Consider the following 57,671-nt stretch of genomic DNA (forward strand, 5'->3'; position numbering starts at 1 on the left):
CCACGGCCCCGCCGACCCGGACGACGTCGCCGCCCGCTTCGACCTCGGCCCGGACGACGACCCGCCGCCCGCGGCCGACCGCCGGGACGACCCGCCCCGTGGCCGCACCCCGTGGGCGCGGCCCGGTCTGCGGCCGGGCCCGCGCGGCCCCGTCGCCGGGCGCTGGTGGACCGTCCCGCTCGCCGCGCTGCTCCTGCTCTGCTGGGCGGCGTCCGTCTTCGCCGACGTCGGCGGCCTGCTCGGCGTGCTCCCGGTGACGCTCGCGACGACCGCCCCGTTCGTCACCGTCCTCGCCGTGCCGGTCGCGACGCTCGCGGTCCGGCGGCGGCGCTGGGAGAGCCTCGTCGCGGCCCTCGTCGCCGGTGCCCTGCCGTGGGCGTTCGTCCTCGGCTACGCGTCGGCGGACCCGCCGCCGGCCGACGCGGGCGCGGCGGTCACGGTGCTCGTCGTCAACGCGCACGACGGCCGGGCGGACGCCGCCGAGATCGTCGCCGCGGTGCGCAGCCACGACGTCGACGTCCTCGTCGTCACCGAGCTGTCCCGCACGCTGACGCACGAGCTCACGGCGGAGCGGCTCGCGACGTTCCTCGCGCCGCAGTGGTTCGACGTCCAGGACGCCCCCGACGAGGGCCTCGGCGTCTGGAGCCGGCTCGACCTCACGGGCACCGCGCTCGTGCCGGGGACGACGTGGCCCGCGGTCTCGCTCCAGGTGCAGACCCGGGCCGGTGAGCTCACGGTCGTCGCCGGGCACGTCGTGCCCCCCGTGCCGTCGGACGTCGACGCCTGGCGCTCGGACCTCGCGGCGCTCGGTGCCGCCGTCCGGGGCAAGGAGCGGACGCTGCTCGCCGGCAGCTTCAACGCCTCGCCGTGGCACGCGCAGTACCGCCGGCTGCTCGGCACGACGCTCGTCGACGCGGCGGACGTGCAGGGTGCCGGGCTGCGCCCGACGTGGCCCGCCTGGACGCCGCTGCCCCTCGTCCCGCTCGACAGCGCACTGGTCACCAAGGACCTGCGCGTCGTCAGCGCGGACACGGTGCCGGTCGGGGGCACCGACCACCGGGCGCTGCTCGTCTCGCTCGAGGTCCCGGGCGACCTGCGCTCCGGCGACTGAGGCCGCCGCCGGTACCGACGGGCGAGCGGCCGGGCCGTCAGACCTTGTCGCGCGCCGCGACCTGCTCGGCGTACTGGGCGCGGACGTGCTCCATGTCGAGCGCCCGCACCTGGCCGATCAGGTCCTCGAGCACCGGCTGCGGGAGCGCACCGGCCTGCGAGTGCACCGGGATCCCGTCGCGGTAGGCGACGAGCGTCGGGATCGACCGGACGCCGTACATCGCGGCGAGCTCCGGCTCGGCCTCGGTGTCGACCTTCGCGAAGACGACGTCCGGGTTGCTCTCCGAGACCTTCTCGTAGACGGGGGCGAACCGCTTGCACGGGCCGCACCACTCCGCCCAGAAGTCGATGAGGACGATGCCCTCGGAGATCGTGCTGTCGTGCTGGTCGAGGGTCAGTTCCTTGGTGGGCACGCCCGCTCCTCAGGTGTCGTCTCGGGTGTCGTCCGCGGACCGGGTGCGGACGCGGGTGGCGCGTTGTTCAACCGACCGGGTCGGCGGCGTGTTCCCCGCCGTCCTGGCCGTCGTCCTCCCGGTGCACGAGACCGGGGCCGAACGCCGGCACGCACACGGCGACGTAGTCCGCGCCGTCCGGCCCGACGCCGTACCGCACCCGCTCGCCGGCCCGGGTGAGCACCGCCTGCCCGGCCCGGACCTCGACGACGCCGTCGTCGTGCTCGACGACGACGGACCCGCGCAGCACGAGGGTGACCTCGTCGAACTCGGGGACCTGGGCCGGTTCCTGCCAGCCGGGCGGCGCCGCCATCCGCGCCACGCTGACGCCCGGCGTGGACGTCGCGACCCGGCCGACGAACTCCTCGATGACCTTGCCGCCGGGCACCGGGATCCGGCTCGGCTCGTTGATGACCTCGGGCACGGCGTCAGCGTACGGCCCGCCGGGCGTGCCTCCTCGTCGACGTGGCCTGCGCCACTGCGAAGGTCCTCTTGGGCCCCGGCCGCACGCGGATAGGCTCCACACGCCGGAAGGAGCGACATGACGACGACGTCACCGGGCGAGGACGTGCTGTCCACCGCCAAGCCGATCACCAAGGTCCTCATCGCGAACAGGGGCGAGATCGCCGTCCGGATCGCGCGAGCGTGCCGGGACGCAGGGCTGGGCTCGGTCGCCGTGTACGCCGACCCGGACCGGGACGCCGTCCACGTGCACGCGTCCGACGAGGCCTACGCGCTCGACGGCTCCACCCCCGGCGACAGCTACCTCGTCGTCGACAAGCTGCTCGACGTCGCACGCCGCTCCGGCGCGGACGCCGTGCACCCCGGCTACGGGTTCCTCGCCGAGAACGCGAACTTCGCCCAGGCGGTCATCGACGCCGGGCTGACCTGGATCGGCCCGCCGCCGCACGCGATCGACGGGCTCGGCGACAAGGTCAAGGCGCGCCACATCGCGCAGAAGGCCGGAGCTCCGCTGGTGCCCGGCACCAAGGAGCCGGTCGGCGGCTCCGACGAGGTCGTCACCTTCGCCCGCGAGCACGGGCTGCCGGTCGCCATCAAGGCGGCGTACGGCGGCGGCGGCCGCGGCCTCAAGGTCGCCCGCACGATCGAGGAGATCCCCGAGCTGTTCGACTCCGCCGTCCGCGAGGCGGTCGCGGCGTTCGGTCGCGGCGAGTGCTTCGTCGAGCGCTTCCTCGACCACCCGCGGCACGTCGAGACCCAGTGCCTGGCCGACATGCACGGCAACGTCGTCGTCGTGTCGACCCGCGACTGCTCGCTCCAGCGCCGCAACCAGAAGCTCGTCGAGGAGGCCCCGGCACCGTTCCTCAGCGAGGCCCAGGTCACCGAGCTCTACCGGGCGTCGAAGGCGATCCTCCTGGAGGCGGGCTACGTCGGCGCCGGCACGTGCGAGTTCCTCGTCGGCCCGGACGGCACGATCTCCTTCCTCGAGGTGAACACCCGGCTCCAGGTCGAGCACTGCGTCTCCGAGGAGGTCAGCGGCATCGACCTCGTCCGCGAGCAGTTCCGGATCGCCGCCGGCGAGCCGCTCGGCTACGGCGACCCCGAGCTGCGCGGCCACTCCATCGAGTTCCGCGTCAACGGCGAGGACGCCGGCCGCAACTTCCTGCCGCAGCCCGGCACGGTGGCCGTCTGGCAGCCGCCGACGGGTCCCGGCGTCCGGCTCGACTCCGGCGTCGTCGAGGGCTCGGTCATCGGCGGCGCGTTCGACTCGATGCTCGCCAAGCTCGTCGTCACCGGGCACACCCGGCAGCAGGCCATCGAGCGCTCCCGGCGGGCGCTCGCGGAGTTCGTCGTCGAGGGCATGCCGACGGTGCTCCCGTTCCACCGCGCGGTCGTCTCCGACCCGGCGTTCGCCCCCGCCGACCCGGAGCAGCCGTTCTCGATCCACACCCGTTGGATCGAGACCGAGTTCGTCAACACGATCGAGCCGTGGAGCGGCCCCGCCGCCGACGCCGCCGAGGAGTCCCCGCGCGAGAAGGTCGTCGTCGAGGTCTCGGGCAAGCGGCTCGAGGTGTCCCTGCCCGCCGGGTTCGGCGGCGGGGGCGGGTTCGGCGGCGGTGCCCCCGCGGCGCGCAGGGCACCGAAGCGCTCCGGCGGCGGCAAGGCCGGCGCCGCGGCCTCGGGCGACGCGCTCACGTCGCCGATGCAGGGCACGATCGTCAAGATCGCGGTCGAGGAGGGGCAGACCGTCGCGGCCGGCGACATGGTCGTCGTCCTGGAGGCGATGAAGATGGAGCAGCCGCTCACGGCCCACAAGGCCGGCACCGTGACGGGGCTGTCCGCCGCCGTCGGCCAGACGGTCTCCAGCGGCGCGGTCATCTGCGAGCTCAAGGACTGACGGCCACCGCCGGCGGACTCACCCCCACAGGGCGTCGATCCGCGCCGCGACGAGGTCCGCGGCGCTCTGGGCAGGGGTCCGCCGGCCGTCGCCGGTGACGTCCACGACGACCCGGTCCTCCTCGTGGCCGTACGGCCGCTCGGCGAGCAGCGCCCGCACCCCCGGCCCGAGGAAGCGCGACGGCTGGGACCACGTGTGCTTGTCGTCGCGGGCCCTCGGGTGGTGGTGGTACCGCTGCGGCAGGTAGAGGTCGAGGCTGCGCCGGGCCCGGGTCACGGCGACGTAGAAGACCCGCCGCTCCTCCTCGAGGCCGGTGGACGTCGTGAGGTTGAGGTCCGAGGGCCACCCGCCGTCGCTCGCGTGGAGCACGTGGACGGCCTCCCACTCCAGGCCCTTCGCCGAGTGCGCCGTCGAGACGACGAGCCAGTCCTCGTCGATCGTCGGCGGGCCGGCGAGGTCGGACGTCGAGGCGGGCGGTTCGAGGACGTGGTCGGCGGCGACGTCGGACAGGCGCGCGTGCTGCGCGGCCGCGGCGACGATCGCGTCGAGGTCGGCGAGCCGGGCCGGGCCGTCCGGGTAGGCGCCCTGGACGAGCGGCGCCACCGCGGCCCGGAGCCGCTCCGCGTGGGCGGCGACGCTCTCGCCGTCCGTCGGCACGAGCGCGGAGACGACGGCGAACGCCGCGCTGCGGGCGGAGACGGGCAGCGCGGCCTCGGCGAGCGGCCAGCGCAGCAGCACCTGGCCGGAGCCGGCGGCCGAGCCACCGGTAGCGCCGGCCCCGCCGTCGGTGGTCGCCCCGAGCGCCTCGACCGCGCGGCGCGCCGACGCCGGGCCGACACCGGGCAGCAGCTGGAGCAGCCGGAACCACGCGAGCTCGTCGAACGCGTTGTCCGCCAACCGGAACGCGGCGAGCAGGTCCTTGACGTGCGCGGCCTCGAGGAACCGTAGACCGCCGTACTTCACGTACGGGATCCGCCGCGCGGAGAGCTCGAGCTCGAGGGTGTTGCTGTGCGAGGCCGTCCGCACGAGCACCGCCTGCTCCCGCAGCGGCACCCCCTCCTCCCGCAGCGCGAGCACCCGCTCGCAGACCGCGCGGACCTCCGCCTCGTCGTCCGCGCACCGCCACAGCGTCGGCCGCCCGACCGGGGCCGGGACGCCCGCCCCGGCCGCCGCACCGGGTGCGCCCGCCGGCAGGTCGCGGGCGCTGCGCAGGACGGCGGTGAAGCCCTCGGGCGCGTCGGCGGCGACGGCGTTCGCGACGTCGAGCAGCGGCTGCCCGGCCCGGTAGCTCGTCTCGAGGACGACGGTCGTCAGCCCCGGGAAGACCGCCTCCATGTCGAGGATGTGCCGCGGGTCGGCCGCCCGGAAACCGTAGATCGCCTGCGCGTCGTCCCCGACGACCGTGAGCCGCTCGTCCCGCGCCCGCAGCGCCCGGACGATGTCGACCTGGAGCGCGTTGACGTCCTGGTACTCGTCGACGAGCAGGTGGTCGACACCGTCCGCCAGCGTCGGGCCGACGACCGGGTCGAGGGCCGCGGCGTGCCAGTGCAGGAGCAGGTCGTCGAAGTCGAGGACGCCGAGGGCGCGCTTGCGCGCGACGTACCCGCGGCAGGCCGCGGCGATCTCCTCGACCCGCTCGGCCGCCCACGGCACCGTCTGCGTGACGACCTCGGCGAGCGGCTGCTGGGTGTTGACGACGCGGGAGTAGACGTCGAGCAGGGCCGCCTTGCGCGGGAACCGCCGCCCGTCGGTCGCCGACAGCCCGAGGTCGTGCCGCACGAGGTCCATGACGTCGGCGGCGTCCGCGGTGTCCACGACGCCGAAGCCCTCCGGCAGCCCGAGCCGGGCCGCGTGCCGGCGCAGCGTGCGGTGCGCGACGGAGTGGAACGTGCCGCCGCGGGCCCGGCCGGGAGCGGTGCCGTGCCGGTGGGCCGCGGTCGTCAGGAGCGCCTCGCTGCGGGTGAGCATCTGGCGCGCGGCCCGGCGGGTGAAGGTGAGCAGGAGGATCCGCTCGGCCGGCACCCCGGTCGCCGCGAGCCAGGCGACCCGGTGGGTGAGCGTCGTCGTCTTGCCGGTGCCGGGCCCGGCGAGCACCCGCAACGGGCCGCCGTCGTGGGTCACCGCCGTCCGCTGCGCCTGCGTGAGACCGTCGATAAGGGCGTCGGCAGCAGCCACGGATCCGAACATGCGTTCGACTGTAGCCGGTCCGGGCGACGGCGGAGCCCTGTCGGCGGCGCGCCGCGCGGTCACCCGTCCGGCGCCTTCCCGGGCAAGATCCTCAAGCCCGCCCGGCCTTGAGCCGAGCGCGCGCGATGCCGATCACCGAAGGGTGGAGGCAGGCCTCGAGAGCGCCGGGCACCTCCCGCGGCAGCACGGACGACGTGCCGCCCGCGGGAGCGTGCCGTCGCGCCGCGAGGCGCTGCGGGCCGGCTCCCTGCGGCGGCGGTTCGGCGACGGCGGCCTGGCCGCCGTCCTCATGCTCGGGCTGGCCGCCGCCGTGCTCGTCCTCGGGCTCGTCGGGGCGGTGTTCTCCGGGACGACGGCCGGACCGGCGACGACGCTGACCGCCGGGACGCTGAACGGGTATGTCCCCACGGCGGTGTCCGCGTCGAGGACGGCGGCCACGACGTGCCTCGTCTCCTGGACGCCGGTCGCGAGCCCGCCGGCCGGGCTCACGTACGACGTCACGGACGGCACGGGCAGCACCGTCGCGACGGCCGTCGCCGGGACGAGCGCGTCGGTCACGGTCCCGGCATCCTCGGTGTCGCCCACCGTGAAGGCCAGGATCGGGAACTGGGTCTCCTCGGCGGCGACCACGGCGGCCGCGCCGTGCAAGGGCTTCCCGGACGCCCCGTCGGGCCTGACGCTGACCCCGTCGGACGGCGCCGTGACCGCGACGTGGACGGCACCCGCCGGCCACGGCGGCACCGTCGCCTCGTACACCGCGACGATCAGCCCGGCCCCCGCGTCGGGGTCGGCCACGTGCACGGCGACCGTGCCGACGACGACCTGCTCGTGGTCGGCACTGACGAACGGGCAGGCGTACGTCGTGTCGGTCACCGCGACGTCGGACGTCGGGACCGGCCCCGCGGCGTCCGCGACGACGTGGCCGTACCCGTCGGGCGTGATGTCGCCGGCGAACCTGAGGCTGTGGCTCGACGGCGCGGACACCGCGACGCTGTTCGCGTCGTCGGGCTGCACCGGGGCCGCCGCGACGACGACCGTCGGCTGCTGGAAGGACAAGTCGGCCCAGGCGAACCACGCCGTCCAGACGACGAGCAGCTACCGGCCGGCCCTGGCGACTGCCGCGGGGCACTCGGTCCCGTCGCTCGACGGCGTCGACGACCGGCTCTCCCTGAACCCCTCGTTGCTGCCGAACGGCTCGTCGCCGAGCACGCAGTTCCTCGTCGCGGCGCTCGACGACCCCGCCCCCGTCTCGAGCGGCTTCCGGGTCGCGGTCACCTGGGGCTCGACCAGCGTCAGCGGCGCCCGGACCCACGGCAAGATGGCCGGCAGCGCGACGATGTTCGCCGACGCCCGGTTCGACGGCGGCGCGGTCGGCGGGACCTGGCTGGCCTCACCGTCGCTGCTCACCTCGGAGTTCACCGCGTCGCAGCTACGGACGGCGCCGTTCGGCAGCGGGACGTGGACGTCCCAGGCGAGCACGACGAGCACGGGGACGGCGGTCGCGGTCGTCGGCACGGACGTCGACCTCACCAACTTCTGGCAGGGCCGGGTCCCCGAAGTCGTCGTCGTCGGCACGACGGTCACGGACGCGGAGCGCCGCAGGGTCGAGGAGTACCTCGCCCGCAAGTGGGGCAGCACGATCACCCCGCAGGCACCGACCGCCGTCAACGGCGCCGCGACGACCGCGACCTCGACGAGCGCGAACGTCTCCTGGACCGCCCCCGTCTGGGACGGCGGCTCCGCCGTCACCTCGTACACGGCGACGGCCGTCCCTACCGCGGGCGGGTCGACCGTGACGTGCACCGCCACGGCGCCGACGACGACGTGCACCCTCACCGGCCTGGCCGGCGGCGGCGCGCAGTACGCGGTCACGGTCACCGCGACGAACACGGCGGGGACCGGCCCGGCGTCCTCGTCCGCGACGGTCTTCAGCGGCGTCCCGTCGGCGGCGAGTGCGAAGCTGTGGCTCGCCGCCGACGACCTCGACGCGGACGGCGCGCAGGAGTCGTCGGCCGAGGCCGGCCTCGTCTCGGGCGCCGTCCAGACGTGGAAGGACAAGTCCGGTGGCGCCCTCGACGTCACGGCCCCCTCGGCCGCGAAGCGCCCCGCCTACGCAGCCCGGACCCTGAACACGTACGCGGTCCCCACGTTCGACGGGTCGACCGTGCTCACCGGGTCGGGGTCGAACCCGTACGGGATCACGGGAGACCGGAGCCTGTTCGTCGTGGCCCGGGAGCGGACCGTGGATCCGACGAACACGTTCGTCGTCGACCGCAGCCCGGAGGACAACCCGTTGTTCTCGCTCCTGGTCTGCTCGGGGAGCTGGGCCCTGCAGCACCGGGACGACACCGGGGCGGGGCTGTCGTGCGTGTCGGCCGGCAGCTCGCCGAGCGCCAACCGGGTGGACGTCGTCGGTGCGCAGCGCAGCGGGACCAGCGACTCCGCGCGGGTGTCCGGGTCCCCGGGCTCGACCGCCACGCTCGCAGGCACCGTCACCCAGCGCGCGGTCACGATCGGCCGGCACGTGAGCTTCACCGGCACCTTCGACCTCGACGTCGCCGAGGTGCTGCTCTACGACACGTACCTGTCCGGCAGCCAGCGCCGCGCCGTGGAGAAGTACCTCGCCGACAAGTGGGGCGGCTCGCTCGCGCCCGACGTCCCGACGGCCGTCACCGCCACGGCGACCGGCACCTCCGGGCAGGCGACGGTCTCCTGGACGGCGCCGACCGACATCGGCGGCTCGGCCCTGAACCTCTACACCGCGCGGACGACGACGGGCGGGTTCTCCTGCACCGCGACGCCGCCCGCGACGTCCTGCACCCTGACCGGCCTCACCGACGGCACGACGTACACGGTGTACGTCGAGGCGAGGAACAGCACCGGCACCGGGGACCGGTCGGCGACCACGACGGTCACCACGGCCACGGTGCCCGGCGCCCCGACCGGGGTCGCGGCGACGTCCGGTGACACGACGTCGTCCGTCAGCTGGACGGCGCCGGCGGCCACCGGCGGATCGGCGATCACCGGGTACACGGTGACCGCGGTCCCCGGGAACGGTGGCCTGCCGAACGTCACGTGCTCGGCCGCCGCCGGCCCCTGCACGCTGACCGGACTCGTCAACGGTGTGACCTACACCGTCACGGTCACTGCGACGAACGCGGTCGGCACCGGACCGGCCTCCTCGCCGGCGACGGTGATCCCGTATCCCTCGTCCGTCATGACCTCGGGCGCGACCGCGCTGTGGCTGGACGGCGCGGACCCCGCGAAGCTGCTCGCCTCGTCGGCCTGCACCGGTGCGGCGGCGACGACGACCGTCGGCTGCTGGCTCGACAAGTCCTCGTCCGGCAACAGCTTCAGCCAGGGCACGGCGGCCTCCCAGCCGGTGCTCGCGACCGTCAACGGGTTCGGCGTCCCGTCGTTCGACGGCACCAACGACCGGCTCGTCGGCTCGGCGCTCCTGCTGCCGACCGGGACGGCGACGTCCACCGTCTTCGCGGTCGGCCGGCTCACCGATCCGACCCCGACGACCTCCAACTACCGCACGCTCTTCGACTACGGCACGGAGTCAGGCGGCAGGGCCCGCACGCTGGAGAAGCCCACCACCTCGAGCGCGGTCGCCGCCGAGACCTACGGCGGGATGATCACCGACGGGACCTGGGGACCCTCCTCCGCGCAGGTGGTCGCGGCCCAGTTCGCGACGGGCGTCGTGTCTCTGTGGAACTCCGGGCGGCCCGCGGTGACGACGAGCACCGCCTTCAACACCGGGACGACCTTCGCGACGCTGGGGTCGGAGAACACGAGCCTGTTCTGGATGGGGCAGACCCCCGAGGTCGTCGTGCTCAGCACCGCACCGAGCGCGACCGCCCGCCGCGCCGTCGAGGAGTACCTCGCCCGCAAGTGGGCGGCGACGATCACGCCTCAGGCGCCGACGGCCGTCACGGCCACCGGCGGCCAGAACACGCAGTCGACGGTCTCCTGGACCGCACCGTCCTGGAACGGCGGGTCGGCGGTGACCTCGTACACCGCGACGTCCTCCCCCGGCGGGCTCACGTGCACGACCGCCTCGACGTCGTGCACCGTGACCGGCCTGACGAACGGCACGGCGTACACCTTCACGGTGACCGCGACCAACGCGGTGGGCACCGGCCCGGCGTCGTCGGCCTCGGCCGCCGTCACGCCGTACACCGTGCCCGGTGCCCCGACCGGCGTCACCGCGGCCACCGGGGACACGACATCGGCCGTCTCCTGGACCGCCCCGGCCTCCACGGGCGGCTCGGCGATCACGTCGTACACCGCGAGCGCCGTCCCGTCCGACGGCACGCTGCCGACCCGGACCTGCTCGGCCGCGACGAGCCCGTGCACCGTGACCGGCCTGACGAACGGCGTCACGTACACCGTCTCCGTCACCGCGACGAACGCCGCGGGCGCCGGTGCGGCGTCGTCGACCACGACGGTCCTGCCCTACCCGTCCGGGGTGCTCACGAGCGCCCGGCTAGAGCTGTGGCTCGACGGCGCCGACCCGTCGCGGATGTTCGCCGGCAGCACGTGCTCGGGCGCGGTCGCGACGACGACCGTCGGGTGCTGGCTCGACCGGTCCCCGAACGCGACCCCGGTCGACCAGGGGACGACGTCGCAGCGGCCCGCGCTGACGACGGTCGGCGGGCGCCAGGTCCCCGGGTTCGACGGCACGGACGACGACATGCAGGCCGACATCGGCGTCCTCCCGCAGGGCACCGCCGTCAGCACGATGTTCACCGTGGCGACGATGACCGACCCGGGCCCGGCGGCGTCCGGGATGCGCGACGTGTTCGCCTGGGGCTGGGTCAGCACCGGCGAGGCCCGCGGCATCTTCAAGCAGGCCAACAGCTCCGCCGTCATGGCGAGCTCGTGGAACGCGAACGTCGTGACGAGCGGGGTGTGGTCGTCGTCGCCGCAGCTCGCGGCCGCCGAGCACGCCTCGCCATACGTGACGCTGTGGACCGCGGGCCGGCCGGCGGTCGTCTCCGCGAGCAGCGCGTTCAACACGTCGTGGGTCGGGGCGAGCCTGGCCCACGCGAACAACTCCTACCACTGGTACGGCGCGATCCCCGAGGTGATGATCCTCAACGCGACGCTCACCGCGGCCGAGCGGCGCCAGGTCGAGGAGTACCTGGCGCGCAAGTGGGCGGTGACCGTCACCCCCTCGGCCCCGCAGTCGCTGTCCGCGACCCCGGGCACCGGAACGGCGTCGTTGTCGTGGTCGGCGCCGGCGTGGAACGGTGGAGCGGCGGTGACCTCCTACACGGCCACCGTCTCCGGCGGCGGCTCGTGCGTCGTCACAGGGACGACGGCCGCGTGCACCGGCGTCCCGGCGGGCAGCCGGACGTTCACCGTGACCGCGACGAACTCCGTCGGGGCCGGCCCCGCGGTGACGACGACCGCGACCGTCGGCTGACCACCGGCTCAGCGCCGGGTGCGCGCCTCCCGCCGCGTGCGCGGCGGCGCGGTGAGCTCGAACGCCGGCGCGGCGGCGAGCAGCGGCTCGGGCAACGGCTGGGCGTGGTCCGCGGGCCCGGCGGCGACCCGGACGAGCGGCGGCGCGGGCAGGCCGGCCCGGGCCGGGGGCCGCCGGGTCAGCAGCCGCCGGGCCCATTCCTCGCGGCGGCGCCGCGAGGTCGCCCCGACGACGAGCGCCGAGCAGCAGAAGCCGCCGGTCCAGGCGAGCAGGAGCAGCACGACAGACTGCTCGACGAAGGCATCCATGCCTGCGGACCGCCCCGCTTCCGTGCCGGGCCGTTGCATCGTCCATGATCGCTTGCGCCGCAACGGGTCCGGCACCCCACCGGACGACGACACGCTTTCATGCCGGCACCGGGCCGCGCGGGCGGACGGCGCTACGTGCCGGTGTGCACCTTTCGCCCCGGCGGCCCCGCACCGCGATGGCGTAGCCTGCGCGCCGTGGAGCCGCCTGCCGCCGCCGACCTGCGGCACCCCCGGGCCGCCCTCGCCGCCGACTGCTCACGCTGCCGGGCGCTGTGCTGCACAGGCCCGGCGTTCACCCGGTCCGCGGACTTCCCGCTCTCCAAGCCGGCCGGCGTCCCGTGCCCGAACCTGCTGCCCGACAGCCGGTGCGGCGTCCATGACCGGCTGCTCGAGGGCGGGTTCCGCGGCTGCGTCGGGTACGACTGCTTCGGGGCCGGGCAGCGCCTCGTCGCGACGCTCGCACCGGGCCCGACGGCGTTCGCGCTGCTGCCCGTCGTCCGGCTCCTCCACGAGCTCGAGTGGTACCTCGTCGAGGTCCTCGCCCGACCCCGTGCGGCCGCCGTGCACGCCGCGGCCGAGGCGGCGCTCACGACGACCCGCGGGCTCGGCGCCCGGGTCGGGCCGAAGACCGACGGTGCGGCCGCCGCCGCGCTCGCGGCCGCCGTCGAGGCGCACCGGCGGGAGGTGGCCCCCGTGCTGCGTGCGGCGAGCGCCGCCGCCCGGGCCGCCGGCGGGCCCGGGCCGGACCGGTCCGGCGCCGACCTCGCGGGCGCCGACCTGCGTGGGGCGGACCTGCGGCGCGCCGCACTGCGCGGAGCCGTCCTCATCGGGGCGGACCTGCGCCGGGCCGACCTGCACGGGGCGGACCTGCTCGGGGCCGACACCCGCGGCGCGGACCTGCGCGGGGCGGACCTGCGCGACGCGCTGTTCCTCACCCGCACCCAGCTCGACGCCGCCCGCGGCGACCGCCTCACACAGCTCCCCACGTGGGCGGACCGCCCGGCACACTGGCCCGCGTGACGACGACCTCATCCCCGGCCTCCCCGGCGCAGCCCGACCCCCGCACGACCGCGCCGGACGGCCGGCCCCGGGCCCGCGGCATCGGCATCCCCTTCCCCGGCGACCCGGGGCCGCTCAACGCGGTCACCGACGTGCCCGGCCTCGAGGTCGGCTACGTGACGCTCGTCGACGGCGACGGCCCCCTCGTTGTCGGCGAGGGACCGGTCCGCACCGGCGTCACCGCGATCCTGCCGCGCGGCCGCGACGGCGTCGGCGTCCCGTGCGCCGCCGGCTGGTACTCGCTCAACGGCAACGGCGAGATGACCGGCACCACGTGGGTCGAGGAGGTCGGCGCCCTCGCTCTGCCGGTCGTCGTCTCGAACACCCACGCGGTCGGCGCGTGCCACACCGGCACGGTCGAGTGGGTCGCCCGCACCCACCCGGCGGTCGCCGCGGAGTGGCTGCTCCCGGTCGTCGCCGAGACCTGGGACGGCTACCTCAACGACATCAACGGCGGGCACGTCCGCCCGGAGCACGCGGTCGCCGCCCTGGACGGCGCGGCGTCCGGCCCGCTCGCCGAGGGGTCGGTCGGCGGCGGCACCGGGATGAACTGCTACGCCTACAAGGGCGGCAGCGGGACGGCGTCCCGGGTCGTCGAGCACGGGTCGGCCCGGTACACGGTGGGGGCGTTCGTGCAGGCCAACTTCGGCGACCGCGGCGAGTTGTCCGTCGCGGGCGTGCGGCTCGGCGACCGGCTCGCGGACGACGACCCGATGTCGGACCCGGCGTGGCTCGTCCGCGACGTCGAGCGGGCCGCGGCACGGGCACCCGGGGCGGTGCGGGCGCCGTCCGCGCCGTCCGCGCCGTCCGTGACCTCGCTGCCGCCGGGGGCGACCCGCCCGCCGGGCGGGGCAGGGTCGGTGATCGTCGTCGTCGCGACGGACGCCCCGCTGCTGCCCGGCCAGTGCAAGGCGCTCGCCCGCCGGGTGCCGCTCGGGCTGGCCCGGACCGGCACCTCGGGCGGGCACTTCTCCGGCGACATCTTCCTCGCGTTCTCGACCGCCAACGCGGGCGCGCTGCGCAGCCGGATCCCGGTGAGCGCCGCGACCGACGACGACTACGACGCCCTGCGGTTCGTGCCGTGGGGCCGGATGGACCCGTTCTTCACGGCCGTCGTCCAGTGCGTCGAGGAGGCGGTGCTCAACGCGCTCGTCGTCAACGCCGACATGGTCGGCCGGGACGGGCACCGCTCCCCTGCCCTGCCGCATGCGGCGGTCCGCGACGCGCTGGCCCGCGCCGGGGTGCTCGAACCGTGAGCCGCCCGCTGCCGATCGCCCTCGTCCAGGCGCCGTCGCTGGCCGACCCGCTCGCCGCCGACGCCCTCGACCGGTTCGAGGCCGACGTCACCTCGGTGCTGCGCCGGTTCCCGCAGACCCGGCTCGTCGTCCACCCCGAGCTGCACACGACCGACCCGACGGGCCTCACGGAGGCCGACGCCGGCCGCCTCGCCGAGCCGCTCGACGGCCCGCGCGTCACCCGGCTGCGCGAGGTCGCGGCCCGCGCCGGGGTCTGGCTCGTGCCCGGCAGCGTCCTCGAGGCCGGTGCGGCCGGCGCCGTCCACAACACCGCGCTGCTGCTGTCGCCGACCGGGGACCTGCACGCGTCCTACCGCAAGATCTTCCCCTGGCGGCCGTACGAGCCGACGACGCCCGGCGGGCAGTTCGTCGTCGCCGACCTCGACGGGATCGGCCGGGTCGGGCTGGCGATCTGCTACGACTCCTGGTTCCCCGAGCACGCCCGCCAGCTGGCCTGGCTCGGCGCGGAGGTCGTCGTCACGGTCGTCATGACGACGTCGTCCGACCGCGCGCAGGAGCTCGTCCTCACGCGGGCCAACGCGATCGCGAACCAGGTGCACGTCGTCGCCGTGAACACCGCCGGGCCGGCCGGCACCGGGCGCAGCCTCGTCGTCGACCCCGAGGGCCGGGTCCGGGTCGACAGCCCGGACGCGATGCCGTGCGTCCTCGTGGACGTCCTCGACCTGGACGACGTCCCGCGGGTGCGCCGGTTCGGCACCGCCGGCCTCAACCGGCTCTGGGAGCAGTTCGCCGAGGGCGACGCACCGCTCGAGCTGCCGGCGTACGGCGGCCGGATGGACCCGGCGACGTGGCGGCCGGCGGCCGGACCGGCCGAGGGCACGCCCTACAGCGGCGGGTAGACCTTACCCGTGAGCTCGCCGGCCTCGTAGATGTCGCCGGGCGGGCCGACGATGAGCGGGTCCGGGGTGCCGACGATGCTGTGGTCCTTCTCCGGGTAGTCGATGAGGCTGAGCACCCAGCGCATCGCCTCGACGCGGCCGCGCTTCTTGTCGTTGCTCCGCACGACCGTCCACGGCGCGAAGTCGGTGGACGTGTAGAAGAACATCGCCTCCTTGGCCTCGGAGTAGGAGTCCCACTTGTCGAGGGAGGCGAGGTCCATCGGGCTGAGCTTCCACTGCCGCACCGGGTCGATGCGCCGGATCGTGAACCGGGTGACCTGCTCCTTGCGGCTCACGGAGAACCAGAACTTCACGAGGATGATCCCGCTGCGCACGAGGAGGTTCTCGAACTGCGGGGCCTGCCGCATGAACTCCTGGTAGTCCGGGTCGGAGGCGAACCCCATGACCCGCTCGACGCCCGCCCGGTTGTACCAGGACCGGTCGAACAGCACGATCTCGCCGGCGCTCGGCAGGTGCTGCACGTACCGCTGGAAGTACCACTGCCCGGCCTCGCGGGCCGTCGGCTTCGTCAGCGCGACGACGTTGGCGCCGCGGGGGTTGAGGTGCTCCATGAACCGCTTGATCGTGCCGCCCTTGCCCGCGGCGTCCCGGCCCTCGAAGACCAGGCACAGCTTGAGGCCGGCGTCCTTGACGTGGGCCTGCAGCTTGAGCAGCTCGATCTGGAGAAGCCGCTTGCTGATCTCGTACTCGCGCCGCGACATCCGTTCGTCGTACGGGTAGCCCTCTCGCCACGTGTCGACCGGCGCGCCGTCCGGCCCGAGGAGCACCGGGTCGTCGACCTCGTCCCACGTGCCGTCGACGGCCAGGCCCTTGAGGTTGAGCTCCTCGTCGGAGAGGTCCTGCAAGGACGCGATGAGGTCCTGCAGCTCCATGACCGACTCGATGTCGAGCTCGTGACGTTCACTCATGTTCCTGCCGCCTCCTCGTCGTGCCCCTGCCCGATCCTGGCACCCGGCGCACCCGGCGCCCAGTGACCTTCCGATGAACGATCGGCACGGCAGGGCCCCGCCCGTAGCCGGGCTACCCGACGACCCGGACCTCGAAGTGCGGCGCCCAGCGGTCACCGCTGCGGTAGTGCAGGGGGTCGACCGGCTGCCGGTCGCCGAGGGCGAGGAAGCCGACCAGGTCCCGTTCGATGCCGCGCGCCGCGAAGGCGTCGCGCAGGGTGCGCGCCCGGGCCCGGGTCAGGGCGTCCCCCCGGCCCCGCGCCTCACCGCGGCGGGCGTGCGTGGTCAGGAGCAGCCGCGGCCCGGGGTCGCTCCGGCGCAGCCGCCGGGCGAGCATGTCGATCCGGTCGCGCATCCGCGGGGTCGTCGACGCGGACCCGCTGCGGAACGGCGTCGGGAAGCCGTCCTCGCCGTCCGAGATCTCGGTCGCCAGGTCGAGCCCGGCGTCGGTCCAGGCCAGCGACGTGCTGAACCGGACGTCGACCCCCGCTGCCAGCAGGTCGTCGACGAACGGGCCCAGCCGGGCCCCCTCGACGGGGGTCTCGAGGAGCGGCGCCACCCACACCGTGCGCTCCTCCAGCCAGAGCCCGGTGGGCACGACGGCCCGGGACGCCGCGGTGAGGAAGTGGCCCACGGCGGCCACCGCAGCGTCGGTGACGCCGGGCGTCGTGCGGGGCACGACGGTGAGGAAGGCGGTGTCGACGTCCGAACCCGCGCGCGCGAGCAGGCTCCGGAGCTGCGCGCGTGTGGCCACCCGGCCTCCGACGTGCGCCCGCCCGCTGGCGTCCACCGCAGCATGGAGCGACACCGACGCGTCGCGCGACTCCCGCGGTGGCGCCGGTGAGGTGGGCGGCCCGGCCGTCTGCGAACGCGTCGCGGTGCCCGCAGTCGTCGGGCCTGACGACGCCGCACCTGAGGAGGTACCGGCGGCCGACGGGGTCGACGACCGCGGCCCCCCGGATGACGCCCCGGCGCAGGCCGCGAGACCGGTTCCCGCGAGACCGGATCCTGCGAGCGCGAGAAGGGACCGCCGCGTGATCACGAGGACAGTATTCCTGCGTCGGCCGTCGGTCGTGACGCGTCAGATCAGTCCGACGCGTGCAGCCGCCGCGCCGCCTCGGCGATCGAGCCGGACAGGCTCGGGTACACGGTGAACGCCTGCGCGACGTCGTCCACCGTGAGCCGGTGCTCGACCGCGAGCGTCACCGGGAAGATGAGCTCCGAGGCCCGCGGCGCGACGACGACCCCGCCGAGGATCTCCTGCGAGCGCGCACCGCAGAACAGCTTGACGAAGCCGTCGTGGATGCCCTGCATCTTGGCCCGGGCGTTCGTCGCGAGCGGCAGCTTGACGGTGCGCGCCCGGACCTCGCCGGCCTCGATCTGCGCGGCGTTCCAGCCGACCGTCGCGATCTCGGGGGCGGTGAAGACGTTGGCGGACACCGTCCGCAGGTCGAGCGGGGCGACGGCGTCGCCGAGGCTGTGCCACATGGCGATCCGGCCCTGCATGGCCGCGACCGAGGCGAGCGCGAGCACCCCGGTGCAGTCGCCGGCCGCGTACACCCCGCGGGACGTCGTCCGGCTGACCCGGTCGACCTGGACGTGACCGCTGTCCGACAGGGTCACCCCGGCGCCGCCGAGGCCCATCCCCCCGGTGTTCGGGATCGAGCCGACGGCGACGAGGCAGTGCGAGCCCTCGACGGTCCGGCCGTCGGCGAGCGTCACGACGACGCCGTCGCCGGTCCGCTTGACCGCCTGCGCCCGCGAGCGCGAGAGCACCTCCATGCCGCGCCGGCGGAAGACCGCCTCGATGACCTCGGCGGCGTCCGGGTCCTCACCGGGGAGCACCCGGTCCCGGCTCGAGACGAGGACGACGTCCGCGCCGAGCGCGTCGTAGGCGCTCGCGAACTCGGCACCGGTGACACCGGAGCCGACGACGACGAGCCGCTCGGGCAGGTGGTCGAGGTCGTAGAGCTGCTTCCATGTGAGGATCCGCTCGCCGTCCGGACGCGCGTCGGGCAGCTCGCGCGGGTGCGCGCCGACGGCCACGAGCACGGCCTCGGCGTCGAACGCCGTCGTGCCCGGGGTGCCGTCGACGCCGTCGACGACGACCCGGTGCGGCCCGTCGAGCCGGCCCCGGCCACGGACGATCCGCACGCCCTCGGACTCCAGCCGCCGGTGGATGTCGTCCGACTGGGCCTGCGCGAGCGCCTTGACCCGGCGGTTGACGACCCCGAGGTCCACGGCGACGGCGCCGTGGGCGTCCCGCTCGCCGCCGGCCGAGCCGGGGAACCGGACGCCGAGCTCGGCGGACTCCCCGACGAGCGTCATCACCTCGGCGGTCGCGATGAGCGTCTTCGACGGGACGACGTCGGTCAGGACCGCCGCACCGCCGAGCCCGTCGGCGTCGACGACCGTGACGTCGGCACCGAGCTGGGCGGCCACCAGCGCCGCCTCGTACCCACCCGGACCGCCACCGACGACGACCACCTTCGCGCGCTCTGCCACCCGGGCATTCTCCCGCATGGCCGGGCGGCGGCCGGACACCCGGGCCGTGGCGCCGCACACCCGTGCGGCGGTGCGCCCACCGCGCGCCGCCCGGGATGCCTAGGCTGTGTGCTCATGGCCCTGTACGCCGCGTACGCGAGCAACCTCGACCCCGAGCGGATGAGCAAGCGCGCTCCGCACTCGCCCCTGCAGGGCTCCGGGTGGCTCGTCGGGTGGCGACTCACGTTCGGCGGCGAAGACGTCGGCTGGGAGGGCTCGCTCTGCACCGTCGTCGAGGACCCGGGCCACCAGGTCTACGTCGCCCTCTACGACGTGCACGAGCTCGACGAGAAGCTCCTCGACGAGTGGGAGGGCCTGGAGATCGGGCTCTGGAACAAGATCCGGGTGCGGGTCAGCACCCTCGAGGGCGACGTCACCGCCTGGCTCTACGTGCTCAACGCGTACGAGGGCGGCCTGCCGAGCGCCCGCTACCTCGGGATGCTCGCGGACGCCGCGGAGGCCGGCGGCGCCCCCGACGACTACGTCGCCGAGCTGCGCATCCGGCCCTGCTCGTCCGTCGACTGACCGCCAGCACGGCTCAGGGGACGACCACCCGCTGGGTCGTGAGGTCGGCCACGGCCACCGCCGGGCCCCACTGCTCCTGGACCCACCGCACCTGTGCACGCGTGGGCGTCGTCGTGGCCCCGAGGAGCACCCGGTTGGTGTCGGTGTCGATCCACGCCCCCGACAGGTCGGGGAACTCCTGCGGCGCCCGGGCCGACACCTCGGCGTAGAGCGCCTCGAGCTCGGTCTGCGAGCGGTCGACGAGCTGGGTGCGGACGTCGGCCCCGGGCGGGGTGCAGCTGCGTACGAGCGCCCGGGCACCCTTCTCGTCGACGCCGCGGACGACGTTGACGACGATGAGGTCCGCGCCGACGTTCATGTAGGCGAACCGGCGGCCGTCGAGCGCGAGGTCGAGGTCCGCGAGGGCCGTGGCGAACGCCGGGTCCTCGGTGGGAGACCCGGCCGGACCGACGGTGCCGGTCACGACCGCGCTGCCCGTCGCCGTCCCGCCCCGGCCGCCGGACACCCAGTCCCCCGACCCGGGCCCCGTGTAGAGCGGGTCCATCGTCATCGCACGGTTGTGCGGCTCCGCGGTCGCACCGTTCAGCTCGGCCCTGGCCTGCGCGCACGAGGCGTACTCGACATCGGGCGCGCCGCTGCCCGGTCCGGACGACCCCGGCGCCGACGGGCCGCTCGACGCACCGGTCGGGACCGGCGTCGCCGGCCCGGGCCCTCCCGGCGTGGTGACGGTGCCGCCATCCCGCGCCACGGCGGTCGCCCCCACGCCGAGCACCACGACCGCGGCGGCCGCCGACAGCCACGCGACGACCGGCGGCACCCGCCGCACCGCCGGGGTCCGTGCGGCGCGGACGGCGTCCGTGACGAGCGAGGCGCGCCAGACCGGCTCCTGGGCCCGGTGCTCGAGCGTCGCCCGGAGCAGGTCCTCCACCGGATCGACCGGCTCACCTGGTCGCGTCGGCTCGGTCATGACAGCGCCTCCCGTTCCGCCGGCGCCGCGGCGAGCCCCGCGCGCAGGCGCAGCAGCGCCCGGGCGGCGGTCGACCGGACGGCGCTCTCACCGATGCCGAGGACCGACGCGATCGTCGCGTCGTCGGCGTCCTCGTAGAACCGCAGGACGAGCACGGCCCGGCCGCGCGGCGGCAGCGTCGCGAGCAGGTGCCACATCGCGTCGCGCGCCGCGAGGTCCCCGGCGAAGTCCGGGGCGACGTCCGCACCCGCGCGCCCGACCGGTGCGGACGACGCGACCGTCGCGACGTCGTCCGGGCCGAACGGCCGCTCCCGGGACGACGCGCGCCGCCGCCAGCCGAGCCACGTGTTGACGAGCACCCGCCGGGCGTAGGCCTCCGGCCGGTCGCTCGCGACGACCTTGGACCAGCCCCGGTAGACGTCGACGAGGGCGGCCTGCACGAGGTCCTCGGCGAGGTGCCGGTCCCCGGTGAGCAGGTAGCCCAGCCGCAGGAACGCCGGCCCGCGCGCGTGCGCGAACTCCTCGAAGCGTTCCACGGCACTCCCTCCGCCCGCCGGGCCCGCGTCCGGGCCGGTCTGCATCCTCCTGGACGCACCGGCGGGCCCGATCCGCTGCACGTCCCGGGGAACCGGCCGTCACCACCGGTGCGTCGATGGGGCACGATCGCCCTGCCCCGACCCCTGGCCCGGCCGGCCCGACCGGCCCGACCCCGACCGGCTCTCCGACGTCGAGTACGTCGAGGTCTACCGCAACATCGACAACTTCCCGAACGTCGCGAAGGTCTGCGCCGGCGGCGTCGCGTTCGCGACGACGTCGAGCTCGGACGGCACGACGTCGCCGTCGCTGGTCCGGGTGCCCGAGTGGGACGCCTCCTGCCCGGCGTCGACCTCCCCGGCGGCCACCCCGTCGCCGTCCGCCTCCTGACGCCCGCGGGGGCCGGCCCCGATACGCTCCCGGCCATGACCGACGACGTCGCGCAGACCCCGTCCCTCGACGACCCCGGCACCGACCCGAAGGCGGTCGCGCAGGCCGCCGCCGACCGGGTCGCCGAGCTCACGGGGGTCGCCTCGCACGACGTCGCGCTCGTCCTCGGCTCGGGCTGGGCGCCGGCCGGCGACCTGCTCGGGGAGACCCTCGCGACCTTCGCGACGACGGACCTGCCCGGCTTCTCCGCGGCCGCCGTCGCCGGGCACTCGGGCACGATCCGCTCGGTGCGGATCGGCGACACCGAGCGGCGCGCGCTCGTCTTCGGCACGCGCACCCACTACTACGAGGGCCGCGGCGTGCGCGCCGTCGTCCACGGCGTCCGGACGGCGGCCGCGGCCGGCGTCCGCACCCTCGTCCTCACGAACGGCTGCGGCGGGCTCGACCCCACGTGGACGCCGGGCACGCCCGTGCTCATCAGCGACCACATCAACCTCACGGGCGCGAGCCCGCTCGAGGGCGCGACGTTCGTCGACCTCACCGACCTGTACTCGGCACGGCTGCGCGCGATCTGCCACGGCGTCGACCCGACCCTCGCCGAGGGCGTCTACGTGCAGTTCCGCGGGCCGCAGTACGAGACCCCGGCCGAGGTCCGGATGGCCGGGATCCTCGGCGGCACCCTCGTCGGGATGTCGACGACGCTCGAGGCGATCGCGGCCCGCGAGGCGGGCCTGGAGGTGCTCGGCATCTCGCTCGTGACGAACCTCGGCGCCGGCATCGCCCCGCCCGGCGGGGTCGCCCAGCCGCTCTCCCACGAGGAGGTCATCGCCGCGGGCAAGGCCGCGGCGGAGCGCGTCGGCGGCATGCTCGCCGAGGTGATCCGGCAGTTCTGAGCGGGGGCGGTTCCCGAACCGGGCAGCTCCGACCGGCCGCGGGCTCAGTGCACCGGTACGTACTCGATCCCGAGGTTGCGGCCGAGGGCCGCGAGGCTCGTCTCGAAGAACGGGCCGGCGTCGGTGAGGCAGAAGTGCAGGTGGTTGAAGACGTCCATGGCGACGAGCCCGTAGAGCTGCACCCAGGCCCGCAGGAACACGTCGATCGCCGTGAGCGGCACGCCTTCCGCCGCCGGGCCGACGAGGTCGACGAGCGAGGTCCGGTAGACCCGCAGCTGTGAGGCCAGCGCCTCGGGGAGGCTCTCCTCCGGGGCGACGGGGAAAGGCAGCTCGGCCCACAGCCGGACGAAGATCTCGGTGAACACCGCCCCGAACCGCATGCCCGCCGCGTGCGCGGGGTCGTCGAGGCTGTGCGTCACGGACGGGACCGGCGTCCCGAAGACGAGGCGGAACTCCTGCGGGTGCGCCGCCGCCCAGTCCCGGAACGCCTTGGCCGCGCACACGAGCTGGACGACGACGAGCGGCTTGCCGGCCATCCGCTCCTCGGTGGCCAGCACCTGCGCCGCGCCGTCCCGCGCTGCTGCGAGGACGGCCGCGAGCCGGTCGTAGCTGTCCGCGACCAGGGCCTTGTGCAGGTCCTCGTGACTGGGGAAGTAACGGTAGAGGCCGGGCGCCGTCATCCCCATCTCGCGCGCGATCGCGCGCAGGGTCGCCGCCTCGGGGCCCTCCTCGACGAGCAGGCGCAGGGCGACGGCCTTGATCTCGTCGACGGTGGCCGCGCGCATCCGCTCGCGCCGGCCCACGGGCACTTCGGTCGACATGCCGTAACTCCCCTTGACAATCGTGAACACCTACGACAAGAGTAAACGACGTAAGCAAACACTGTTAACCCTTGCGACGGGCTTTCTCACCGAGAGAGTACGCGCAGGGACGTCCGCCGGGAGAGTGCCATGTTCGCGTCGTGGGGTCTGTCGTTGGCGAGGTGGCGCTGGGCCGTCCTCGTCCTGTCGTTCGTGGCGGTCGCCGCCGCCGGGGTCTGGGGGCCGGGAGTCGTCGACCGGCTGACGAGCGGCGGCTTCGACGACCCGGGCTCGCCGGCCACCCGGGCCGAGCAGCGGATCGTCGAGACGGTCGGCCGGCAGGACACCGACATCGTCGCCCTCTACTCCTCCCCGACCCTCACCGTCGACGACCCGGCGTTCCGGACGGCGGTCGAGGGGGCCCTCGCCACGCTGCCGGCGGCGGACGTCACCCAGGTCGTCACGTACTGGAGCAGCGGGGCCGACGTCTTCGTCAGCGCCGACCGGCGCTCGACGTACGTGGCCGTCCGGCTCGCCGACGAGACCCGCGCCGGGCGCTCGGACGTCTACGCCGAGGTCGCCTACGGTCTGCGCGCCACCGACCCGCAGGTCACGACGGCGCTCGGCGGCAACGCCGCGATCGACGCCCAGATCAGCACCCAGGTCGGCGAGGACCTCGCCCGCGCCGAGAGCCTGTCGGCGCCGCTTCTCGTCGTCCTCCTGCTCGTCGTCTTCGGCAGCGCCGTGGCCGCCGGCCTGCCGCTGCTCATCGGGGCCTTCACGGTGCTCGGGTCGTTCGTCGCCGTCCGGCTCATCACCGAGGTCACCGAGGTCTCGGTGTTCGCGATCAACATCATCACGATCCTCGGGCTCGGGCTCTCCATCGACTACGCACTCTTCGTGGTGAGCCGGTTCCGGGAGCAGATCCGCGCCGGGCAGGACGTCCCCGAGGCGCTCGCGACGACGATGGCGACCGCCGGGCGCACCGTGGCCTTCTCGGCCGTCACCGTCGCGGTGTCGATGACCGGCCTGCTGCTCTTCCCGCAGGTCTTCCTGCGGTCCATGGGCTTCGGCGGCATCGCGGCCGTCGTCGTCGCCGCGACGACGTCCCTCACGGTGCTGCCGGCGCTGCTCGCCGTCCTCGGTCGCCGCGTCGACGCCCTGCGGATCCGGCTGCCGCGCACCCTGACCGGCGCGCTCACCGCCCGCCGGGAGCGGCGCGCGACGGCCGGCGCCGAGCACGCCGGCGGCTGGGAGCGGCTCGCCCGCAGCGTCATGCGCCGGCCGGTGCTCTGGGCCGGTGCGGTGGTCGCCGTCCTCGCCGTCCTCGGCTCGCCGTTCCTCCACGTCGAGTTCGGCGGCATCGACGCCCGCGCCCTGCCCGAGGGGGCGCAGGGCCGGGTCGTCGCCGAGGCGCTCGACCGCGACTTCGCCGGCGTCGACACGGCGCCGATCGACGTGCTCGTCGAGGGGGCGGACGACGCGGCTCTCGCCTCGTTCTCGACCGCGGTCGCCGGGGTGGACGGCGTGACGGGCGTCCGCCCGGTCGCCGCCCGTGACGGCGCGACGCTGCTCGCGGTCGGCTACACCGGTGGGGCCGTCGAGGCCACCGCCCGCGAGGCGGTCACGGCGATCCGCGCGCTGCCCGCCCCGGCCGGCGCGACGGTCGACGTCGGCGGCGTGAGCGCCCAGCAGGTCGACCTGCGGGCGAGCATCGCCCGCACCCTGCCGTGGATGGCGCTGCTCGTCGTCTCCGCGACGTTCCTCCTGCTGTTCCTCGCCTTCGGCTCGCTCGTGCTGCCGCTCAAGGCGGTCGTCATGAACGTGCTCTCGCTCGGGGCCGCGTTCGGCGTCGTCACGTGGATCTTCCAGGACGGCAACCTGTCGGGCCTGCTCGGGTTCACCTCGACCGGGACCGTCGAGACGACGCAGCCGATCCTCATGCTCGCGATCCTGTTCGGCCTGTCGATGGACTACGAGGTGTTCCTGCTGTCCCGGATCCGCGAGGAGTGGGACGCCACGGGCGACAACACCGCGGCCGTCGCGGCCGGGCTGCAGCGGACGGGCCGGATCATCACGAGCGCCGCCCTGCTGCTCGTCGTCGTCATCGCCGCGTTCTCCACGTCGGGCATCACGTTCATCAAGCTCATCGGCGTCGGGATGGCGGTCGCGATCGTCGTCGACGCCACGGTGGTCCGGGCCCTGCTCGTGCCGGCGACGATGCGGCTGCTCGGCCGGGCGAACTGGTGGGCCCCGGCGCCGATGGTCCGCTGGTGGGAGCGGTACGGCGTCCGCGAGAGCGACGGCCCGGTGCCGCCGCGGCGGGCCGCGGCCGTGGCGACGGCACCGGCGAAGGCCTCCGAACCGGCACCGGAACCCGTTGCCTGACAACACCTCCGTCAACCCGACCGGACCGGCCCGGCACCCGTTCGCGGGGGCCGGGCCGGTCCACGTCCGGGCCGTCCGCGGTTCGCTCTCCCGTCACCGAATCGTTTCGCTCCCGGGCTGTCCGCGGCCCGCACCCACGCGGTAGCGTCGCGCTCCGGACGGCGGCCCCCGGCCCCACCGCCGACGACGAGGACGTGGCATGGCGCGCTCCGAGAACCCCGAGGCCCCCGTCCGGAGCGCGACGCTACCGCGTGGGTGCGGGNCCGTTGAGCGCGACGTCGCGCAGGCCGCCGGGGTGTCCGTGGCGTCCGCGAGCGTCGCCCTCAACGGCCGCTCCGGGGTCGCCGCGGACACCCGCGCGCGGATCCTCGAGGCCGCCGAGCGTCTGGGGTACCGGGCCAACCCGCAGGCCCAGGCGCTGCGGCGGGGCCGGACGAGCACGTACGCGTTCGTCGTCCGCAACTTCACCAACCCCTTCTTCCTCGACGTCATCAGCGGTGCCGAGGAGGTCGCCGCCCGGGCCGGCGCCTCGCTGCTCATCGCGGACTCGCACTACTCGCTGACCCGTGAGGCCGAGCAGGTGCGGGCGATGGCGGGACGGCACTGCGCCGGGCTCGCCATCGCCCCGGTCGGCACCGGCGGGTCGATCCGGCTGTGGCAGTCGCTGCGGCCGGGGATGCCGACCGTCGCGCTCAACGCCGCGGCCCCCGGCCTGGACGGCGTGAGCCGGGTCTCGCCGGACAACGCCGCCGCCGTCCGGCTCCCCCTGGAGCGCCTCGCCGAGCTCGGGCACACCCACGTCGCGTTCCTCACCGCGCCCCGCGGCCTCATGGCCGACCCCGACCGGCTGCGGTTCTTCCGCCGGGAGGCCCGCCGGCTCGGTCTGCGCGGCGACGTCGTCCCGGGGCCGCTGACCATCGCCGACGTGCACGCGACGACGCTGCGGGTGCTCTCGGCGAGCGACCCGCCGACGGCCGTCGTCGCGAACTCGGACTACACCGCTCACGGGGTGTACACGGCCGTGCGCGAGCTGGGCCTCGACATCGGCGGCACGGTGAGTGTCGTGGGTCACGACGACCTGCCGACGTCCGCTCTCCTCGACCCGCCCCTGGCGACGCTGCGCCTGGACCGCCGCGCGATGGGCCGCGCGCTCATGGAACGCCTGATCAGCCACGGGACGGCCCAGGACCACCGCGAACCCGTCGAGCTCGTCGAGCGCCCGTCCCTCGGACCACCCCGTCACCTGCGCGTGGCGAGCCGTTCCCGTGCACGTCATCCCAGGTCAGCCACCCGTTCCCCGGCCGCGGCGACAACTCGGTAACGGCGCTTGACGGCCTCGGGACCCCCGTGAAAGATGACGACCGCCTAAACGATTCGGTGCCCGCTCCGGCGGGCTGACAGCCCAGCCGCACCCGCGTACCGATCCAGCTCACCAGGCACCAGCATCCTCACCCCGGTCGTCGCCCAGGCGGCCCGGTCGGCCCCCCAACAGGAGGCAACACAGTGCGAACGTCCCGTCGGGCATTCATCTCGGTCTTCGCCGTCGGTGCGGCACTCGCCGTGACCGCCTGCTCCCCGCCCACCAGCGAGGGCACCACGACGACGAACAGCCCCGCGGCGAGCGGCTCGAGCGCCGCCGCCGACGCGAAGACGGCGACCTCGGCCGCCGCCTTCGGCGGCATGGAGGCCCTCGTCGCGGCCGCCAAGGCCGAGGGCCAGCTGAACGTCATCGCCCTCCCGCCGGACTGGGCGAACTACGGCGAGCTCATCAGCACCTTCTCGACGAAGTACGGCATCAAGGTCAACTCCGCCCAGCCGGACGGCTCGAGCCAGGACGAGGTCAACGCCGTCAAGCAGCTCAAGGGCACCGACCGCGCCCCCGACGTCCTCGACATGGGCGCCGCGGTGACGGTGGCCAACACCGACCTCTACGCGCCGTACCAGGTCGCGACGTGGGCCGACATCCCGGACGCCCAGAAGGAGGCCACCGGCCTCTACGTGCAGGACTACGGCGGCTACATGTCGATCGGCTACGACTCGGCCAAGGTGCCGGACGTGACCTCGGTCGCCGACCTGCTCAAGCCCGAGTACAAGGGCAAGGTCGCGCTCAACGGTGACCCGACGGCGGCCAACGCGGCGCTCAACGGCGTCATGATGGCCTCGATCGCCAACGGCGGCTCCGTCGACGACATCACCAAGGGCGTCGACTTCTTCGGCAAGCTCAAGAAGGCCGGCAACTTCATCCCCGTCCAGGCGACGTCCGCGACGGTGAAGAACGGCACGACGCCGGTCGTCTTCGACTGGGACTACCTGTCGGCGGCCGCGAAGAAGCAGGTCCCGACGTGGAAGGTCTTCGTCCCGAAGGAGTCCGTCCTCGGCGGCTACTACAACCAGGCCATCAACAAGGACGCCCCGCACCCCGCGGCGGCGCGCCTGTGGCAGGAGTTCCTCTTCTCCGACGAGGGCCAGAACCTGTGGCTCAAGGGTGGCGCCCGTCCGGTCCGGATGGACGCCATGACGAAGGCCGGCACGATCGACGCCACGGCCGCCGCGGCACTGCCGCCGGTCGAGGGCACCCCGGTCTTCATGAGCGTCGACCAGTCGGCGAAGGCGTCCGAGGCGCTCAAGACGTCCTGGCAGAAGGCGATCAGCTGACCAGGGCACGACGGACACGCGGAAGCGCTCGATGACAGACAGCGCGACCACGGTCGGCGGCCGCCCCTCCGGGGGCGGCCGTCGGCTGTCGTGGTCCTGGCTCGGGGCCCTGCCGTTCTTCGTGTACGTGGGCCTCTTCCTCCTCCTGCCCACCCTCGTCGTCGTCTTCGGCGCGTTCGTCGACCCGTCGGGGCGCCCGACGACGGCGAACCTGTCCGCGCTCGGCGAGGACTTCGTCGTCACCTCGTTCAAGAACAGCGTGCTGCTGTCGGCCGAGAGCGGGATCATCGGCGCGCTGCTCGGCGCCGTGGTGGCCTACGCGATCGCGACCGGCCGCCCCGAGGGCGGCCTGCGCCGCACGTTCGTCGCGGCGTCCGGGATGCTCGCGCAGTCCGGCGGCGTCACGCTCGCGTTCGCCTTCATCTCGACGATCGGCGCGGAGGGCTTCATCACGGTGCTGCTGCGCGGCACCGGGCTCGACGTCAGCCCGACGCTCCTGTTCGGGCTCAGCGGCCTGACGATCGTCTACGCGTACTTCCAGATCCCGCTCATGGTGCTCGTGTTCCTGCCCGCCCTCGACGGCATCCGGCCGCAGTGGCGGGAGGCGACCGAGAGCCTCGGGGGCACCTCCTGGCACTACTGGCGCCACGTCGCCGTGCCGATCCTCACGCCGCCGTTCCTCGGTGCGCTCCTGCTGCTGTTCGCGAACGCCTTCTCGGCCTACGCGACGGCGGCCGCCCTCATCAGCCAGGGCAGCATCATCGCCCCGCTGCAGATCCGGGTGGCGCTCACGAGCGAGACGATCGCCGGCCAGGAGAACGTCGGCAAGGCGATCGCGCTCGGCATGATCCTCGTCGTCGGGGTCGTCATGGCGCTCTACACGCTCCTCGAGCGCCGCAGCGCGCGGTGGCTGAAGAAATGAGCAGGGCTGAAGAAGTGAGAGGAGCCCGATGAGCCAGACGACCCCCTACCCCGCCGCGAGCGCCGGCAGCCTCGCCGTCCTCAGCGGCGACGTGGCGGCGCGCTCGCCGCGGGGCCTGCGGGCCGCCCGCAACCGCCGGCTCCAGCTGTTCCGCGTCGTCGTCCTCCTGCTCGCGTCGGCGTTCTTCCTCGTGCCGTTCCTCGCGATGGTCGAGTTCAGCACCCGCGGCACCGGGGTGGACGCGCCGCGCACGCTCGACGCCTGGCGCCGCATCGTCACCTACCCGAACCTCATCTCGGCGATCGTCACCTCGCTCGAGCTGTCGGTCCTCACCTCGGTGGCGTCGCTGGCGCTCATGGTGCCGACGATGATCTGGGTGCGGCTGCGCCTGCCCCGGATCAACCGGCTCGTCGAGTTCGTCTGCCTGCTGCCGCTGACGATCCCCGCGATCGTGCTCGTCGTCGGGCTCGTCCCGGTCTACGCCTGGGTGAACTACCTGTCGCCCGGGCCGCTCAAGGGGTCGTCACTGGTCCTGACGTTCGCCTACATCGTGCTCGTCCTGCCCTACGTCTACCGCTCGCTCGACGCGGGCCTGCGGGCCATCGACGTCCAGACCCTCGCCGAGGCGGCACGCAGCCTCGGCGCCGGCTGGCCCACCGTGATGTTCCGGGTCGTCGGGCCGAACATGTCGGCGGCGATCCTCAACTCGGCCGTCCTGTGCGTCGCCCTCGTCATGGGCGAGTTCACCGTGGCCTCGCTGCTCAACTACGTGAACCTGCAGTACGAGCTGAACAACCTCGGCCAGGCGGACGCCGGGGTCTCCGTCGCCGTCGCCGTCGCGTTCCAGCTCTTCGTCGTCGCCCTGCTCGTGGGCCTGTCGTTCATCGGCCGCCGTCGCGGCAGCAAGGAGGCGTGAGTGTCGACCACGACGACCGCGACGGAGGGCACCTCCGGTCCGCTGGGCCGGGCCGGGGTCGAGGTCCGGCTCGAGGGCCTCGTCCGGCGCTACGGCCCGGTGACCGCCCTCGACGGCCTCGACCTCACGCTGCACGCCGGTGAGCTCGTCGCCCTGCTCGGCCCGTCGGGCTGCGGCAAGACGACGGCACTGCGGCTGCTCGCCGGGCTCGAGGACTGCGACGCCGGGCGGGTCGTCGTCGGCAGCCAGGACCTCACGCACCTGCCGACGAACAAGCGCGGCATGGGCATGGTGTTCCAGGCCTACTCGCTCTTCCCGCACATGACCGCCCGCGAGAACGTCGCCTTCGGGCTGCGCCTGCGCAAGGTCGGGCACACCGAGCGGCTCAAGCGAGCCGGCGACATGCTCGACCTCGTCGGCCTGTCGAAGCAGGCCGACCGCTACGCGCACCAGATGTCCGGCGGCCAGCAGCAGCGCGTCGCCCTGGCCCGCGCGCTCGCGATCCAGCCGACCGTGCTCCTGCTCGACGAGCCGCTGTCGGCGCTCGACGCCAAGGTGCGCGTCCAGCTGCGGGACGAGATCCGGCGCATCCAGCTCGAGGTCGGCACGACGACGCTGTTCGTCACGCACGACCAGGAGGAGGCGCTCGCGATCGCCGACCGGGTCGGCGTCATGCGCGACGGCCGGCTCGAGCAGCTCGCCTCCCCCATCGACGTCTACTCCAGCCCCGCGACCCCGTTCGTCGCCGACTTCGTCGGGCTCATGAACCGGATCTCGGCGACGGTCGCGGACGGCGCGGCCCGGGTGCTCGGGGCCGTGCTGCCGCTCGCGGCGGGTGCGACGGCCACGGCCGGCGCCGGGACGGCGCTCGTCCGGCCCGAGGCGGTCCAAGTGCTCTCGTCCGGCGGCGAGGCTGCGGTCGAGGGCAGCGCGGCCGGCTCGATCGTCTCCACGGCCTTCCTCGGCGCGGTGAGCCGGCTGACGATCGACGTCGACGGCGGGCTCGTCATCGCCCAGATGCCGACCGCGCAGGCGGCCGAGTTCCGACCGGGCGACACCGTGAACATCACGGTCCGGCCCGACCCGGTGCTCGTCACCCAGGCCTGACCGGCTCCGCCACCGCACGACCCACTGCACGACCCACTGCACGACCCAGCGCACGACCCGCCGGGCACCTCACGGCACGTCCAGCCCACCGCCGCCCCACGGCCCATCCTGCCGAGGACCTGATGAGCGCGCCCCACCTGCCGTCCGTCGGCTTCGCGACGCCGCCCCCGCTCACCCTGCACCGCACCTGGAGCGGCGGTGAGATCGTCCGCACGGGGCGGGAGGCGGCGTACCGGCAGCTCGACATCGGCGGCGGCGAGGCCCACCTGCTCCGCGACGAGCTCGCCCCCGGGGCGTCGCGCTGGCGCGGTGCCGCCGGGTCGGTGCGCGGCGTCCGGTCGCTGCTGTGCCTCGCGCACGTCACGGACCTGCAGCTCGCCGACGTCCAGTCCCCCGCCCGGTTCGAGTTCTTCAACCGGGAGTTCGCCGACCCGCGGTTCCGCGACCTCGTCCCCGTGCAGCGCCCCCAGGAGGCGCTGACGACGCACGCCGTCGACGCGATGCTGCGCACCCTCAACCGGATCGACGCCGGCCCGGTCGGCAGCCGGCCGGTCGACCTCGTCGTCACGACGGGCGACGCGATCGACAACGCCCAGTGGAACGAGCTCGAGGCGTTCCTCGCGCTCATGGACGGCGGCGTCGTCCGCGGCCGCTCCGGCGCGCACCGCTACGAGGGCGTCCAGTCGGTCACCTGGCCGGACGACGTCTTCTGGCGACCGGACGGCGCCGGGCCGGCGGGCGAGGACCTCTTCCGCGCGCACTACGGCTTCCCGCACCTGCCGGGGCTCATCGAGCGCGCGCTCGACGACTTCACCTCCGCCGGGCTGCGGGTGCCGTGGCTCGCCTGCTTCGGCAACCACGAGGCGCTCATCCAGGGCGTCGGGGTCGTGACCCCCGAGGTCGAGGCGGCCCTCGTCGGCGGGCTCAAGCCGACCCGGCTGCCGCCGGGCATCGACCTCGACCGGGCGGTCGAGATCTTCATCTCGGGCTCGCACGCCTTCCTCGGCGGCGACGACCGGCCGGTGACACCCGACCCGTCCCGCCGCCCGATCACCCGCGCCGAGTTCGTCGAGGCGCACTTCCGCAGCGGCGCCCGGCCCGACGGCCACGGCTTCACCGAGGCGAACCGGCGCACCGGGACGGCCTACTACGCCTACGACACCGAGCACGTGCGCCTCGTCGCGCTCGACACGACGTGCGTCGCGGGAGCCGCGGACGGCGCGCTCGACGTCGACCAGGTCCGCTGGCTCGAGGAGCGGCTCGTCGAGGTGCACGCGCAGTACGAGACGCCCGACGGGACGACGGTGCGCACGGGGCACGACGACCGGCTCGTCGTCCTGTTCTCCCACCACGGCCTGGACACCCTGACGAACCGGCGCGGCGTGCGGCCCGGCGTCGACGGCTCGGACGTCGTCGGCGCCCCGGAGCTGCTGCGACTGGTGCACCGTTTCCCGAACGTCGTCCTGTGGCTCAACGGCCACACGCACACGAACGGCGTCCGGCCGCGCCCGCACCCGGACCGCACGGGCGCGGGGTTCTGGGAGGTCACGACGTGCGCCGTCGTCGACTGGCCCTGCCAGACCCGGATCGTCGAGATCGTCGACGCGGGCGAGGGGATGCTCGCGCTCGCGTGCACGATGGTCGACCACGACAGCCCCCAGCACCTCACGGGCGCCTGGGCCGGCGGGATGGGGGCGACCGGCGGGATCCCGGTGCAGGCCACCGGTTCTGCGTCGCCGCACGCGCAGGTCGACCTCGCCGCACTGCACCGCGAGCTCGCGGCGAACGTGCCGTGGGCCGGTCTGGAGTCGCCGCTCGCCGGCACGGTCGCCGACCGCAACGTCGTCCTGCCGATCCGGGCGCCGTTCCCGCTCGCCCGGGCGTACTGACCAGCCCGCGACGACGCGCGACCGTCGCGGGTCAGCGCGGGGCGCGTGCCGCGAGCACCCGGCTCGTGAACCCGAGCCGGCGCTCGAGGACCCCGATCCGCGACCGGGGGCGCAGCGCGGCCTGCTCGCGCAGCGGGCCGAGGATGCCGGCCCCGAGACCGTCGGCGGGGTGCCGCTCCTCGATCGCCCGCCGGACGCCCCGCCCGGCCTCGTGCGTGCGGGCCCGGAGCAGGTCGGCGGCGGCGCCGGCGTTGAGCAGGTGCGCCTCGACGCCGCGGGCGACCGGCACCGTGACGTCGAGGTGCAGGACGACGGCGTCGGCGAGCGCCTCGGCGCGCGGGTACCCGTGGGCGGTCGCGAGGTCGAGGGCGGCGAGCCCGCCCTCGACGGCGAAGCAGCCGCCGCGCCGGCCGCGGTGCGCAGGCGTGAGGCCGAGGTCGTGGAGCAGGCAGGCGGCGTAGAGCAGCTCGGGGTCGGGGCGCAGCCCGTTCGCCCGGCCGAGGACGTCCGCCCAGAGCCAGGTGCGCAGGCAGTGCGCGAGGACGGCCCTGCCCGCGCTGCTGTCCGCGGCGCGGCTCGCCTCGAACGCCGCCCGGGCGAACGCGGAGTCCGGCGGCCGCTCGGCGAGGTCGAGGTCCGGCCGCACCGCGCCGTCCCGTCCGCCCTTCCCGGCGGGCCGGCGCCGGCGCACGGCCACGCGGGCCGCGGCGAGCAGGTACACCAGCTCCTCCCGGCGGGAGAGCCGGCCACCGGCGCGCCGCGCCCACGCGAGGTCGTGCCCGCTCACGAGGCGGCCCCGGCGAGCACGGTGAACCGGGCCCGGTAGTCGGCCGGGGAGGTCCCCACGACCCGCAGGAACGCCCGCCGCATCACCTCGGCGGAGGCGAACCCGGCCCGCCGGGCGGCCGCGTCGACGGTGCTGCCCCGCTCGAGGGCGTCCCGGACCGTCTCGACCCGCACCGCCTCGACGAACCGGGCCGGGCTCGTGCCGACCTCCGCCCGGAAGCACCGGGCGAGGTGCCGAGGGCTCATCGCGGCCCGGTCCGCGAGCGTCTCGAGCCGGTGGTCCCCGCCGGGGGCGTCGAGGACGGCGTCCACGACCCGCCGCAGCGCCCCCTCCGGCAGCGCGGGCAACGGGACCCGGGTGCGGAACTGGGCCTGCCCGCCCGGCCGGCGCAGGAACACGACGAGCCAGCGGGCGACGTCCCGGGCGACGACGAGCCCGTGGTCGGCCTCGACGAGGGCCAGCGCGAGGTCGATGCCCGCGGTGACCCCGGCGGACGTGACGACCGGCCCGTCGGCGACGACGATCCGGTCCGGCTCCCAGCGGGTCGCCGGGTAAGCCCGGGCCGCGGCCCGGGCGACCGCCCAGTGCGTCGTCGCGCGGCGCTCGTCGAGGAGCCCGGCGGCGGCGAGGGTGAGCGCCCCCGCGCAGACGGACGCCGTCCGCCGGCTGCGGGCCGCGAGCCGCCGCACGGGCGCGACGTCGTCCTCGGGCGGCGGGGCGCCGGTGAGGTCGAACGCACCCGGCACGAGCAGGGTGTCGAACGGCCCGCGGACGGTGTCGAGGTCGGTGTCGGCCCGGACGACGAGCCCGCTGCCGGTGCGGACGTCCCGCCCGCCCGGGGACGCCGTCCGCACCCGGTAGGCCTCCCGGCCGAGCAGCCGGTTCGCGGCGTCGAGGACGTCGAGCGGCCCGGCGACGTCGAGCAGCTGGACGCCGTCGCGCAGCATCACGAGCACCTGCCGGGCCGGACCCGGTCGCGCATCACCCATGCCCCCACGATCACGCCCTCCAGCGATGTCCGCAAGGACGCCCACCCCACGATTCCGGCCATTCCCGCCGCCCCGGCGATGCTCGCGCCGCGTACCGTTCCGCGCCCGTTCCCGGCGTCGGAGCGGTACATGCCGTGAGCATCAGCGGGTGTCGGTACTAGGTTGCGGGGCGTGGACGACGTGGAGCTGGACAGGCTGGTCGCGCTCGCCGGGGCGTGGCGGGACGACGACCCCGACCCGCGGACCCGGGCCGCGCTCGACGACCTCGTCGCGCGGGCCGTGACGGGCGGGGCCGACGCGCCCGCCGCCCGCGAGGAGCTCGCCGACGCGTTCGCGGGGCCGCTCGAGTTCGGCACCGCCGGCCTGCGCGGGGCACTCGGCCCGGGCCCGAACCGGATGAACCGCTCGGTGGTCATCCGCGCCGCCGCCGGGCTCGCGGCGTACCTGCGGGCGACCGTCCCGGGGCAGCCCCACGTCGTCGTCGGCTACGACGCGCGCACCGACTCCGACGTCTTCGCCCGGGACACCTGCGCGGTGATGAGCGCAGCGGGGGTGACCGCGACCGTGCTCCCCCGGCCGCTGCCGACGCCGGTCCTCGCCTACTGCGTGCGGGCGTTCGACGCCGACGCGGGCGTCATGGTCACCGCGAGCCACAACCCCCCGCAGGACAACGGGTACAAGGTCTACCTCGGCGGCCGGGCGGACACCTCCCCCGGCCGGGGAGCGCAGATCGTGCCGCCCGCGGACGCCGGGATCGCCGCCGCGATCGCCGCTGCCGGGCCGGTGCTCGGGGTGCCGCTGGACGGCGACGGCTGGACGACGCTCGACGACGGCGTCGTCGACGCCTACCTCGACGCCCTGACGACCGGGGCGCAGGCCGTCGTCCGGCCCGGGGGCGCGCGCGATCTCGACGTCGTGCTCACCCCGCTCCACGGCGTCGGCGGGGACACGTGCAGCCGCGCCCTCGTCGGGGCGGGCTTCGCGGCGCCGTACGTCGTCCCGGAGCAGGCCCTGCCGGACCCGGCGTTCCCGACGGTGGCGTTCCCGAACCCCGAGGAGCCGGGAGCCGTCGACCTCGCCGTCGCAGCGGCGTCCCGGCGCGGGGCAGACCTCGTCGTCGCGAACGACCCGGACGCCGACCGGTGCGCCGTCGCCGTCCCGGACCCGGCGCTGCCCCCGCTCGCGGACGGCCGCCCGGCGTGGCGGATGCTCCGCGGCGACGAGCTCGGCGCGCTGCTCGCCGACCACGTGCTCAGCCGGGACGGCGACCGGCTGCCGGACGGCGCCGTCGTCGCCTGCTCGATCGTGTCGTCCCAGCTGCTGGCCCGGATCGCGGCGGACCACGGCGTCCGGCACGCCGAGACCCTCACCGGCTTCAAGTGGATCTCCCGGGTCGACGGCCTCGTGTACGGCTACGAGGAGGCGCTCGGCTACTGCGTGGCGCCCGACCTCGTCCGGGACAAGGACGGGATCAGCGCGGCGCTCGTCGTGTGCGAGCTCGCCGCCGCCCTCAAGGCGTCGGGGCGCACGCTGCTCGACGCGCTCGACGACCTCGCGCGCCGGCACGGCGTCCACGCGACCGACCAGCTGTCGGTGCGCGTCACGGACCTCGCGCTCATCGCCGACGCGATGGCCCGGCTGCGCGCGACGCCGCCGGCGACCCTCGGCGGGCGGCCGGTCGTCGAGGCGGTCGACCTCGCGGCGGGCGGTGCCGGGCTGCCCCCGACCGACGGCCTGCGGTACCGCACGGACGGCGGGGTGCGGGTCGTCGTCCGGCCGAGCGGCACCGAGCCGAAGCTCAAGTGCTACCTCGAGGCCGTCGTCCCGGTCGGCGACGACGATCCGGACGGCGACGACCCGGCCGGCGGCCTCGCCGCGGCCCGGGCGCAGGCCCGGACGACGCTCGACGCGGTCCGGGCGGACCTCTCCGCGGCGCTGGCGCTGGGGTAGCCGGCCGGCTGCTGTCAGGGCGCGCGGGCGGCCGCCTGCGCCGCCCACTCCCGCCGCGCCGCCTCGTCCCGGGCGTCCTCGGCCACGGCGAGCCGGTGCCCCGGCCAGCCGCTGAGCCGGCCGAAGAGCGTGAGCAGGGACGGCGCGAGGAGCGTGCGGACGACGAGCGCGTCGAGGAGGATCCCGACGACGAGCGCGAAGGCCAGCTCGCGGAACTGCCGCAGCGGCACCAGGGCCAGCGTCCCGAGGCTCGCCGCGAGCGCGACGCCGGCGGTCGTGATCGCCGCAGACGACTGCGGCAGGGCGGCGAGCATCGCCTCCCGCAGCGGTCGGTGCTTCGCGTGCGCCCAGACGTGCCCGACCGCGAAGAGGTTGTAGTCCGAGCCGAGCGCCAGCAGCAGCACGCCCGCGGCGAGGGGCACGAAGAACGTCACCCCCGGGTGCCCGAGCTCGCCCTGGAACACGAGTGTCGTGAGGCCCAGGGTCGCGCCGGCCGACAGCACCGTGCAGACGAGCAGCAGCACCGGCGCGACGAGGGCCCGCAGGAACAGCGCCATGAGCGCGAGGTTCACCGCGAGCGCGGCGAGCACGATGACGAGCAGGTCCCGGTCGGACTGGCCGACGACCGCGGCGACCGCGGCGCTGTCGCCGCCGACGCCGGCCCGGGCGGCGTCCGGCAGCCCGGCCTCGCGGAGCAGCCCCGGCAGCCGGTCGGTGAGCCGGTCGACGGCCCGGACGGCGTCCGCGTCGAGCGGGTCGACGTCGAGGACGACGAGGTACTGCGCCGCCCGCCGGTCGGCCCGGACGAACAGCCCGGTCTCGCGGCCGGCGGCGGCCGCCAGGGCGGTCTCCTCGCGCGGGCCGATGACACCGGCGACGTGCGGCTGCCGGCCGATGAGGTCCTGCAGGCGATCCAGGGCGCCGGCGTCGAGGGGCTCGCCCTGCGCGCCGGCGTCCGAGGCGCCGACCTCGACGAGCGTCGGGGACGTGATGCCGGCCGCGAAGCCGCTCGCGGCGGCGTCCGCGGCCCGGCGCACCTCGTCGTCCGCCGGCAGCGACGCGACGAACGGCAGCCCCGCGCGCAGCCCGAGCACCGGCACCGTGAGGGCACCGAGCCCGGCGACGCAGGCGAGGGCGACGACGGCCGCCCCGGCCCGGGTCCGGATGACCCGGACCGTGCCGCGGCGCAGCAGCGCGGCGACACTCTCCCGGCGGGCCGACTCCGGGCGCGAGGGCCACAGGCACCAGCGGCCGAGCACCGCCATGAGGGCCGGCACGAGGGTCACGCAGACGAGGAGCGTGACGAGCACGGTGACCGCCATCGCGGGGCCGAACGCGCGCACCGGCGGGGAGTCCGCGAGCCGCAGCGCCATGACGCCCGCGGAGACGGTGACGCCCGCGACGAGCACGATGGGCGCGAAGACGCCGGTCGTGCGGGCCGCCGCGTCGACGCGCGGGTGGCCGTCGGCGAGGTCGGCGCGCAGCCCGGAGAGGAAGTAGACGACGTAGTCGGTGACGATCCCGAGCATGAGCGCGACCATGAGCGGCTCGAGGTCGGCGGGGACGTCCCAGCCGAACCGCTCGCCGAGCAGCCCCGCGGTCCGGGTGACGAGCACGAACGACAAGCCCGAGACGCCGAGGGTGAGCAGCGGGGCGACGACCGACCGGAACGCGACGCCGACGACGAGCAGGACGGCCGCGAGCGACACGGCCTCGAGCAGGCGCAGCGACTGCTCGATGAGGCGGGTCTGCGCGGCCCGGGCGGGCAGCGAGCCGGTGACCCCGACGACGCCGGCCTGCGGGCCGAGGCCCTGCGCGTAGGCGTGCGCCCCGTCCATGACGCCCGCGAAGCTCGTGCCGGGCTGCGGGTAGAGGAACGTCACGACGGTCGTGCCGGGCGCACGGACGGCGGGCAGCCGCTCGTCCGAGGGCACGGGGACGGCGGCCCGCAGCTGCGCGGTCGGGCGCTCGGCGAGCGACCGGGCCGCGTCGAGGGCGGCCTGGCGGGCGGCGTCCGGCAGCCCCGCCGGGTCGTGCTGGACGACGGCCACCCGGCTGAGCAACGGGACGCCGAGGTCCTTCGCGGCGCGCGCCTCGGCGAGCAGCGCCGGATTGTCGGCGGTCGTGACGTCCCCGAGGCCGCCCCCGCTCGTGCCGAGGGCGGGCAGGAGCAGCGCCGCCGCGGCCGCCGCGACGCACCAGCCGAGCAGCACCGGCCAGCGCAGCGCGACGAGCGCGCGGGCCCAGAGCCGTGCCCGAGGTTCGTCCGCCATGACGCACTCCTGTGTCCCGCGCCCGCCGCCGCGCGCCGACCGCGCGGCGCCGTCCGTGACCATCCCGCCGGGGGCCGGATCCGGCAAGCGCAGACGCTTCACCCGGACGGCCCAGGCTGGGCACCACCTGCCAGCAGCCACGCGGGGAGCACTGGCGAGTCTCGCCGACGGGTGGCGATCAGGGCGGCGGTTAGAGTGGCGACGTGACTGCGACGACGCCTGCGCTGACCGACCGCGTTCGCGACGTCCTCGGCTCCACGAGCCTCGACGACGCGTCCCTGCGGCGCTGGCTCCACGGGCTGCCCGGGGTCGACGAGGTCGGCGCCCACGGCCGGGCCGCGATGCTCGGCACCCGTTCGATCAAGACGACGTCGAAGGCCTGGGCCCTCGACCTCGCCGTCTCGATGGTCGACCTCACGACGCTCGAGGGCGCCGACAGCTTCGGGACGGTGCGCTCGCTGTGCGCCAAGGCCCGGGTGCCCGACTCCGACGACCCGGCGTGCCCGAAGGTCGCCGCGGTGTGCGTCTACAACGACCTCGTGCCGGTCGCCGTCGAGGCGCTCGCCGGCAGCGGGGTCAAGATCGCCGCGGTGACGACGGCCTTCCCGAGCGGCCGGGCGAGCCTGCCCGTCAAGCTCGCCGACACCCGGGACGCCGTCCAGGCCGGCGCCGACGAGATCGACATGGTCATCGACCGGGGCGCGTTCCTCTCCGGTCGCTACCTCAAGGTGTTCGAGGAGATCGTCGCGGTCCGCGAGGTCTGCGACGAGGCCGTGGCGCTGCACGGCCGGCGCGCGCACCTCAAGGTGATCCTCGAGACCGGTGAGCTGTCGACGTACGACAACGTCCGCCGCGCGTCCTGGCTCGCGATGCTCGCCGGCGGCGACTTCATCAAGACGAGCACCGGCAAGGTCTCGCCTGCCGCGACGCTGCCGGTGACGCTCGTCATGCTCGAGGCGGTCCGGGACTGGGCGGCGCTCACCGGCGAGATCATCGGCGTCAAGCCGGCCGGCGGGATCCGGACGGCGAAGGACGCGATCAAGCACCTCGTCCTCGTCCACGAGACCGCCGGGGAGCGCTGGCTCGACCCGGACCTGTTCCGGTTCGGCGCGTCCAGCCTGCTCAACGACCTGCTGCTGCAGCGCCGGCGGATGCGCACCGGCGTCTACGCGAGCGCCGACCGGCTCACGCTCGCGACCTGATCCAGCGCGCAGACCCGTTGCGCCGCAACCCGTCCGCCGCTCCGCCCATCGGTTGAAGGACACCATGCCGACCTTCGAGTACGCACCGGCCCCCGAGTCCCGGGCGGTCGTCGACCTGCAGCCGTCGTACGGGCTGTTCATCGGCGGCGAGTTCGTCGACCCCGTCGACGGCACCTCGATGAAGACGGTCAACCCGGCCACCGAGGAGGTCCTCTCCGAGGTCGCGGTCGGTGGCGCCGCGGACGTCGACCGCGCGGTCAAGGCGGCCCGGCGGGCGTACGAGCGCACCTGGTCGCGGATGCCCGCGGCCGAGCGCGGCAAGTACCTGTTCCGGATCGCGCGGATCCTCCAGGAGCGCGGCCGCGAGCTCGCGGTGCTCGAGAGCCTCGACAACGGCAAGCCGATCCGCGAGAGCCGCGACGTCGACGTCCCGCTCGCCGCGGCGCACTTCTTCTACCACGCGGGCTGGGCCGACAAGCTCGCATGGGCGGGCCTGCACGGCGCCGCGCTCGGGCCGGACGGCGTCCCGCTGCCGCTCGGGGTCGCCGGCCAGGTCATCCCGTGGAACTTCCCGCTCCTCATGCTCGCGTGGAAGGTCGCCCCGGCGCTCGCGACGGGCAACACGGTCGTCCTCAAGCCGGCCGAGACGACACCGCTCACCGCGCTGCTGTTCGCCGACATCTGCCGCCAGGCCGACCTGCCGCCGGGCGTCGTCAACATCGTCACCGGCGCGGGCGCGACGGGGGCGGCGCTCGTCGGCCACCCGGACGTCGACAAGGTCGCCTTCACCGGCTCGACCGCCGTCGGCCGGGAGATCGCGAGAACCGTTGCGGGCAGCCGCAAGAAGCTCACCCTCGAGCTCGGCGGCAAGGCCGCGAACATCGTCTTCGACGACGCCGCGATCGACGAGACGGTCGAGGGCATCGTCGACGGGATCTTCTTCAACCAGGGCCATGTCTGCTGCGCGGGCTCGCGGCTGCTCGTGCAGGAGACGATCGCCGAGGAGGTCGTCGGCCGGCTGCAGCAGCGGATGTCGCAGCTGCGGGTCGGTGACCCGCTCGACAAGAACACCGACGTCGGCGCGGTGAACTCCGCGGAGCAGCTGCAGCGGATCACCGACCTCGCCGCGGTCGGCGACGCCGAGGGCGCGCAGCGCTGGACGGCGCCGTGCCCGCTGCCGGAGAACGGGTTCTGGTTCTCCCCGACGCTCTTCACGAACGTGTCGCCGGCGCACACGATCGCGCGGGACGAGATCTTCGGCCCGGTGCTGTCGGTCATGACGTTCCGGACGCCGTCCGAGGCCGTGACGAAGGCCAACACGACGCCGTACGGCCTGTCGGCGGGCATCTGGACCGAGAAGGGCTCGCGGATCCTCTGGATGGCGGACCGGCTGCGGGCCGGCGTCGTCTGGGCGAACACGTTCAACCGGTTCGACCCGACGAGCCCCTTCGGCGGGTACAAGGAGTCCGGCTACGGCCGCGAGGGCGGCCGGCACGGGCTCGCCGCGTACGTGAAGGAGGCCTGAGGTGGCGGCGAGACTCGACGTCCGCAAGACGTACAAGCTCTATGTGGGAGGCAAGTTCCCGCGCAGCGAGTCGGGGCGCTCCTACGAGGTGACCGATGCGAAGGGCCGCTTCGTCGCGAACGCGGCGATGGCGTCCCGCAAGGACGCGCGCGACGCCGTCCTCGCCGCGCGGGCCGCGTTCGCCGGCTGGTCCGGGGCGACGGCCTACAACCGCGGGCAGGTGCTCTACCGGGTCGCCGAGGTCATGGAGGGCCGGCACGCCCAGTTCGCCGAGGAGGTCGCGCGCGCCGAGGGCCTCACCGCCGCGAAGGCGCGGGCCGTCGTCGACGCCGCGATCGACCGCTGGGTCTGGTACGCGGGCTGGACCGACAAGGTCGCCCAGGTCGCCGGTGCCGCGAACCCGGTCGCCGGGCCGTACTTCAACCTGTCCGTGCCGGAGCCGACCGGCGTCGTCGCCGTCCTCGCCCCGCAGGCGTCGAGCCTGCTCGGCCTCGTGAGCGTCGTCGCCCCGGTCGTCGCGGGCGGCAGCACGTGCGTCGTCCTGGCGTCCGAGCGCCGGCCGCTGCCGGCCGTCGTGCTCGGCGAGGTGCTCGCGACGTCCGACGTCCCCGGCGGCGTCGTCAACCTGCTCACCGGCGTCACCGCCGAGAGCGCGCCCTGGCTGGCCTCGCACGAGGACGTCGACGCCCTCGACCTCGCGGGTGCCGCCCCGCTGCCCGGCGAGGACCCGACCGTCGACTGGGGCGCGCTCGAGGCCGCGGCCGCCGCGACCCTGACCCGCGTCGTCCGACCGGCCGGCACCGGTGCCTCGGGCGAGCCCGACGGCGCTGTCGAGCCGGACTGGACCGTCCTGCCCGACGGTCCGCGGCGGGTGCTCGCGTTCATGGAGACGAAGACGGTCTGGCACCCGAAGGGTCGCTGACCCGGCCCTGGACGGCAGCCGTCACCGGGACGCCGGCTGCTCCTCGCCCGACGTCGAGCGTCGTCCGGCCCTGAGCACCCGGAAGGCACTGACGAGAGCCAGCACCGGGCCCAGCGACCACAGGACGAACAGAACGCCGACGACCCTCGACCAGTGGACGCCGGTCCCGAGCGGGACGGAGAACCACAGCCAGGCGGCGCCCAGGGACGTGAGCAGCTGGACGGGCGCGACGAACCGGTAGGCGCGCGCCCACTCGTGAGCGACGGCTCGATGTGCCGGGTCGGTCGGCAGCCGGCCGCCGTGGATCCCCCGCCGGACGTCCCGCGGAAGCGCGCAGTAGCCCGCTCTCGCGGCCCGGATGCCGGCATAGGTCATGCGCGTCGGGCGCGGGCCAGCAGGGTCGGGAGCGCTGATCACGGCCGGACAGTAACCGGCGCCGGTCCTGCTGACCAGCCCCACCACGGCGGTCAGGCTCTGCCCGGCCCTCGTCAGCGCGGGCCGAGACCGGTGGTGCCGTCGAGGAGCTCGCGTGCCACGTCGAGGTGGCCGGCGTGCCGGGCGGTCTCCTCGATCATGTGGAGAGCCACCCAGCGCAGGTCGGTGATCGGCTCGCCCGGCCAGTCGAAGCCGGGGTCGCCGAGCAGCGGCGCGTCCAGGTCGTGCGACTGGAGCACCTCGTCGGAGATCCGGCACTGCCGCCGGTAGTGGTCGACGACGGCGGCGGTGGAGTGCTCGGTCGTGAACGGGGCCTCGGGGTCCCAGGGCGGGTCCTCGATGCCGTCGTCCCACCGGGTCTGCGGCTGCGTCCCCAGGGCGACGCGCTGGAACCAGGTGGCCTCCGCGCCCGCCAGGTGCAGCAGCAGGCCGACGGGCGTCCAGCCCGAGGGCAGGACCGGCGTCCGCAGCCGGGTCTCGTCCAGACCGTCGACGATCGCCAGGACGGCGCGACGCTGCTCGTCGAGGAAGTACTGCAGCCGGTCCCGCTCGCTCACTGTCGGATCGCTCATCGTCCGACCGTACGACGAGGGACCGACAGCCTGCCGGGCCGCCGCCGGTCGACCCCGTCGCGGGCCCTGCGGTCGCTACTTGTTCTGCAGGCGCGTCCACAGGTCGTTGAGCGGCTTCGTGCCGGCGCCGATCACGGTGCCCGTGACGAGGATGTCGAACGGGACCCAGGGCGGATCCGTCGCCAGCACGATGTGCAGGATCCCCACCGAGGCGAACGCCGCGAAGAGGAATCCCAGACCCGACGCACAGCCCCAAGCGGCGACGCTGGTCTCCTCGCGTGCCTCCTTCACGGCGACCGCGGCCTTGCCCACCTCCGCCTCGACGCTCCGCGCCGCTTCCTCCGATGCCGCCGCCGTGGGCGACGCGGTGCCGGCCGCCGCCGCCGTCGCGGTGGCCGTCGCGGTGGCCTTGACCGTCTCGAGGGTGGCCTTGTGCCTCTCGAGCTCCTCGCTCGCGGCCTTCGAGTCCGGCCCGAGGAACCGCGCGAAGGGCTGGATGATCCGTTCGATCGCCAGCGCCAGGACGAACAGGAGCGCGAACACGTTGAAGGACGACGCGACGGTCGGGTTCTTGTCCTCGAGCCACACGTAGTGGACCAGGAGCGCGACCGCGTACGACCCCGCGAAGGCGATCGCGGCCACCGCGAAGGGATGACGCTGCGTCCAGAACCTTCTTCCCACAGCACTCCTGCCGGGCACGTGGGTCGTCGACATGCTGCTCATCTCCCCGATGGACGGACGCGGGCCGGACGCCGGGTGGCCGCCGGACGTTCATGACACCACTTCGCGTCGCGGACGACCAGAGACCGCCAGCACTCGACCGAGTCATCCTCGTCGAGGTGGTGGCGGCCTGGGGCCCGGATCACCGACCACCATGGGTGAGTGACGACGACTCACTCAAAGTTGTTCTGCTGGAACGGGTCTCAGAGGATCGAGACTGTCGGACCCTGTCTCTAACGTTGTTCTCGTGAGCAGCGACGAGCAGACCTGGGGCGAGGTGCCCGGCGGTGAGCCGGACGCCGCGCTCCCGGCCGCGCCGGCTGATCGTCGGGTGCCGGAGGGGTCGTTGCCGGTGCACGACCTGGTCGCCGGGGTGGAGGCGATGAAGGCTGCGGCGGCGATGGTGCTGGAGGCGTCGCGGTGCGCGTGGTCGCTGTCCGGTGAGGAGGTCCGGGGCGTGGTGGAGGACGTGTCGCGGGCGATGGCGTCCGCGGAAGCCGCACGGTTGGCCGTCATCAAGGTCCTCGACGAACGGCCCGAGGCGGTTCCAGGAGCCGACGAGTCGAAGGTCGCCGCCACGTTCCTCACCGGCCGGCTCAACGTCGATCCCGGGCGGGCGCATGCGGACGCGCGGGCGGCGCACACGTTGGACGCGGACAATGGTTCGCTGCCGCTGGTGGGGGCGGCGCTTGCGGCGGGTGAGATCACGAGGGAGCACGCCGACGTCTGCGTCCGCGCGGTCGCGAGGTTGCCGAAGCGGCTGCGGGTCGTGCTGCTCGAGGACGAGGAGACCGGCGAGACCAGGACAGGCATGGAGATCGCCGACGCGTTCCTCGCCCAACGCTGCCGCCAGTTCCCCGCCCGGACCATGAGGCGGCTCGTCGAAGAACTCGTCCGGGTCCTGGACCCGAACCGTGACGAGAACTTCGACGAGGACGCCCACCTGCGCCGCGGCCTGTCCCTTGTCAAGGACGACTCCACCGGCATGGGCTCCCTACGGGTCACGATGACACCGGCGGACACCGCGGTGCTGTCCGCGATGCTCTCCGCCGCGGGCAAGCCCCGCCCGATGCGCGAGGTCCTGACGGTCGACGACACCGGCCACGAGCAGATCACCCTGGTCAAGGACGACCGGACCGTGGCGATGCGCCGCTACGACGCGTTGATGGGCATGGTCCGCGCCGGCCTCGACGGCGACGCCGGGGGTGCGGCGGCCTCCCCGCTGGTGAACCTGCTGGTCACAGCGACGGTCGAGCAGGTCGCTGCCGCCGGTGTCGCAGCGGAGCATCTCCGGCAACACGGCACCGCGCCGCCTCATGCGGCCGGAGCGGCCCCTGAGACGTTCTCCAGCAACGACTCCGCGCACATCGCTGCCCGTACGACGGGGCGAGCGGCCGGGTCGGCGACGCTGCACCGGCACGGCCCGATCGGCGCGCACCTGCTCGCCTACCTGGCCTGCACCGCGACCCTGACCAAGGTGCTCCTCGACAAGAACGGCGTGCCGCTCGATGTCGGCCGCGCACACCGGCTCGCGACACCGGCCCAGCGCAAGGCGCTCGCCGCCCGTGACGGCGGCTGCGTCATCCCGGCCTGCCCTGTCCCGCACGAAGGTACCGACGCGCATCACGTCCTGCCCTGGGAGCAGGGAGGCGCCACCGATCTGAACAACCTTGTCAGCGCCTGCCCGAGGCATCACCAGGAGATCCACGCCGGGCTCTGGCTGGTCGAGATGGACGAAGGCATCGCCTGGGTCCGACCACCCGCGTGGATCGACCCCGGACGCCGCCGGATGCGCAACCTGCACCACCAGACCCACAGCGCCGCACGACGCATCGGCCAGCAGTTGCACCTCGCGCTCGACGACGATGCCGACGCCCGCGGGGTCGGCCCGAGCCGCACCGGCCTCGCCCCGATCGACCTCACCCCACCGATCTGGACCCAGGCGCCGCCCGACGACACGTGGAGACGCGCCGGTTGACGGCGGCTACCGGCGCGGCGGCCCCGGGTTCGGGCGGCGCAGCCCCATCCCCTGCCGGACGTTGATCGAGCGGAACGTCGACGACGACATCGTCACGGCACAGATGCTCAGCAGCAGCGCACCGAAGAGCTCCTGGCCGGCCCCGAAGACGACGGTCACCCCGACGCAGCCCAGGCAGCAGAAGGCGGCCACGAGGGCCATCCGGCGGAAGCCCTGGGTCGCGGTCACCGGCAGCAGCCGCGGGTCCTCGCCCGGGGCGCGGTCCGGCTGCGGGACGTCGGACGCCGGGCGGGCCGGGCGGTCGACGACGAGGGACGCCGGCCACGTCGCGTCGACGGCCTCGACGACGGCCGCGCCGCCGACCCACATCGTCGGCTCGACGTCGACCTCGGCGCCGTCCTCGCCGAGGAGCATCCGGCGGCCGTCGGGCCAGCGCAGCACCGCGGCGGTCGCCGCGACCGGCACCGTGACGTGGGAGCCGGGCGGCGTCCACAGGCTGACACCCCCGGTGTCGAGGCTCAGCTGGCGCGGGTCGTCCGGCGCCTCGACGGGGCGGAACCACCGCTGCGAGAACGGTTCCTGCCGGCTCGACGGCTCGGCCTGCCACGGCGCGGCGATCTCGCCGCTCCCGAACGGCACCGCGGCGAGCGCCCCGAGCAGGTACGACAGGGCGGCAGCGCTCACCTGGGACGCAGCCATCCCGGCGGCGGGCGGCGCCGTCCCGTCCGTGCGCGCGCCGTCCGGGTCCGGGCCCGCGAGGAGCAGCGCCTCGGCGGCGAGGACGAGACCCCCGTCAGGACCGCTGTCGGGACCGCTGTCGGGACCGCTGTCGGGACCGCTGTCGGGACCGCTGTCGGGACCGCTGTCGGGACNTCCTGTCGGGACCGCTGTCGGGACCGCTGTCGGGACCGCTGTCGGGACCGCTGTCGGGACCGCTGTCGGGACCGGCGCCCGGCTCACCTGCGGCCGCGTCGACGGCGTCACCGACGCCCTCCTGCGCGGCGCGCTCGACGGCACCGAGCAGCGCCGCCGTGACGACCTTCTGCGCCCCGTCCGGCACGGGCACGGTGACCGTCAGCAGCGCCTCGTCGGCGGTGATCCGCTCGAGCGTCGCGGCGGGGACGACACCACCGACGTCCCGCCGGGCCAGCTCCGCCCCGACCGCGGCGCGGAGCCGGGCGGCGAGCGCCGCACCGACGGGCCCCGCGGGCACCACCCCCAGCACACCGACGACCCCGCGCGGGCCGCGGAACCACGTCGGGCCGGAACCGAGCCGCGGCGCCGGCTGCGGCGCGGGCCGCCGCACGCCCTCGGGCAGGGCCAGCCGCAGCCCGGGCGGCGGCGGCGCGGTGAGCCACGCGACGACCTCGGTCCGGACCGCCCGCCGGGTCACCCACCCCGCGACGTCCTCCGCCGCCAGCCGCTCGGCGCCGTACTCGCCCGGAGCCGTGACGACCCCGTGCGCGACGAGGCCGAACCGGCGGCGCAGCAACGCGTCCCGGACGTCGGCGAGCCGGCTCGCACGCTCCGCGGCCAGCACAGCACGGACGTCGTCCAGGCCCTCGAGCGGCAGCCTCACCAGCCGGTGGGCGAGCTCGGAGAGCCGCGCGGGGACATCCTCCCCGTCGACGTGCACCCGGGTGACCACCTGCCCGACCTCGACGTCCGCCGACAGGCCGCGGACGGCGCGACGCACCGCGAGCCGGGTCACCCCCGCCGTCGGGACCGTCTCGTCGGCGGTGCCGACCCGCAGCAGGAGCCCGCCCCGCAGCGGCCCGGGCCGCGACGACCACACGACGCGGACGCCGTCCGCCTCCGTCACACCGACCGGACCCCCGGGGCTGCTCATGGAGCGAGGGTACGCACCGGCATCCACCCGTCGTCCGGATCGCGGCCTAGGATCGCGGCCGTGGCACGCGTGGTCCTCCTGGCGGGAGCGAGCGGTTCGGGGAAGACCTCCCTGTGCCGCCGGCTCGGGGTCCCGGTGCTCGCGCTCGACGACTTCTACCGGGACGGCGACGACCCGGCCCTGCCGCACCGGTTCGGCATCGTCGACTGGGACGACCCCCGGTCGTGGGACGCCGGGGCCGCGCTCGCGGCGGTCCGGCGGCTGTGCGCGGACGGCGCCGCGGACGTGCCCGTGTACGACATCCCGACGTCGCGGCGCAGCGGGACGGCCCGCCTCGACCTCGGCGGTGCCCCCGTCTTCGTCGCGGAGGGGATCTTCGCCGCCGAGCTCGTCGCCGCCTGCCGGGAGGCGGGGGTGCTGGCGGACGCGCTCTGCCTGCGGCTGCACCCCGCGACGACGTTCGTCCGGCGGCTGCTCCGAGACCTCGCCGAGAGCCGCAAGCCGCCGCTCACGCTCGTGCGCCGCGGCCTCGGGCTCGCCCGCGGGGAGCCGGCGCTGGTCCGCCGCTGGGTCGCCGCCGGCTGCCGGCCCTGCACGATCCCGGAGGCCGAGCGCACCCTGCGCGACCTGCTCGCCGCGGGCTGAGCGGGGATCGGCCCGAACGGCCTCCGGAGTCGTGCCGGACGCCGCCCCCGGGGTCAAGTGGACGCCGCGCAACGCCGATCGGACAAGGGCGGGCACGCCGGCGCCCGCGACGACGACCCGGCGCGAAGGGGGATGCTGTGCGCTCCGAGGACAAGCGGACCAGGACCGCGCGGGCGACCGCCCCGCAGGCTGGAGCCCCGAAGGCCAGCTCCCCGAAGGCCACCGCGGACGCAGCGCTGCCGCGCCAGCGGACGTCGTCCGCCCGGGCGCCGAGGCCGGCGGCGAAGAGCGAGCCGGTCGCGCTCGCCCCGGCACCGGCCCGCGGGCCGGCCCGGACGACGTCCGGTCGCGCGGCCCGCACGGCCCGCACGGCCCGCACGTCCGGGCGCACGCCCGGGACGACGTCCCGCAGCACCCCCGACGTGGCACGCCCCGCCGACGCCCACGTCTGGGGCGCCGTCCGGCTGCCCGAGACCGCCGACGCGACCCGGTTCGGCAGCCCGCTCGACGACGACCTGTCCGCCCTCCTCGGCATCCCCGACCCCGCGCACGTCCGGCTGCCGCTCGGGCCGGTCCCGACCGACCCGACCGACCCGACCGCGGCCGCGGCGTGGGTCGAGCTCTACCGCGCCCAGCTCGACCTCGCCCGGGCCGGCCTCGAGCTGCGCAAGGCCCTCGCGGACGCCGCCGGCTACGGCGAGCTGAAGCGGCTCGAGCGCCGCACCAAGGAGCTCGAGGCGGACGCCGTCGTCCGCCGCACCGCCGGTGAGCTCGCCGACCCCGACCAGGCGCTCGTCTACACGTTCTTCGCGGCGGTCGACGAGGAGTCGGTGCGGGACGCCGTCCGCGACCTGTCGGCGTGGTCGCGACGCGCACCGGGCGCCCCGATCCGGCTCGTGCTCAACTCCCCCGGCGGCGCGGTCCTCGACGGGCTGGCGCTCTACGACTTCCTCGGCGAGCTGCGCTCCCGGGGCCACCACCTCCAGGTGCTCGCGCTCGGGACGGCGGCCTCGATGGGCGGCGTCCTGCTCCAGGCCGGCAGCGAGCGGCTGCTCGGGCGCAACACGTTCGTCCTCGTCCACGAGGTGCGCGGCGGTGCGATCGGCTCGTCGTCGTCGCTCGGCGACACCGTCGAGTTCATCGGCCGGCTCGAGGAGCGGCTCCTGGCGATCCTCGCGGAGCGCTCGGTGCTCTCCGCGGACCAGATCCGCGAGCGCTGGGGCCGCCGCGACTGGTGGCTCACCGCGGAGGAGGCCGTCGACCTCGGCTTCGCGGACGCGGTGGTCTGAGCCGCCGGGGTCGGGGACCGCCGGGGTACCGTGATCGTCCTCGTGCGCCGACCCGTCACGGAGGACCTCGTGGCCGACACCACGGACGCTGCGGACGACGCTGCGGACGACGCTACGGACAACACTGCGGACAACGCCCGACCGGCCTATCTGCCCCACCTGGCCGCCGCGGAGATCGACCTGCTCCTAGCACCGTCGTGGCCGATCCGCCCGGAGCGGGCGATGCTGCTCTGCCTCGTCGAGCTGCTGGCGCTGCAGCGGCTCGAGGGCGTGGACCCGTCGCAGCCCCGGCGGTGGCCGCTGCGCCGGCTCTCCCCGGCGGGGCGGCTGCCGCGCGGGATCCTGCTCTCGGTGGCGGGTCTCGTCGACGAGGGCACGGACGGGACGGACGCGACGACCTTCTGCCGCCGGGTCCGCCTGGAGTTCGGTGACACGCTGGAGGTCGGGGACAAGGGCGCGCCGGGCGGCACCCCGGAGGGCTGGTTCCGCCGCGTGGTCGCCGACGGCCTGGCCGCGGAAGGGGTCCTCGAGATCGGCAAGGTCAAGCCGCTCGTCCCCGGCGACCCGTGGCTCGAGGGCGTCTCACGCCTGCGCTCCGGCGACCACCTGGCCGACTACTACGAGCAGGTCCGTGCACGGCGCAGCGGCGGTGGCCGGCTGCGGTCCGTGCTCCGGCGCCGACCGGCCCGGCCGCCCGGCCCGGACTGGCCGGAGCCGGCGCTCGACCTGGCCCTGTCGACCACGACGGAACGGACGCTGTTCGACGTGGGCGCCGGGCAGCAGCTCTGGGTGTAGCCCACTGCCCGGCCCGTCAGGTGCCCGGCCCGTCAGGTGATCGTCAGGTGATCGTCAGGTCCTCGACCCCGGCCGCGGTGAGGACGGCGCGGTACCGCTCCCGGTCGGCGTCCGTCACCGCCCGCAGGTCGCGTGCGACCGCGCGGGTGCCGTGGTGCCGGAACCCGTTGACCCGCACCCGGATCCGCGGGTCGAGCGAGAGCAGCCAGTGCGCCGTCCGGGTGAGCGCATCGTCCGCGTCGTTGATCCCGGGCACGAGCAGCAGCCGGACCTCGTACAGCCGGCGGAGCGCGACGAGCCGGGTGAGGCTGCCGAGGACCCGGTAGTTGTCCGTGCCCGTGAGGACGATGTGCCGCTCGGTGTCGAGGCCCTTGAGGTCGAGCATGACGCCGTCGAGCACCGGGGCGAGCCGGTCCCACAGGTCGGCGTCGGTGTCGCCGTTGCTGTCGACGAACCGGGACAGGTGCGCCGTCCGCGGGTCGACCGCGAGCGCCTCGAGCAGCGCGACGAGGAACTCCGGCTGCACGGTCGGCTCGCCGCCGGTCACCGTGACCCCGGTGAGGAACTGCGCGTCCCGCGCGACGAGGTCGACGACGGCACCGACAGGCGTCCGGACGACGCCCCGCGGGTGCGCGGGGATCGTCGCGGGGTTGTGGCACACGAGGCAGTCGAAGCCGCAGCCCTGGAGGAACACGACGAACCGGTTCCCCGGTCCGTCCACGGCCGAGAACGGCACCGTCCCGGCGACGAGGCCCTCGACGGCGAGCAGACCGGCCACGACGTCCCGGGCCGCGCAGGCGGCGGTCACCGACCGCTCGCCCCCGGCGGCGGCCCCGCAGACAGAGGGGCGCACTTCGTCACCCGGTCGCGCAGGTGCTGGTTCTCCAGCGCGGCGGCACCGAGGAACGTGCTCGAGTGCCGGGCGCCGGCTGCCACCCCGGCGACGTCCGCGTCCCGCACGAGGTAGCCGGTGATCCGGACGAAGCCGTTGCCCTCGACGTCGAAGGTGACGTCGCGCATCCCGGCCGCGAACGCCCCGCGGATCACCGCGACCGCGGCGTCCGGGTTCGCCGCGACCGTCGGCTCGAAGCGCATGACGTCGCTGATCCCCGCCGGGACGTGCACGTGGTTGGGCGCGACGGCGCGGATGTGCTCGTAGAGCGGCGGTTCGCTGCCCGGCGGGATCCGGGCGCCGGCCGTCACGCCGAGGTCGGTGTCGATGCCGGACTGAGCGTGCAGGAGCGCGTGCCCGCCGGTCGCCTCGCAGTACGGCATCGGGGTCGCGGCGACGAGGTCGGCCAGGGCGGCGACGATGCGGTGCCCGAGCGCGGTGGCGTCGTCGTCCACGCCGTAGCGCCGCTGCGTGCCGCGCGTCCCGTGCCGCGAGAAGGCGTCCCCGCCGAGGCAGGGGCTCACCCCGGCGCCGGCACCGGGTGTCATGAGCGCGGCGACCGCCTCGGCGACGCCGTAGAAGCCGAACATCGCGGTGAAGCGGTCCCGCCGGACGAGCCCGTCGAGGACGAGCCGGTCGTGCTCGAAGAACCGCGCCTCCTCGACGAGGAAGCGGATCCGGGACGCCATGAGCTCGGCGGTCAGCGCGAGGTCGCCCGGCAGCACCTCGGTGAGCCAGCGCTCGACCCGCTCGGCCCCGCCCCGGCCCGCGAGCGGCCCCGGGACCGCCCGCCGGACGCTCGCGGAGAGGTCCAGCCGGGCGAGCGTGTAGGCGCCACCACCGCGCGGCAGGCTGTTGTAGCAGCTCACGACGCCGTAGTCCGGGCCGAGGTCGGCGCGCATCATCGGGTCGTTGACGTAGTGCGGCTTCCCGTCGGCGCACGTCGTGAGGACCGCCTCGCGCAGGAGGGCGTCCGGCGTCCGCGCCGGGTCGACCCGCAGCGTGAGGTTCGGGACGACCTGCCGCAGCCGGCGGTCGACCCGCAGCAGCGAGCGGACGACGCGGCCGTCGTCCGGCCCGAGGTCGGCGTGCACGAACGCGTCGGGCATCGTCCGGTCGACGAGCCGCCAGAAGAGGGTGAGCCGGCGGTCGAGGTCGGCGTCGGTGACCGAGTCGTCGACGAACGGCTCGAGGAGGGTGTCGAGGTCGCCGAGGTACACCGGGTAGCCCGTGATGGAGGGCACCGACGCGTACGCCGCGAGGAGCAGCGCGAGCGCCTCGTCGAGGTCCCGGGCCGGTTCGAGCTCGAGGTGCGCGGCGCCACCGGCGAGGGCGAGCGCGTAGTCGGGGAGCACGTAGCGCGGCCGGTACGGCGCCGGCCCCTCCCCCATGTCGTGGACGACGCCCGCGGCCTGCGCCGCCCGGCAGGCGGCGCTCACGGGCGGCGGCTCGAGCATGCCCTCGGCCAGCGCGGCGAGCCGCTGGACCCGCTGCCGGTAGGTGAGGGCCGGGTCCGTGACGCAGCCGAGCACCTCGGCGCGGTAGCCGTCGGTCGGCTGCCTCCGGACCCGCCCGGCCATGCCGCCGGGGCGGCCGGTGACGACCGGCGCACCGGTCACGACGAGCGGTTCGGTGCCGCGGACGGTCGTCTCCATGACCGCACGGTAGGCAACGGCCCGGGCCGCGGGTCCGGGGCGAACGTCCCCGGCCCGCGCCCCTGGACCGGCGGGCGTCAGGCGGACGGCGTCCAGCCCGGGTCGCGGCCGACCCACGCGACGAGCCGGTCGTACGGCGCGGCGTCGTCGGCGACGGGGACGACGGGGCCGAACGGGATGACGCCGCGCTGGGCGTCCGGGATGAACCGCCGCGCCACGTCCGCCGCGACGACGGCGAGCCCCTCGTCGAGGGCGTCCCGGCGGCCGACCGCCGAGGCGAGGTCCCAGGCGTGCGTCGTCAGCTCGCTCACGTAGGCGAGCGCGGCGCCGCGCCCGGGGACGTCCCCGAAGGGCGGGTGGAGCACGCGGTCGAGGACGGCGTCGTCCGCCCACGCCGCGCGCAGCCCTGCCGCGGCCTCGTCGCACGCGCGCACCCAGCCGTCGTCCGCGACGTCGAGGACCATCGACGGGACGTCGACCAGGAGCCCGCCGCCGGCGACGTGGGCGACGCGGCCGAGCCCGCCGAGCAGGTGGCCGAGCAGGTGCCGGACGTCGTACTCGTCGCACGGCGTCGGCCGGTCGAGGTCGGCGGGGGTCACGAGGCCGACGAGGGCGAGGACCTGGTCGACGGCCTGCAGGAGCGTGGTCCGGGGGTCGGTGGTCTGTGCGGGGGCGGGGTTCGTCGTCATGCCCCCACCCTGACGAGGTATCCCTGACAGTCACGGTCAGGTTTCTCTGCCAGAGTCGGGGGATGCGATCGGACCGCCTGCTCTCGCTGCTCCTCATGCTCCAGGCCCGGGGCCGGCTCACCGCGCCCGACGCCGCGCGGGAGCTCGAGGTGAGCGTGCGCACCGTCTACCGCGACGTCGAGGCGCTGTCGGCGGCCGGCGTCCCGGTGTGGACGACGCAGGGGCGCAACGGCGGGATCGAGCTCATGCCCGGCTACCGGACCGACGTCACCGGGCTGACGGCCGCGGAGGCCCGGGCGCTCGTCGCGATGACCGGCCGCGCCGTCCCCGACGACCTCGGGCTCGGCTCCGCGCTCGCGTCCGCCGTCCACAAGCTCGTCGCCGCCGTCCCCGCCTCGCACCGGCCCGCCGCGCAGGCGGCCCGCGACCGCGTCCTCGTCGACCACGCGGGCTGGTACCGGACGACGAGCGGCGACGGACCCGCGGCACCGCACCTCGTGGCGGTCCAGGAGGCGGTCTGGGCCGACCGGCGGATCCGGGTGCGCTACCGGCACGGGGACGGCCGGCTGCGCGGCTACCTGCTCGACCCGTGGGGGCTCGTCCTCAAGGGCGGCACCTGGTACCTCGTCGCCGCCCACCGCGGGACGCCACGGCTCTTCCGCGCCGACCGCGTCGTGACGGCGACGACCCTGCCGGACCCGGCCCGGCGGCCGCCCGACCTCGACCTCGAGACGGTCTGGACGGCGCTGCGCGCGGACGTCGAGCGGCCACGGAGCGCCGTCACCGTGCGGCTGCGGGTGCACGACGGGGTCCGCGCGCTCCTGCTGCGGGTCACCGCCGCCCAGCGCACCCCCGGTCCGGTCGTCGGGGTCGGAACCGAGGAGACCCGCAGGGAGAACGGCGGCAGCGACGCGAGCGGCTGGTCGGTCCTCGACCTGGAGTTCCGGGCCGTGGCGGCAGCGCGCGGCGCCCTCATGGGCTTCGGGGACGCGGTCGAGGTGCTCTCCCCGCAGGACCTGCGCGACGAGATGGCCCGGACGGCGCGGGCCGTGGCCGCGCTCTACGCGGGCGCCGGCACCCGTTGACCCGTACGGGGGACACCGGGTCCCCGCCCTGCGGACGCCGCCGCGCACGACCGACGTCTGGGAGGTGAGGGAGGACCAGGGTTCGCGACGCAGCCTCGGTCGCGGCGCGCGACGGCTGCGGCTCGTCGCGCTCGCCACGGGCGCGGCCCTGCTCGTCGGCGGGCTCGCGTCGGTCGCCCTCGTCGGCCGGCTCGCGCACGCCCACCAGCAGACGCTGACCGACGTCCTCGCCGAGCGCACCGACGTCGTGACCGCGTTCGCCGACGACGCGGCGTCCGTGACGCGGCTCGCCTCGCACGACGCGGCGTTCCGCGACGTCTACGCCGGCGCCGGCGGCCGCGCAGTGACCCCGGCCGACCTCGGACGCCGGGACGCCGACCGGGTCGGCGCCGCGCTGGAGTACCTGAGGTCGACCTTCCCGGACGAGATCGCCGAGGCGTGCTTCGTCGACGGCGGCGGGGCAGAGCTCGGCCGCGTCGTGCAGGGCCTCGTGCCGGGCACGGCGAACCTGTCCCCCGACGAGAGCGCCCGGCCGTTCTTCCGCCCGGCGCTGGCCTCCGCCGGGGACGTCGCCTACCAGCCGCGGCCGTACGTCTCCCCGGACACCCGCACCTGGGTCCTCGCGTCCGCGGCCCCCGTCCGGCTCGCGGACGGCGGCCCGGCCGTCGCCGTCGTCCATCTCGAGGTGACGCTGGAGAGCCTGCGCCGCCGGCTCGCGCACGGGCTGCGGGCCGGCACCCGGGTCGTCGTCGTCGACGCCCGCACGGGCGACGTCGTCGTCGACTCCGCGGTGCCCGTGCTCGACGGCGACGCCGCCGCTGCGGCCCCCGCGACCGGCCGCTACGACGTCTCCGCCTGGGGCGGCCGCACCCTGCTGCAGGCGGGCGGCGAGGACCTCGCCGTCCGCCGGCCCGCGCCCGGCGCCGTGAACGACTGGTACGTCGTCGTGAGCGCCGGCGCCCGGTCCGGCTGGGTGTCCGGCGCACTCCCCGTGGCGCCCGTGCTCGCGACGCTGCTCGGCGCGTTCCTGCTCCTCGTCGCCGCCTTCGGCTTCGCCGAGCACGGCCGGATGCTCCTGCAGCGCGCGCACCGGGACTCGCTCACCGGGCTCGCGAACCGCGACGGGCTGCTCGACCGGCTCGCCCGTGGTCTCGCCGCCCGGCAGGGCGGTGCCGGCCGCCCGGACCGGCTGCGCGCCGTCCTGCTCGCCGACCTCGACCGCTTCAAGCACGTCAACGACACCCTCGGCCACGGCGCCGGGGACCGCCTGCTCGCCGAGGTGGCCCGGCGGATCGGCTCCGGGCACGGCCCGCACGACGTCGTGGCCCGGCTCGGCGGCGACGAGTTCGCGCTCCTCGTCCACGGCGACGCCGGCCCGGACGACCTGCTGCGCCGGGCCCGCGACCTCGTGCACCGGCTCGACGCGCCGTTCGTGCTGGACGGCGTCCAGGTGCACGTCAGCGCGAGCGTCGGCGTCGCGCTCGCCGGTGAGCACGGGGACGACGCCGCGACCGTGCTGCGCCGTGCCGACCTCGCGATGTACGAGGCGAAGCGGCGGCGCACCGGGACCGCCCTGTACACCTCCGCGCTCGACGCGGCACCGGCCCGGTCGCTCGCCTTCGAGACCGAGCTCGTCCTCGCCATGGAGCGCGACGAGCTCGTCCTGCACTACCAGCCGCAGGTCGACCTGCGGACCGGCCGGATCCGCGGCGTCGAGGCGCTCGTCCGCTGGCAGCACCCCGAGCTCGGCCCGCTCCTGCCGGCCGCGTTCGTCCCGGCGGCCGAGGAGAGCGGCATCATCGTCGGGCTGACCCGGCACGTCCTGGGCCTCGCCCTCGACCAGGTCCGCACCTGGCGGGCCGCCGGGCTGGACGTCGTCGTCGCCGTGAACATCGGCGCGCGCAACGTCGCCGACCCGCAGCTGCCGACCGAGGTCCTCCGGCTGCTCGCCGAGCGCGGCCTGCCCGCCTCGGTGCTGCGCGTCGAGCTCACCGAGACCGACCTGCTCGGCGACCCCGAGCAGGCCCGCTGCGTCCTGCAGGCGCTGCGGGACAGCGGCATCGGGATCGCGGTCGACGACTTCGGTACCGGCTTCGCGTCGCTGACCCAGCTGCGCAGCCTGCCGTTCGACGAGCTGAAGATCGACAAGTCGTTCGTCCAGGTGATCGACACCGACCACGACGCCGCACACATCGTCACGACGGTCGTCGACCTCGCCCACGGTCTGGGGCTCGTCGTCACCGCCGAGGGAGTCGAGACGCCGGAGTCGCTGGCCGCCCTCGCCGAGATCGGCTGCGACACCGTCCAGGGCTACCTGCTCGGCCGCCCGATGCCCGCCGAGGAGGCCTGGACCTGGCTGCTCGGCCACGACCCGCAGTCGGTCGGCGGCCGCTGGCGGCGGCACCGGTCCCGCGCGAGCTTCGGGCACGTCGGCTGCTCGCACCGCCACGGCCACTGAGCCGCCGGGCCGAACCGTCGCCCCCTGGAGTTACTAGCGCGTATCACCCGATAACTGGGTCATACGGGCCTAGTAACTCGAGGAGTGGGGTGAGAGTCAGCGCGCGCCGAGCGCCGCGTACGCCGGCTTGACGACCTCCTCGATGATCGCCAGCCGCTCGTCGAACGGGATGAACGCGCTCTTCAGGGCGTTGATCGTCACCCAGCGCAGGTCCTCGAGCGACCAGCCGGCCTCGTCGACGAGGGCGGTCATCTCGCGGGTCATCGACGTCGCGGACATGAGCCGGTTGTCGGTGTTCAGCGTGACCCGGAAGCGCAGGTCCTTGAGGAGCGTGATCGGGTGCTCGGCGATGCTCGCCGC

At 75.3% G+C, this 57,671-nt stretch carries 45 protein-coding genes and 1 pseudogene (1 of these 46 running past the window's edge); 25 read left to right on the forward strand and 21 right to left on the reverse strand.

Annotated features, from left to right (window positions below; translation table 11 throughout):
* Positions 1 to 1,111 (forward strand): endonuclease/exonuclease/phosphatase family protein (locus EDJALFJO_RS33940; RefSeq protein WP_088281630.1); only part of this gene is annotated, 1,111 nt, incomplete at its 5' end.
* Positions 1,112 to 1,148: 37 nt separating this feature from the next.
* Here EDJALFJO_RS33940 and trxA read toward each other — a convergent pair.
* Together trxA and EDJALFJO_RS01865 are read right to left on the reverse strand one after the other, a co-directional pair.
* Complete coding sequence (gene trxA / locus EDJALFJO_RS01860; protein WP_088281632.1) at positions 1,149 to 1,523, reverse strand: thioredoxin; 375 nt, start codon at positions 1,521 to 1,523, stop codon at positions 1,149 to 1,151.
* 67 nt (positions 1,524 to 1,590) lie between these two features.
* Positions 1,591 to 1,986 carry an AraC family ligand binding domain-containing protein gene (locus tag EDJALFJO_RS01865; protein ID WP_088281634.1) on the reverse strand — a complete coding sequence of 132 codons (396 nt, stop codon included), beginning with the start codon at positions 1,984 to 1,986 and terminating at the stop codon, positions 1,591 to 1,593.
* Positions 1,987 to 2,103: 117 nt separating this feature from the next.
* Here EDJALFJO_RS01865 and EDJALFJO_RS01870 point away from each other — a divergent pair, with 117 nt between their 5' ends.
* Positions 2,104 to 3,921, forward strand: coding sequence for a biotin carboxylase N-terminal domain-containing protein (locus tag EDJALFJO_RS01870; protein WP_088281636.1), 1,818 nt, complete (start codon positions 2,104 to 2,106; stop codon positions 3,919 to 3,921).
* Positions 3,922 to 3,939: 18 nt separating this feature from the next.
* Here EDJALFJO_RS01870 and EDJALFJO_RS01875 read toward each other — a convergent pair whose 3' ends face one another.
* Entirely contained in the window at positions 3,940 to 6,108 is a 2,169-nt protein-coding gene (locus tag EDJALFJO_RS01875; RefSeq protein WP_088281638.1) for an ATP-dependent helicase, read from the reverse strand.
* Between the two features lie 142 nt (positions 6,109 to 6,250).
* Between EDJALFJO_RS01875 and EDJALFJO_RS01880 the strand changes: the two genes are divergently transcribed.
* Positions 6,251 to 11,542, forward strand: a complete 5,292-nt coding sequence (locus EDJALFJO_RS01880) for a fibronectin type III domain-containing protein (RefSeq protein ID WP_143448234.1) — start codon at positions 6,251 to 6,253, stop codon at positions 11,540 to 11,542.
* An 8-nt stretch (positions 11,543 to 11,550) separates the two neighbouring features.
* Here the strand turns inward: EDJALFJO_RS01880 and EDJALFJO_RS01885 are convergent, their stop codons facing one another.
* The gene (locus EDJALFJO_RS01885) at positions 11,551 to 11,850 is read right to left on the reverse strand and encodes a hypothetical protein (RefSeq protein ID WP_088281642.1); all 300 of its coding nucleotides are present in this window, start codon (positions 11,848 to 11,850) and stop codon (positions 11,551 to 11,553) included.
* A 195-nt stretch (positions 11,851 to 12,045) separates the two neighbouring features.
* Between EDJALFJO_RS01885 and EDJALFJO_RS01890 the strand changes: the two genes are divergently transcribed.
* The 3 genes from EDJALFJO_RS01890 to EDJALFJO_RS01900 are packed head-to-tail and all read left to right on the forward strand — an operon-like array spanning position 12,046 to position 15,064.
* Positions 12,046 to 12,870, forward strand: coding sequence for a pentapeptide repeat-containing protein (locus tag EDJALFJO_RS01890; protein WP_233149626.1), 825 nt, complete (start codon positions 12,046 to 12,048; stop codon positions 12,868 to 12,870).
* On the forward strand, positions 12,867 to 14,165 hold the full coding sequence (locus tag EDJALFJO_RS01895) for a P1 family peptidase (RefSeq protein WP_088281713.1): 1,299 nt from the start codon (positions 12,867 to 12,869) through the stop codon (positions 14,163 to 14,165). The genes EDJALFJO_RS01890 and EDJALFJO_RS01895 overlap by 4 nt, the downstream gene beginning before the upstream one ends.
* On the forward strand, positions 14,162 to 15,064 hold the full coding sequence (locus EDJALFJO_RS01900) for a carbon-nitrogen hydrolase family protein (RefSeq protein ID WP_088281646.1): 903 nt from the start codon (positions 14,162 to 14,164) through the stop codon (positions 15,062 to 15,064). Before EDJALFJO_RS01895 ends, EDJALFJO_RS01900 begins: the two co-directional genes overlap by 4 nt.
* Here the strand turns inward: EDJALFJO_RS01900 and ppk2 are convergent.
* From ppk2 to EDJALFJO_RS01915, 3 genes are all read right to left on the reverse strand, one after another.
* Positions 15,049 to 16,032 carry a polyphosphate kinase 2 gene (gene ppk2 / locus EDJALFJO_RS01905; protein WP_233149627.1) on the reverse strand — a complete coding sequence of 328 codons (984 nt, stop codon included), beginning with the start codon at positions 16,030 to 16,032 and terminating at the stop codon, positions 15,049 to 15,051. The genes EDJALFJO_RS01900 and ppk2 overlap by 16 nt on opposite strands.
* A gap of 112 nt (positions 16,033 to 16,144) precedes the next feature.
* Positions 16,145 to 16,825 (reverse strand): hypothetical protein, encoded by a 681-nt coding sequence (locus EDJALFJO_RS01910; protein WP_088281648.1) that lies wholly within the window; start codon positions 16,823 to 16,825, stop codon positions 16,145 to 16,147.
* Between the two features lie 332 nt (positions 16,826 to 17,157).
* Positions 17,158 to 18,576 carry an NAD(P)H-quinone dehydrogenase gene (locus EDJALFJO_RS01915; RefSeq protein ID WP_304441265.1) on the reverse strand — a complete coding sequence of 473 codons (1,419 nt, stop codon included), beginning with the start codon at positions 18,574 to 18,576 and terminating at the stop codon, positions 17,158 to 17,160.
* 114 nt (positions 18,577 to 18,690) lie between these two features.
* On the opposite strand from EDJALFJO_RS01915, the gene EDJALFJO_RS01920 reads away from it, so the two are divergent.
* Complete coding sequence (locus tag EDJALFJO_RS01920; RefSeq protein ID WP_088281650.1) at positions 18,691 to 19,140, forward strand: gamma-glutamylcyclotransferase; 450 nt, start codon at positions 18,691 to 18,693, stop codon at positions 19,138 to 19,140.
* 13 nt (positions 19,141 to 19,153) lie between these two features.
* Here the strand turns inward: EDJALFJO_RS01920 and EDJALFJO_RS01925 are convergent, their stop codons facing one another.
* From EDJALFJO_RS01925 to EDJALFJO_RS33945, 3 genes are all read right to left on the reverse strand, one after another.
* Positions 19,154 to 20,107, reverse strand: a complete 954-nt coding sequence (locus EDJALFJO_RS01925) for a hypothetical protein (RefSeq protein ID WP_143448235.1) — start codon at positions 20,105 to 20,107, stop codon at positions 19,154 to 19,156.
* A complete protein-coding gene (locus tag EDJALFJO_RS01930) occupies positions 20,104 to 20,643 on the reverse strand; it encodes a sigma-70 family RNA polymerase sigma factor (RefSeq protein WP_198949925.1) in 540 nt (179 codons plus the stop codon). The genes EDJALFJO_RS01925 and EDJALFJO_RS01930 overlap by 4 nt, the downstream gene beginning before the upstream one ends.
* A 207-nt stretch (positions 20,644 to 20,850) precedes the next feature.
* Entirely contained in the window at positions 20,851 to 21,009 is a 159-nt protein-coding gene (locus tag EDJALFJO_RS33945) for a hypothetical protein (protein ID WP_158220255.1), read from the reverse strand.
* Between the two features lie 57 nt (positions 21,010 to 21,066).
* Between EDJALFJO_RS33945 and EDJALFJO_RS01935 the strand changes: the two genes are divergently transcribed.
* Positions 21,067 to 21,924: a purine-nucleoside phosphorylase gene (locus tag EDJALFJO_RS01935; RefSeq protein ID WP_088281719.1), complete on the forward strand. Its 858-nt coding sequence runs from the start codon at positions 21,067 to 21,069 to the stop codon at positions 21,922 to 21,924.
* A 44-nt stretch (positions 21,925 to 21,968) separates the two neighbouring features.
* On the opposite strand, the gene EDJALFJO_RS01940 is transcribed toward EDJALFJO_RS01935, so the two are convergent.
* A complete protein-coding gene (locus EDJALFJO_RS01940) occupies positions 21,969 to 22,745 on the reverse strand; it encodes a TetR/AcrR family transcriptional regulator (protein WP_088281656.1) in 777 nt (258 codons plus the stop codon).
* A 129-nt stretch (positions 22,746 to 22,874) separates the two neighbouring features.
* Between EDJALFJO_RS01940 and EDJALFJO_RS01945 the strand changes: the two genes are divergently transcribed.
* The 7 genes and pseudogenes from EDJALFJO_RS01945 to EDJALFJO_RS01975 all read left to right on the forward strand — a co-directional run bounded on the left by EDJALFJO_RS01945 (position 22,875) and on the right by EDJALFJO_RS01975 (position 32,601).
* A complete protein-coding gene (locus tag EDJALFJO_RS01945) occupies positions 22,875 to 25,112 on the forward strand; it encodes an MMPL family transporter (RefSeq protein WP_088281658.1) in 2,238 nt (745 codons plus the stop codon).
* A gap of 263 nt (positions 25,113 to 25,375) precedes the next feature.
* Positions 25,376 to 26,433 (forward strand): annotated as a pseudogene (locus EDJALFJO_RS36240) (LacI family DNA-binding transcriptional regulator); the annotation flags it as partial.
* Positions 26,434 to 26,615: 182 nt separating this feature from the next.
* The gene (locus EDJALFJO_RS01955; protein WP_233149628.1) at positions 26,616 to 27,767 is read left to right on the forward strand and encodes an ABC transporter substrate-binding protein; all 1,152 of its coding nucleotides are present in this window, start codon (positions 26,616 to 26,618) and stop codon (positions 27,765 to 27,767) included.
* A 31-nt stretch (positions 27,768 to 27,798) separates the two neighbouring features.
* Positions 27,799 to 28,689, forward strand: a complete 891-nt coding sequence (locus EDJALFJO_RS01960; RefSeq protein ID WP_088281663.1) for an ABC transporter permease subunit — start codon at positions 27,799 to 27,801, stop codon at positions 28,687 to 28,689.
* 28 nt (positions 28,690 to 28,717) lie between these two features.
* Complete coding sequence (locus EDJALFJO_RS01965; RefSeq protein WP_088281665.1) at positions 28,718 to 29,605, forward strand: ABC transporter permease; 888 nt, start codon at positions 28,718 to 28,720, stop codon at positions 29,603 to 29,605.
* Positions 29,606 to 30,712 (forward strand): ABC transporter ATP-binding protein, encoded by a 1,107-nt coding sequence (locus EDJALFJO_RS01970; protein ID WP_198949926.1) that lies wholly within the window; start codon positions 29,606 to 29,608, stop codon positions 30,710 to 30,712.
* A gap of 122 nt (positions 30,713 to 30,834) precedes the next feature.
* On the forward strand, positions 30,835 to 32,601 hold the full coding sequence (locus EDJALFJO_RS01975) for a TIGR03767 family metallophosphoesterase (protein ID WP_088281667.1): 1,767 nt from the start codon (positions 30,835 to 30,837) through the stop codon (positions 32,599 to 32,601).
* Positions 32,602 to 32,632: 31 nt separating this feature from the next.
* On the opposite strand, the gene EDJALFJO_RS01980 is transcribed toward EDJALFJO_RS01975, so the two are convergent.
* Together EDJALFJO_RS01980 and EDJALFJO_RS01985 are read right to left on the reverse strand one after the other, a co-directional pair.
* The gene (locus tag EDJALFJO_RS01980) at positions 32,633 to 33,388 is read right to left on the reverse strand and encodes an HD domain-containing protein (protein ID WP_088281669.1); all 756 of its coding nucleotides are present in this window, start codon (positions 33,386 to 33,388) and stop codon (positions 32,633 to 32,635) included.
* Entirely contained in the window at positions 33,385 to 34,377 is a 993-nt protein-coding gene (locus EDJALFJO_RS01985; RefSeq protein ID WP_088281671.1) for a GlxA family transcriptional regulator, read from the reverse strand. The genes EDJALFJO_RS01980 and EDJALFJO_RS01985 overlap by 4 nt, the downstream gene beginning before the upstream one ends.
* A 171-nt stretch (positions 34,378 to 34,548) precedes the next feature.
* On the opposite strand from EDJALFJO_RS01985, the gene EDJALFJO_RS01990 reads away from it, so the two are divergent.
* Positions 34,549 to 36,327 (forward strand): phospho-sugar mutase, encoded by a 1,779-nt coding sequence (locus EDJALFJO_RS01990; protein ID WP_233149629.1) that lies wholly within the window; start codon positions 34,549 to 34,551, stop codon positions 36,325 to 36,327.
* Between the two features lie 14 nt (positions 36,328 to 36,341).
* Here the strand turns inward: EDJALFJO_RS01990 and EDJALFJO_RS01995 are convergent, their stop codons facing one another.
* Positions 36,342 to 38,600: an MMPL family transporter gene (locus EDJALFJO_RS01995; RefSeq protein WP_158220256.1), complete on the reverse strand. Its 2,259-nt coding sequence runs from the start codon at positions 38,598 to 38,600 to the stop codon at positions 36,342 to 36,344.
* Between the two features lie 203 nt (positions 38,601 to 38,803).
* Between EDJALFJO_RS01995 and deoC the strand changes: the two genes are divergently transcribed.
* The 3 genes from deoC (at position 38,804) to EDJALFJO_RS02010 (ending at position 42,249) form a co-directional block, all read left to right on the forward strand.
* On the forward strand, positions 38,804 to 39,802 hold the full coding sequence (gene deoC, locus EDJALFJO_RS02000) for a deoxyribose-phosphate aldolase (RefSeq protein ID WP_233149630.1): 999 nt from the start codon (positions 38,804 to 38,806) through the stop codon (positions 39,800 to 39,802).
* 64 nt (positions 39,803 to 39,866) lie between these two features.
* Positions 39,867 to 41,327 (forward strand): aldehyde dehydrogenase family protein, encoded by a 1,461-nt coding sequence (locus EDJALFJO_RS02005; protein ID WP_088281675.1) that lies wholly within the window; start codon positions 39,867 to 39,869, stop codon positions 41,325 to 41,327.
* Between the two features lies 1 nt (position 41,328).
* Positions 41,329 to 42,249 (forward strand): aldehyde dehydrogenase family protein, encoded by a 921-nt coding sequence (locus EDJALFJO_RS02010; RefSeq protein ID WP_088281677.1) that lies wholly within the window; start codon positions 41,329 to 41,331, stop codon positions 42,247 to 42,249.
* A gap of 21 nt (positions 42,250 to 42,270) precedes the next feature.
* On the opposite strand, the gene EDJALFJO_RS02015 is transcribed toward EDJALFJO_RS02010, so the two are convergent.
* The 3 genes from EDJALFJO_RS02015 to EDJALFJO_RS02025 form a co-directional block, all read right to left on the reverse strand.
* A complete protein-coding gene (locus EDJALFJO_RS02015) occupies positions 42,271 to 42,666 on the reverse strand; it encodes a hypothetical protein (RefSeq protein WP_143448237.1) in 396 nt (131 codons plus the stop codon).
* A gap of 71 nt (positions 42,667 to 42,737) precedes the next feature.
* Positions 42,738 to 43,256 (reverse strand): DinB family protein, encoded by a 519-nt coding sequence (locus tag EDJALFJO_RS02020; protein ID WP_088281681.1) that lies wholly within the window; start codon positions 43,254 to 43,256, stop codon positions 42,738 to 42,740.
* 75 nt (positions 43,257 to 43,331) lie between these two features.
* Positions 43,332 to 43,844: a hypothetical protein gene (locus EDJALFJO_RS02025; RefSeq protein WP_143448238.1), complete on the reverse strand. Its 513-nt coding sequence runs from the start codon at positions 43,842 to 43,844 to the stop codon at positions 43,332 to 43,334.
* 379 nt (positions 43,845 to 44,223) lie between these two features.
* Here EDJALFJO_RS02025 and EDJALFJO_RS02030 point away from each other — a divergent pair, with 379 nt between their 5' ends.
* From EDJALFJO_RS02030 to EDJALFJO_RS02050, 4 genes are all read left to right on the forward strand, one after another.
* Positions 44,224 to 45,954, forward strand: coding sequence for an HNH endonuclease signature motif containing protein (locus EDJALFJO_RS02030; protein WP_088281685.1), 1,731 nt, complete (start codon positions 44,224 to 44,226; stop codon positions 45,952 to 45,954).
* Between the two features lie 1,909 nt (positions 45,955 to 47,863).
* Positions 47,864 to 48,448, forward strand: a complete 585-nt coding sequence (locus EDJALFJO_RS02040) for a uridine kinase (protein ID WP_198949928.1) — start codon at positions 47,864 to 47,866, stop codon at positions 48,446 to 48,448.
* Positions 48,449 to 48,585: 137 nt separating this feature from the next.
* Positions 48,586 to 49,737 carry a ClpP family protease gene (locus tag EDJALFJO_RS02045; protein WP_158220258.1) on the forward strand — a complete coding sequence of 384 codons (1,152 nt, stop codon included), beginning with the start codon at positions 48,586 to 48,588 and terminating at the stop codon, positions 49,735 to 49,737.
* A 69-nt stretch (positions 49,738 to 49,806) separates the two neighbouring features.
* Positions 49,807 to 50,532, forward strand: coding sequence for a hypothetical protein (locus EDJALFJO_RS02050; RefSeq protein ID WP_143448240.1), 726 nt, complete (start codon positions 49,807 to 49,809; stop codon positions 50,530 to 50,532).
* A 43-nt stretch (positions 50,533 to 50,575) separates the two neighbouring features.
* Here the strand turns inward: EDJALFJO_RS02050 and EDJALFJO_RS02055 are convergent, their stop codons facing one another.
* From EDJALFJO_RS02055 to EDJALFJO_RS02065, 3 genes are all read right to left on the reverse strand, one after another.
* Positions 50,576 to 51,340 carry a radical SAM protein gene (locus EDJALFJO_RS02055; protein WP_158220259.1) on the reverse strand — a complete coding sequence of 255 codons (765 nt, stop codon included), beginning with the start codon at positions 51,338 to 51,340 and terminating at the stop codon, positions 50,576 to 50,578.
* Complete coding sequence (locus EDJALFJO_RS02060; RefSeq protein WP_198949929.1) at positions 51,337 to 53,079, reverse strand: YjjI family glycine radical enzyme; 1,743 nt, start codon at positions 53,077 to 53,079, stop codon at positions 51,337 to 51,339. Before EDJALFJO_RS02060 ends, EDJALFJO_RS02055 begins: the two co-directional genes overlap by 4 nt.
* A 77-nt stretch (positions 53,080 to 53,156) precedes the next feature.
* Positions 53,157 to 53,768, reverse strand: coding sequence for a TIGR03086 family metal-binding protein (locus tag EDJALFJO_RS02065; RefSeq protein ID WP_088281693.1), 612 nt, complete (start codon positions 53,766 to 53,768; stop codon positions 53,157 to 53,159).
* 62 nt (positions 53,769 to 53,830) lie between these two features.
* Between EDJALFJO_RS02065 and EDJALFJO_RS02070 the strand changes: the two genes are divergently transcribed.
* Both EDJALFJO_RS02070 and EDJALFJO_RS02075 read left to right on the forward strand, forming a co-directional pair.
* Positions 53,831 to 54,853 (forward strand): YafY family protein, encoded by a 1,023-nt coding sequence (locus tag EDJALFJO_RS02070; RefSeq protein WP_088281695.1) that lies wholly within the window; start codon positions 53,831 to 53,833, stop codon positions 54,851 to 54,853.
* Between the two features lie 64 nt (positions 54,854 to 54,917).
* Complete coding sequence (locus EDJALFJO_RS02075; RefSeq protein ID WP_088281697.1) at positions 54,918 to 57,311, forward strand: bifunctional diguanylate cyclase/phosphodiesterase; 2,394 nt, start codon at positions 54,918 to 54,920, stop codon at positions 57,309 to 57,311.
* Positions 57,312 to 57,407: 96 nt separating this feature from the next.
* Here the strand turns inward: EDJALFJO_RS02075 and EDJALFJO_RS02080 are convergent, their stop codons facing one another.
* Positions 57,408 to 57,671, reverse strand: partial view of an adenosine deaminase gene (locus EDJALFJO_RS02080; RefSeq protein WP_088281699.1) — the end only. 840 nt of this gene lie beyond the right edge of the window; the window shows 264 of its 1,104 coding nt (coding positions 841-1,104); its start codon lies off the right edge, out of view — the gene reads right to left on this strand; the stop codon is at positions 57,408 to 57,410.

The organism is Kineosporia sp. A_224 (genome assembly GCF_002198655.1).
Lineage (GTDB): Bacteria > Actinomycetota > Actinomycetes > Actinomycetales > Kineosporiaceae > R-H-3.

Excerpts from the sequence above, each read along its gene's own strand:
- EDJALFJO_RS01965 (WP_088281665.1), top strand. The coding sequence starts at position 28,718 with ATGAGCCAGACGACCCCCTACCCCGCCGCGAGCGCCGGCAGCCTCGCC.
- EDJALFJO_RS01870 (WP_088281636.1), top strand. The coding sequence starts at position 2,104 with ATGACGACGACGTCACCGGGCGAGGACGTGCTGTCCACCGCCAAGCCG.
- EDJALFJO_RS01935 (WP_088281719.1), top strand. The coding sequence starts at position 21,067 with ATGACCGACGACGTCGCGCAGACCCCGTCCCTCGACGACCCCGGCACC.
- EDJALFJO_RS01960 (WP_088281663.1), top strand. The coding sequence starts at position 27,799 with ATGACAGACAGCGCGACCACGGTCGGCGGCCGCCCCTCCGGGGGCGGC.
- EDJALFJO_RS02005 (WP_088281675.1), top strand. The coding sequence starts at position 39,867 with ATGCCGACCTTCGAGTACGCACCGGCCCCCGAGTCCCGGGCGGTCGTC.
- EDJALFJO_RS02020 (WP_088281681.1), bottom strand. The coding sequence starts at position 43,256 with ATGAGCGATCCGACAGTGAGCGAGCGGGACCGGCTGCAGTACTTCCTC.
- EDJALFJO_RS01925 (WP_143448235.1), bottom strand. The coding sequence starts at position 20,107 with ATGACCGAGCCGACGCGACCAGGTGAGCCGGTCGATCCGGTGGAGGAC.
- EDJALFJO_RS01940 (WP_088281656.1), bottom strand. The coding sequence starts at position 22,745 with ATGTCGACCGAAGTGCCCGTGGGCCGGCGCGAGCGGATGCGCGCGGCC.
- EDJALFJO_RS01920 (WP_088281650.1), top strand. The coding sequence starts at position 18,691 with ATGGCCCTGTACGCCGCGTACGCGAGCAACCTCGACCCCGAGCGGATG.
- EDJALFJO_RS01975 (WP_088281667.1), top strand. The coding sequence starts at position 30,835 with ATGAGCGCGCCCCACCTGCCGTCCGTCGGCTTCGCGACGCCGCCCCCG.
- EDJALFJO_RS01985 (WP_088281671.1), bottom strand. The coding sequence starts at position 34,377 with ATGGGTGATGCGCGACCGGGTCCGGCCCGGCAGGTGCTCGTGATGCTG.
- EDJALFJO_RS02060 (WP_198949929.1), bottom strand. The coding sequence starts at position 53,079 with ATGGAGACGACCGTCCGCGGCACCGAACCGCTCGTCGTGACCGGTGCG.
- EDJALFJO_RS02070 (WP_088281695.1), top strand. The coding sequence starts at position 53,831 with ATGCGATCGGACCGCCTGCTCTCGCTGCTCCTCATGCTCCAGGCCCGG.
- ppk2 (WP_233149627.1), bottom strand. The coding sequence starts at position 16,032 with ATGAGTGAACGTCACGAGCTCGACATCGAGTCGGTCATGGAGCTGCAG.
- EDJALFJO_RS01995 (WP_158220256.1), bottom strand. The coding sequence starts at position 38,600 with ATGGCGGACGAACCTCGGGCACGGCTCTGGGCCCGCGCGCTCGTCGCG.
- EDJALFJO_RS02065 (WP_088281693.1), bottom strand. The coding sequence starts at position 53,768 with ATGACGACGAACCCCGCCCCCGCACAGACCACCGACCCCCGGACCACG.
- EDJALFJO_RS01945 (WP_088281658.1), top strand. The coding sequence starts at position 22,875 with ATGTTCGCGTCGTGGGGTCTGTCGTTGGCGAGGTGGCGCTGGGCCGTC.
- EDJALFJO_RS01875 (WP_088281638.1), bottom strand. The coding sequence starts at position 6,108 with ATGTTCGGATCCGTGGCTGCTGCCGACGCCCTTATCGACGGTCTCACG.
- EDJALFJO_RS01885 (WP_088281642.1), bottom strand. The coding sequence starts at position 11,850 with ATGGATGCCTTCGTCGAGCAGTCTGTCGTGCTGCTCCTGCTCGCCTGG.